The organism is Bacillus silvicola (assembly GCF_050524305.1).
Lineage (GTDB): Bacteria > Bacillota > Bacilli > Bacillales > Bacillaceae_G > Bacillus_A > Bacillus_A cereus_AT.
The window spans coordinates 341,730-399,400 of record NZ_JBNGVC010000013.1 but is presented as its reverse complement, the minus strand read 5'-3'; the positions used below and the strand labels follow the sequence as shown (position 1 = coordinate 399,400).

Here is a 57,671-nt window from a genome sequence, read left to right as displayed (position 1 = left end):
CTCCAATTGGAGAAGAAGGGCAACGAAAAATAAGAGAAAAGCATGTACTCATTATCGGCGCCGGTGCATTAGGTAGTGCAAATGCAGAGATGTTTGTAAGAGCTGGTGTAGGCACAGTAACAATTGTGGACCGGGATTATGTCGATTGGAGTAATTTACAAAGGCAGCAATTGTATGCAGAGAGCGATGTAGAGAATAATCTTCCGAAGGCTGTAGCGGCAAAAAAACGTCTAGAAGAGGTTAATAGCGAAGTAAGAGTAGAAGCTCTCGTTCAGGATGTAACGGCTGAAGAGTTAGAAGAACTCGTTACAAATGTTGATGTAATTATCGATGCGACTGACAATTTCGAAACGCGTTTCATTGTGAATGATATATCGCAAAAATATTCTATTCCATGGGTTTACGGGGCATGTGTAGGGAGTTATGGCCTTTCTTACACAATTCTTCCAGATAAAACGCCATGTTTATCTTGTTTATTACAATCGATTCCGCTTGGCGGAGCGACATGTGATACAGCGGGTATTATATCACCTGCTGTATCTCTTGTCGTTTCTCATCAAGTAACGGAAGCTCTTAAACTGTTAGTGGAAGACTATGAATCGCTTCGAGATGGACTTGTGTCGTTTGATGTATGGAAGAATGAATATTCATGTATGAATGTACAAAAACTTCGTAAATACAATTGTCCTTCGTGTGGTGATAATGCGCTATACCCGTATTTAAATAAAGAAAATACTTCAAAAACAGCAGTTTTATGCGGGAGAAATACAGTTCAAATTAGACCACCTCATAAAGAGGAAATGAATTTTGAACAATATAAACAGCTGCTAGAAGGCCGCGTGAATGAGTTAAATGTAAATCCATATTTACTATCTTTCTCTGTTGAAGAAAAGAGGTTAGTTGCCTTCAAAGATGGCCGTGTACTTGTACACGGAACGAAAGATATAAGCGAAGCAAAGACGATTTATCATCGCTATTTTGGATAGAAAAGGATGAGTGAGATGGAAGTGAATAAAGCTTTAACAATTGCAGGATCTGACAGCGGAGGCGGTGCTGGAATTCAGGCGGATTTAAAAACATTCCAAGAGCTTGGTGTGTACGGAATGACAGCTATTACAGCAATTACAGCGCAAAATACGCTCGGCGTGCAAGGGGTATATCCTGTTCCGTTAGAAGGAATTACGGAACAGCTGAATTCAATTGGTACGGATTTAACACCAGATGCTGTGAAACTAGGAATGTTGTTTAGTAGTGAAATTATCCAAATTGTTGCCGAGCATATTAAGAAATTTGGCTGGAATAATATTGTGCTAGACCCTGTTATGATTGCTAAGGGTGGTGCGTCATTATTACAACAAGAAGCAGTGCAAGCATTAAAAGAATATTTATTACCAGTAGCAACTGTTATAACACCGAATGTTCCAGAAGCAGAAGTGCTAACTGGGATGGAGATTCATAACATCGAAGATAGTAAGAAAGCTGCGAAAGTATTGCACGAATTAGGTGCTAAATATGTGCTTATGAAGGGCGGCCATGCAGAGTATCAAGGTAATGAAGTAATTGATTTACTCTTTGATGGAGAGGAGTTTATCGAGTTTAGAAGTGAACGAATTCCTTCTAAGCAAACGCACGGAAGCGGGTGTACATTTGCTTCAGCAGTTACAGCAGGACTTGCTAAAGGGTATTCAATTGAAGAGGCAGTTCAAGAGGCGAAAAAATTTATTAGTATAGCAATTGAAGAGCCGTTGAATATTGGTAGTGGTCATGGACCAACGAATCATTTTGCGTATAAATTGAATGAAGTACAAGCATAAGTGAAAATTTAACCAGTGGGGATATACCCTCACTGGTTATAAATATTAATAGGGATTATTTGATTGGTTTAGCTTGTTTAAATGTGCCTTCTTAGATGAGTAAAGTATATACAAGGTGTAATGATATTAATATTAAAAATATAATGTATGGAATCATAGCTTTCTTATTATTACTTAAGTATTTACTATAAATTAATAACAAACAAGAAAGTAAAAAAATGATTTCTAATGTGGTGCGGAATTCAGTATAACTAGGAATAGTAACCAATATCGCTAGAATTATTAGTGACGAATTGCCTAGAATAGTTATTATTTGAATAAAATTTTTCTTTTTATCCTCGGTCATATACCATCCTCATTTCACCTTTAATTTTTAATCATTTCTTTATCTAGTATTATTACAATACGATTAATGAAAATTCCTATTGAATGTAAATATTTATAATACTTAACAATAAAAAAACTCCATTTTGAGGAGTTTTTTTATTGTTTACTTTTTCAAAATACAGGAGTAATATATCAGCCAGAATACATTTTTTGTAATACGCTGAGTCCAAATGTATGGAGCGGAGGAACCAATTTGTGCGTCGTCACTAGGGGTGAATCTTTCAAATTTGAAAGTAGGGCTACTCTCAAAGTCCGAATCCGACAGCTAACTTCGTAAGCGTCTTGAGAGAGGACGGTGCCATGATGGATACATCACTTCATCGATCTGATTAGTATAGGGGAATATCAATCTATGTTTGATTTCTTTTATGCTAAGGAGGATGAGGTACATGGAACTAACACTTATTTGTGTTGGAGGAGAAAGTAAAGTAAATAGTTTAAGAGATTTAGTAGCATTTCAACATGAGTTAATTATTTTTACAGCAAATGAAGAGATAGCGGCTGAAGTTAGGGATTGTGGATTTGATTGGACGTATAGTTGCAGTAAGGAGCAGGATTTTACTAGTATTTGTGAGTGTATTAAGAAGGTAATCTTACTAGGGGATGAGCTTCCAATCGTTAGCTTCTTCACAGAACACATTCGCTTTTCTTCTCAAGCACCTATTACTGTTGTTACAAGGAATAAACGATATCCAGCGAGGCTCTATGAAACAATGGGGGCTACATTTGTCGTGTTTACGAATTGTGATAATATTTCTTTTTTATTTTTTGAATAGGGCGGGGGAAATAAAGATGAAGGTGTTGTTATTAGGAGATATAGCGAATCGTTGGGCGGTATCGGTAGAGCGAGTTCAAGAATTGGTGGTGCTTGATCCTATTTTTCCAAGGCCATATATTATATTGCCATCGAAAGACGCTTTATATTTAAAAACAGATGTTATCGAATATGAGCAGCTACATGCAGAATTGTCACAAGTTTATATTCGCGGGAGAAATTTACGTGCTTTTTTACGAGGGGAATAAATAGTGAATGAAAAAAGAGTGAATGCTGAGTGCAACAAGCTATGCACTTCATGTAATTCGCTCTTTTTATTTCGTATTTAAAAGATCATTTCTGTGAAAAAGAAAGAAAAGACGAGAAAACAGATGAAAGAATATTAATAACACCTAATGTAAGCGTTTAAATAGATGGATATTTTCTTATTTTCAGTAATTTAACCCTTTACAAGTTAAATTTAGAGGAGTATATTTACTCTCATAAATCATTCATGAAATTTCCAAAAAAAACCTAAAATCGCTGAGTTCCAGAAATGGAGCGGGGGAACCAATTTTGTGCATCGTCACTTGGGGTGAATCTTTCAATTTTGAAAGTAGGGCTACTCTTTAGGCCCGAATCCGACAGCTAACCTCGTAAGCGTTTAGAGAGGAGGTTTACTTTGTGTTGTTCACTTCGAACACTAAGTAGAGCTTAGTGTTCTTTTTTTGATGAATAAATGTCAAATTTTAACAAAAAGTGAGGGATAGCTATGTTAGATGTTGTAATGATCGGGATATTTGTTGTATTAGTTGCATCGATGGCAAGCCTGGCAAGTTGGTCAGATAAAGTTGTGAAAGAAGGGAAGCAATCATGATGATTGCCTTATCGGTTATTGTTGCAGCGATTACGGTGTACTTAGTGTACGCATTATTAAATCCAGAAAAGTTTTAATTAGGGGGAATCATTCATTATGATTTGGGTTGCAGTCGTTATTACAATGCTCTTGTTTATTTTAGTAGCAAAGCCAACGGGGATTTATTTAGAAAAAGCTTTTCAAGGTAGCAAAACGCTAGATAAAGTATTCGGGCCTTTTGAAAAACTTATTTTTAAAATTACGGGTGTAAAAGAATACAATCAAACGTGGAAACAGTACGCATTATCACTTGTTTTACTCAACGGATTTATGATGGTTGTTGTATATTTCATTTTCAGATTACAGGGTGTGCTGCCGCTAAATCCAGCGCATATTGAAGGAATGGAGCCTACGCTCGCTTTTAATACAGCAATTAGTTTTATGGCTGATACAAATTTACAGCATTATAGCGGTGAAAATGGTTTGTCTTATTTATCACAATTAATCGCCATTACGTTTTTAATGTTTGCAGCACCAGCAACGACTTTAGCGATTGTTATGGCATTTATAAGAGGGCTTGCTGGAAAAGAACTTGGGAACTTCTTCGTTGATTTTACGAGAGCTTTAACGAGAGTTTTTCTTCCAATTGCATTTGTTGCGGCGTTAGTCTTTGTCGCACTCGGTGTACCACAAACGTTAGACGGGGCAGTTACAGCACATACGATTGAAGGTGCAAAGCAAAGTATATTACGTGGACCAGTTGCATCATTCGTTGCAATTAAGGAACTTGGGAATAATGGTGGTGGTTTCTTCGGAGCAAACTCAGCGCATCCATTTGAAAACCCAGGACAAATTAGTAATATTTTGCAAATGATGCTTATGATGTTATTACCAACAGCACTACCATTTACGTACGGAAGGATGGTAGGAAATAAAAAGCAAGGACGTATCCTTTTTGTATCACTGTTCATGGTCTTTTTACTAGGATTTATAACGATTACGACATCCGAATTACATGGGAATCCAGTATTGAACCAAACAGGTATCCAGCATGTGCAAGGAAGCACAGAAGGGAAAGAAGTACGATTTGGAACCGTATTTTCTTCACTTTATGCGACAGTAACGACAGCTGCTGAAACAGGAGCGGTTGATACGATGCATGATACGTTAACACCAATTGGCGGTTTAGTTCCACTCGTAAATATGATGTTGAATACAGTATATGGCGGCGTTGGAGCAGGCTTTATCAATATTATCATGTATGCAATTATTGCAGTCTTTATATCAGGATTAATGGTCGGACGGACGCCAGAGTTTTTAGGTAAAAAGATTGAAGGTAAGGAAATGAAATTAATTGCGGTAACGATATTATTCCATCCGTTGCTTATTTTAGGATTTTCAGCATTAGCTCTTTCAACAAGCTTAGGAACGGATGCGATTTCTCATTCAGGTTTCCACGGTTTGACGCAAGTTGTATATGAATACACATCGTCAGCTGCGAATAACGGATCTGGATTTGAAGGTTTAGGGGATAATACACCATTTTGGAATATTACGACTGGTTTAGTTATGTTTTTAGGACGTTATTTCAGCTTAATTACGATGCTAGCTGTTTCTGCTTCACTGAAGGAGAAAACGGTCGTACCAGAAACAGTCGGAACATTCCGTACGGATAATAGTTTATTTGGTGGCATCTTCATCGGAACGATTGTAATTGTCGGTGCGTTAACATTCTTCCCGATGTTAGTATTAGGTCCAATTGCAGAATTTCTTACATTGAAGTAATGGAGGGTAAATGATGAGACCGGTAGTAGTAAAAGAAAAACAAGTAGATAAATCACAAATACATGCTGTAGAAGATGAGGTTAGACAAGCGAAAACGTTGGATCGTGATATCGTGACGCATGCGATAAAGCAATCCTTTGCAAAATTGAATCCGAAAGTCATGATAAAAAATCCGATTATGTTCGTTGTGGAAATTGGATTTATCATTACGTTACTTTTATCCTTTCTTCCAAGTAGTTCTAGTAGTGTACCAGGATGGTTTAATATAACAGTTTCTCTCATTCTATTATTTACAGTTTTATTTGCTAACTTTGCAGAAGCGTTAGCTGAAGGGCGTGGTAAAGCGCAAGCCGATTCTTTAAAACAATCGAAGAAAGATGTGTTTGCAAATGTTGTAAAAGAAAATGGAGATATTGTTCAAGTTTCAGCAACTGATCTGAGAAAAGGTGACGTTGTTATTGTAAAACAAGGAGAAATGATTCCAAATGATGGTGAAGTAATTAAAGGTTTAGCATCTGTCGATGAATCTGCAATTACAGGGGAATCAGCTCCTGTTATAAAAGAAGCGGGCGGTGATTTTTGTTCCGTAACAGGTGGAACGATGGTCGTAAGTGATGAAATTACGATTGTGATTACGAGTAACCCAGGGGAATCATTTATCGATAAAATGATTTCTTTAGTAGAAGGAGCTGCACGTCAAAAAACGCCGAATGAAATTGCTTTAAATACAGTATTAACGAGTTTAACGCTTATTTTCTTAATAGTTGTTGTGACGTTGCCGATTTTTACAAATTATTTAGGGTTTCAAATTGATACAGCTGTACTTGTAGCGTTGTTAGTTTGTTTAATTCCAACGACAATTGGTGGGTTATTATCAGCAATTGGTATTGCCGGGATGGACCGCGTGACAAAGTTTAACGTGTTAGCAATGTCAGGGAAAGCAGTAGAAGCTGCGGGCGATATCAACACAATTATTTTAGACAAAACGGGTACGATTACTTTCGGGAACCGGATGGCACATACACTACTCCCTGTAGGAAATGAAACGATTGAGCAAGTAGGAAAATGGGCAGCGATTAGCTCAGTTTTAGACGAAACACCAGAAGGTCGATCTGTTATCGAGTATATGCAAGCGAAATCTATATCATATAATAGAGAACTTGCAGAACAAGGTGAGTTCGTTCCATTTAAAGCAGAAACGAGAATGAGTGGTGTCGATTTACAGGATGGAACGAAAGTGAGAAAAGGTGCTGTAGGTAGCGTGATTGAATGGGTTCAATCACAAGGTGGAACGATTCCGAAAGATGTGAATCAAAAAGCAGATTTCATTTCAAAAGAGGGTGGAACACCACTTGTAGTTGCAGTAGACGATCGTATTTACGGTTTAATTTATTTAAAGGATACAGTAAAACCTGGTATGCGTGAACGTTTTGAACAATTACGTCAAATGGGGATTAAAACGGTTATGTGTACAGGGGATAATCCATTAACAGCAGCAACAATTGCCAAAGAAGCAGGGGTAGATGAATTCGTTGCCGAGTGTAAACCGGAAGATAAAATTGCAGTTATTAAAGCAGAGCAAGGTAAAGGGAAACTTGTAGCGATGACAGGTGATGGTACAAATGATGCCCCGGCATTGGCACAAGCGGACGTTGGATTAGCGATGAATAGTGGTACGACAGCTGCGAAAGAAGCAGCGAATATGATTGATTTAGATTCGAATCCAACGAAAATTATTGAGGTTGTAGGAATCGGTAAACAATTGTTAATGACGCGTGGTGCTTTAACGACGTTTAGTATTGCGAATGATATCGCGAAATATTTTGCTATTATTCCAGCGATGTTTACACTTGCGATTCCGCAAATGGAAGCATTGAACATTATGAAATTAACATCACCGCTTTCAGCAATCTTATCAGCATTAATATTTAATGCAGTTATTATTCCGTTACTCATTCCGCTAGCGATGAAAGGTATCGCATATAAACCGATGAGTTCGAATGCACTGCTTAGCCGAAATCTACTTATTTACGGGCTTGGCGGAGTTATCGTTCCGTTCATTGGAATTAAAGTAATTGATATGATTGTCGGCTTGTTCATATAAGGAAGAGGGGAAAACAGATGGCGAAAAAACAAAGTATACTTTCACCAATTATTCGTATTACTTTTACGTTCTTAGTCTTGTGTGGACTTGTATACCCGCTAATTGTAACGGGTATAGCGCAAGCGGTAATGAAGGATAATGCGGATGGAAGTCTTATATATAATGATAAAGATGAAGTAGTTGGTTCAAAATTAATCGGTCAAAATTTCACAGATCCACGTTATTTTCATGGGCGCGTCTCTAGTATAGAATATAAAGCAGAAGCATCTGGTTCAAATAACTATGCACCGTCTGATCCAGATTTAGCAAAACGAGTTGAGAAAAGTATTGAGGACTGGAAGGAAAAAAATCCAACTGTCCCAGTTACAGAAGTACCGATAGATTTAGTGACGAATTCAGGTTCAGGGCTTGATCCTGACATTAGTCCGAAGGCGGCTTCCGTGCAGGTGGATCGTATTTCGAAATTAACGAATATTCCGAAAGAAAAGCTAGAGCAATTGATTAAGGATCAAACGGAAGGCGCTGCACTCGGCTTGTTTGGGGAAGATCGCGTGAACGTTTTAAAGTTAAATTTAGAATTACAGAAATTAATGAAATAGTAACAGTGCTACCTCAATCTAACGGATTGAGGTAGCGTTGTTTCGAATGAAAGGTTGTGCTTATTTTGTATGCGGATGACTATGAGCCGAAGTTTCAAAGGCGAACGCCAGAGGAATATTTAGAATATATTCGTCAGCAAAATCGCGGAAAGTTAAAGCTATATGTAGGGGCTGCCCCAGGTGTAGGAAAAAGTTATAAAATGCTCTTTGATGCAAGAGAGATGAAAAAAGACGGTATTGATATTGTAATTGGTTTAATTGAAACACATGGAAGAGAAGAGACAGAAGAAGCAATTGCTGATTTAGAAAAAGTTCCGTTAAAAGAAATACAGTATAAAGGAAAGGTATTTTATGAACTTGATGTAGAAGGAATTATAAATCGTGCGCCGCAAGTAGTTGTAGTGGATGAACTCGCGCATAGTAATATTCCTGGATCTAAAAATAAGAAACGTTATATGGATGTTCAAGAATTGTTAGATGCCGGTATATCCGTATTATCAGCATTTAATATTCAACATTTAGAGAGTGTTCATGACATTGTAGCTCAAATTACGAATGTAAAAGTACGAGAACGAATTCCGGATTTTATTTTACAAAAAGCAAATGAAATTCAGCTTGTTGATGCAACGCCCGAGGTATTAAGGAAGAGATTAATAGATGGAAAGATATATAAGGAAGAAAAAATAGAGCAAAGCTTACAAAATTTCTTTACGCTCAATAATTTAGGGGCATTAAGGGAATTATCGCTTCGTGAAGTTGCAGATGATATGGATGAGAAAATTAGCCAAACTGTTATAGAACCGATTGGTGTGAAAGAAAAAATTCTCGTTTGTGTACAATACAGTTCAACAGCAGAGAAATTAATACGGAGAGGTTGGCGCATGGCAGATCGGTTAAATGCTGAATTGTATGTCTTAAACGTAGAAAGAGAAAATATAGATTCTATTTCAGCAGGGAAAAAGCAAACAATTGAAGAGTGGAAATCGCTAACGAATCAATTTGATGCGAGCTTTGTATTAGAAGAAGCGAAAGGAAGAAAACCCGCTGATGTTATTATTGAAGTCGCGAACAGACTACAAGTGACACAAGTTTTACTCGGGCAATCGGCGAGAACACGGTGGGAAGAAATACGAAAAGGTTCTATTGTAAATGAAATTATGAGACAAACGAAGTATATTGATATTCATATTGTTGCGGATCAACGAGCTTAAAATAGAGGCCACCTTTCGGATAGTCTCTATTTTTCTTTTTTCAAGCCTTTTGAATATAATTTCTGAAAGAACTCATATATAATAGAAAAAGATACTTAACATAGTGAATAATTAAAGAGTCAATATATATAAAGAGGAGAGAGTAACATGCTTGAAAATACAGGGTTAGTATTAGAAGGCGGCGGTATGCGTGGTGTATATACGGGCGGGATATTAGAATATTTTATGGAACAAGATTTATATTTTCCATATGTAATCGGTGTATCAGCTGGTGCTTGTCATGCAGCGTCGTATCTTTCCAGACAAAGAAATAGAAATAAGACAGTAAATATTGATTATGCATCGCATCCACAATATTTATCGTATAAAAACTTATGGAAAAAGCGTCAATTATTTGATATGGATTTCATTTTTCATGAAATTCCAGAAAAGCATGTACCGTTTGATTTTGAAACATACTATAATAGCCCAGAGCGTTTCCTTGTAGGAACAACAGATTGTGAAACAGGACAGTCTGTTTATTTTGAAAAAGAAGGAACGAATGATGATGCACTAAATTTATTACAAGCGTCTAGTTCATTGCCTTTCATTGCACCGGTAGTAAATTACCGCGGTAAGCAGTTATTAGATGGCGGGATTTCTGATCCGATTCCAGTTCGTAAAGCACAGGAAGATGGGTTTGAAAAATCAGTCGTGATTTTGACGAGAAATCATGGTTACGCGAAGAAGAAGTCAAAGTTTGGATGGGTGGCAGCGAAAGCGTATAAAAAATATCCTAATCTTGTTAACACGATGTTGAATCGTTATGAAGTGTATAATGAGACACTTCACTACATTGAAAAAGAAGAGCAAGCAGGTAATTTATTTGTTATTCGCCCAGAAGTGCAGCTTCAAGTAGATCGTATGGAAAAAGATACAGCAAAACTACAAAATTTATATGAGCAAGGCTATGAAGATGCAAAGAGACAATTTGCAGATTTACAGGCGTTCTTGCAAAAATAAGTATTAGGCTGCGGAGAAGAGTTTCTTCGCAGTCTTTTTTATTATTGATCTATAACTGAATGCCGAATGCCATTTTAGAAACAGTTATACATGTTTTTGGTTATGGTATAATATGGATGAAAGTGTGTAAAGGGATGATACATATGGAAAATGTATATAAGGGGCTTAGACATGCTGGATTTACTATGATACTTATTTTTGGTGGTGTATTTCTACTTCGCTGCTTCATTCATGGTGAGATGCTACTGGATCAGCTTATTGGGTTTAGTGTAGGAATGATGATGGTTGTTTCATCCGTTTTCATTCAAAAGTATAGTAAAAAGTTACAGGTAGATGAGAGATATTAGAAATTGTGAGCTCCCTTTATATTTGGAGGGGGCTTTTATAATTAAGTAGTTTAGCTGAAGAGGAGGCTTTCGTATGATTTTCTTACTTGTCGTATATTTTGTTTTTATTATGACGTTGTTTATGACGTTTTTTCTTTCTAAAAGATCATATGAGAAGCCGTTTATTAAATATGTACCAGCGTTAATATTGTTTATTTTGGCTTTCATTTCTTCTATTACGTTTGTATTTAATAACGGCATGGGAGAACTGATGATAGCGATATTTTTAGGAGTTACGGCAATAGCAAACTTGCTCTTACTGCTTGCGCTAAAAGTAGTTCGTGTGATTGTTGCAAAAGGAAAGTAGAGCATCGGAATTCGATGCGCTACTTTTTTATTTACGCTTCTTTTTAATAAACGAAAAGGCTAAAGCTGTAATCAAAATACTGCCTTTAATGATATCTTGTGCATAATAAGGAACGTTCATCATTGTGAGGCCATTTAATATAATTCCGATTAATACCGAGCCGAGGAATGTTCCGACTATATTTGGTTTCTTGGCACCGAACATTGCATAACCGATATAGGCAGCTGCAACTGCATCCATTAATAATGGGGAACCAGCTGAAACTTGCCCTGTTCCAACGCGGCTACATAGAATAATCCCGCCGACAGAGGCGAGTAAACCGCTAATCATATAAGCGTATACACGGTAACGATCGGTAGGGATACCGGCTAGTCTAGCAGCTTCTCGATTCCCACCTGTCATATAAAAGAAACGACCGTACGTTGTTTTTTCTAAAAATAGATGTGCAATTAAAACGACGATAAGCATGATAATGACAGGGACTGGAATTCCTAAAATGGAACCTTGACCGATAAATAAAAAGGATGGAATAAAATGTCCTGTGGCACCCGACATTCCTTCATATATTGAAGATCCTTTTGAAAATGTTAAGTGTAGTCCATTCACGATATACATGATACTTAGTGTAGCTAGTAAATCTGGTAGTTTAATTCGGATAACGAGTAGTGCATTTAATAATCCAACTAATAGTCCACACAGAATAGGAACAAGGAGTGTGACTAATAGTTCTTGTCGATATAAAACGAGACAAGAAGCAGCGGCAATTGTTGCTAAACTAGCGGTAGAGCCGACTGATAAATCAAACCCATCTACAATCAATGTAAAGGTAACACCAATCGCAAGTAACGTTACGATAGAAATAGAGCGTAAAATATCACTAATATTGTTGTATGTTAAAAAAGAATCATTGACGATAGAGAAAAAAATTGTAACACCTATAATAATAGCAACTGTACTAAATTGATAAAAAAGATGAGTAGGTAAATATAGTTTCTTAGTTTTAGTTTTATGAACGAGATTCAATGGAAAAGCTCCCTTCAGATAAATGTAAAAGCTGTTCAGGAGATAGGTCATTCGGCAAGTACTCACCTACAAATTCTCCGTTTGCCAGTATAAGAATGCGATCGGCGATATGTAGTGCTTCATCTTGTTCTCCTGTGAAATAAATTACGGAACTCCCGTTTTCTGTAATGTTGCGAATGAATTGAAAAATGTCTTGTTTCGCAGCTATGTCTACACCTTTAGTTGGCTCGTCCAAAAGAAATAGATTAGGTTTGAATCCATTCCATTTTGCAATTGAGACTTTTTGTTGATTTCCACCGCTAAGTGAATGAATAAAGGCTTTTGGGTCATTGGGTGAAATGCTGAAAGAAGAAATTACCGTAGTAGCATTATTTAATTCGGTTTGTTTTCGTCTCCAACCTGATTGGTGTAAATTAGTGTGACTTATAATATCTTCCGAAAGAAATACACCTTGTTTTCTTCTTTCTTCTGGTACAAGTGCGATTTTCGCTTTAATCGCATCTCGCGGTGTTTTAATTGTTATGTTGTGACCATCTATTTTTGCGCGATAAGTATGACGAGCACCAAATAAAGTTTCAGCAAGTGTTGTTTTTCCACTTCCAATTAATCCGTATATCACAACAGTTTCTCCTTTTCGTATTGTAAGAGAAAGGGGAGAATGATCTTCGTGTAATTGAAGCTCTTGTACTTTAAATATTTCCTCGCTCCCGATTTTTGGTGCTGTATTAATAGGAAGTGTAAGTTGTTTTCCAGTCATTGCTTCAACAATTTGTTGATCTGTAATCGTTGTAATGGCTTGAGAAAGGGCAACTTTACCGTTATGTAGTACAGTTACATCATCCGCGAAATTTCGAATCTCTGATAAACGATGAGAAACTAGGAGGATGCCAATTCCTTTTGATGTCAAATCTTTTAATAGTTTCCCAAAGGTTTCAACTTCCTTTGGTCCAAGAGAAGAAGTAGGTTCATCTAATAAAAGATAAGTTGTATTGTTAGATAAAGCTCTTGCGATAAGAAGTAATTGTTTTTCATGTAATGAGCAGTTTGAAACATCTTCTGAAACATTTAAATCTACTTGTACAATTTGCAAATGTTGTTTAGCGAGTGCAACTAATTTGGACTTTGAAAATAGTACTTTATTTTGCATTGCTAAATGATCAATTAGTACATTTTCTAATACAGATAATCCCGGAATAAGTCCATGATCTACTTCTTGTGTTACGAAAGAAATACCGTGCTTTTTTGCATCACGTGGTGAAGTGAAGGAAACAGACTGATTATCAATTTTTATATCGCCAGCAACTGGTTGGATTTCACCAGTTGCTATTTTTAGTAAAGTACTTTTTCCCGCACCATTCATTCCTAGTAAAGCGTGTACTTTTCCTTTTTGAATATGAATAGAAACATCTTCTAAAACAGGTGTAGCTACATGATAAGAATGTGTAATGTTTTGAAGAGAGAATGTCATCATTTTTTCTCCTTCTCTAATTTTTTCATCCAAGGAGAATATGCATCTTTTGAGTCTCCCCAACCGTTTATATGTTTTGATAATTGATCCATTGTTATATTTTCTTTTGGTAAACTACTTTTCTTTACTAAATAAGGTTCTAGTGAATAAATATCTGGCGTTTGTTCACCAGCAATTTTTTTGTATAAAAATCGTACTTGAACTTTACCTACTTCAGCTGGATCAGTTGCAGCTGTAGCAGTCCAAGGTGAGCTTTCTTTTTGCATGAGTTGTAAATCTTCATTACTTAAGTCAATGCCATATACTTTTATATCTGTACGACCAGCTTGTTCAAGTGCTTTAACAGCTCCTTTAGCGAACTCATCCCATGAAGCGAAAATAGCTTGTAAATCTCCTTTTTTCGGATATTTCTTTAATAAAGCTTCTACTTGTGTTTGTGTATCAAGCGGTGTGTTATTACTAGCAGTACCGAATCGTGCAACTTCTTTTATATTTGGATAACGTTTATAAAAAGCATCAATGATAACGTTGCGACGTTCCATTGGAGCAAATCCGCCAACCCATACGACTGCGATATTTCCTTGTCCATTCAAATCTTCCGCTAACGTTTTTAATGATTTCCATGCAAGACTATAGTCATCTTGATCAATAATTGTCACACCTGGCAAGCGTAGATCGTTATCAAACGCAACTACGGGAATATTCGCCTGTAACGCTTTTTCTACTCCAGGTTTTAGTGCTTCAGAGCGGCCGTGATCAATTAAAATACCATCCACTTTTGAATTAATAGCAGTATCTAAATTTGCAGCCATTTTTGCTAAATCGTTATCAGAATTGTAGACTTGTACACTACCGCCAAATAGCTCGACTTGTTTTTTGACGCCCTCAATATATTGAGAGGAAAAAGTTCCGATGGACATTTGCATAATTAATGCGATTTTTAATGGCTTCTTCATTTGGCTTGGAACTTCTGTTTGTAAGTGATTTTCTACCGTTGTAGGCGCCTTTTTCACAGTTTGTTGCTTTTGTGATGAAATCGCATCTTGTTCATTTGTACAAGCGGTTAATGTAAGTAAGAGAAAAATAAGTACGATGGAACATAATTTTTTCATAAAAAAATCCCTCCTAAACTAAGAAGAGAGAGGAGGGAGTGAAAATAAAAAACGCCTTTTCATATAGAAAAGACGTCTTATCATATTACTCTTATCTTTCAACACAATGTGTTGTAAGAATTAGCACCGTGCCCATAAATGGGTCGGTTGCCGGGCTTCGTAGGGCTCATCCCTCCACCTGCTCTTGATAAGACATCGAATATTTAACTATTTTGAATTATTTCACAAATGAATGGTGTTGTCAAACAGTATTTATAAAAAAAATCCCTCAGGAAGAGGGATTTTAATGTGGTAAGAAAACTAATTGGTAAGCGAACAAGATTCCGAATAAATACACAAGTGGGTGAACAGCGCGGAATTGTCCTTTTGCCATTTTCATAAGTGGGTATGAAATAAATCCAAGTGCAATACCTGTTGAAATACTTGATGTAAGTGGCATGCTTAAGATTACTAAAAATGCTGGGAATGCTTCATCGAACGTATCCCAATCGATGTGACGAACTGAACCCATCATAAGACTACCAACGATAATTAATGATGGTGCTGTAATAGCTGAAACGCCAGAAACAGCGCTCACTAACGGTCCGAAGAATGCTGCTAATGCAAATAGAACAGCTACTGTAACAGTTGTTAAACCAGTACGACCACCAGCTGCAACACCAGCAGATGATTCAATGTAAGCTGTTGATGGTGTTGTTCCGAACATAGCTCCAATTGTTGCTGAGAATGAGTCAGATAGAAGAGCTCGTCCTGCTTTTGGAAGCTTTCCATCTTTCATGAATCCACCTTGTTGTGCTACACCAAGTAATGTTCCAGTTGTATCAAATAGTGTAACAAGGAAGAATGAGAACACAACGCCGTATAATCCGTAGTTAATTACATCAGATACAGCAGTAATTGGATTTGAAACGATAATTCCTTCTGGTAATCCAGGCATTGATGTAACGCCGTTTGAGAACGTTAATTGCCCTGTGAAGTAAGCGATAATACCAGTTAATAACATTCCGATAAATAGTGCCCCGTTTATATTTAAAGACATAAGGATAATTGTAATTCCAAGGCCAGCTAATGCTAGTAGAACTGGAGCAGAGTGAAGATCACCAAGCCCAACTAAGTTTGCATCATTTTTTGTAACAATTCCTGTTAAGCGCAAACCGATAAAAGCAATAAAAAGACCGATACCAGCAGTAAGTGCATGTTTTAAGTTTTCGGGAATTACTTCCATTAATTTCGTACGGAAAGATGTGAATGATAACAAGATTAAAATCATACCTGCTACGAATACAGCAGAGAATGCAATTGCGAAAGTCATGCCTTCATGAGCTTTTACAACAGAGTAAGAGAAGTAAGCATTTAATCCCATACCTGGTGCAATTGCGATTGGTAAGTTTGTAAAGATTGCCATAAATAATGTTCCGACAACAGCGGCGATAATAGTAGCTGTAAATGCTTGTTCAAATGGAACGCCTGCATCCCCAAGGATGACAGGGTTTACGACAATGATATATGCCATTGTTAAAAAGGTAATAATACCTGCCATAATTTCAGTTTTAATAGAAGTTTTATGTTTTGAAAGGTTAAACATATAAACATCCTTTCTTTTTACGAATAATTTTCACAACAGTTATATATAATATTCGTTTTTTGACTTTTTTGCAATAGTTTTGCATAAAAACTTTAGAACAATCCATATTTTATGTCTTGAATTTGAATATTAACCGTAAAAACGAGTGGGAATTGCGGTTGTTCATGTGTAAGTAGTTTTTAATATTGTGCACATTATAAGGAGAAAGGAGTTGAAGGAAGTTATGCCACAGCAAAAAAACTTTTTAACAATGCCAGCGCAACATCAACATAAACAGCCTGGTATTGAATCATTAATGAATCCTCTTCCAAAGTTTGAAGATCCAAATTATAAAGGAAGTGAAAAGTTAAAAGGAAAGAATGTATTAATTACAGGGGGAGATAGTGGGATTGGGAGAGCTGTGTCCATCGCTTTTGCAAAAGAAGGAGCAAATATTGCGATTGCTTATTTAGACGAGGATGAAGATGCAAATGAGACGAAAAAACTTGTTGAAAAAGAAGGCGTGAATTGTGTATTACTGCCGGGGGATTTGAGTAGTGAACAACATTGTAAAGATATTGTGGAAGAGACCGTCCGGCAGCTGGGGAGTTTAAATGTGCTTGTGAATAACGTTGCACAGCAATATCCGCAGCAAGGACTAGAGTATATTACAGCGGAACAGTTAGAAACGACATTCCGTATTAATATTTTTTCTTATTTTCATGTTGCAAAAGCAGCGCTATCCCATTTAAAGCAAGGGGATGTAATTATAAACACAGCATCTATCGTTGCATATGAAGGAAATGAAACGTTGATTGATTATTCTGCAACGAAAGGAGCAATTGTCGCATTTACAAGATCGCTATCTCAATCATTAGTACAAAAAGGGATTCGTGTAAATGGTGTTGCACCAGGTCCAATTTGGACACCGCTTATTCCATCAAGTTTTGATGAGAAAAAAGTATCACAGTTCGGGAGCAATGTTCCTATGAAAAGACCTGGTCAGCCGTATGAATTAGCGCCTGCGTATGTATATTTGGCGTCTAATGATTCGGCATATGTAACAGGGCAGATGCTACATGTAAATGGGGGCGTTATTGTAAATGGATAGTTTTCATTTATAAGAGCAAAGTAAAGCTAATTGCATTTATCCCGCTATTTACGGGCAGTAAGACTCCATCTCAAAATTTGGCTGGAGCAAAGAAGTTAGATGGGAGCCCTGCTGCCCGTAAACGCCCGATTGGTGCGGGCTAATACTCAGTGGGGGATGGACAAAACCTCCACTGAGTAAAGTTTCACTTTATTATTATGTTAGTGCTAGGGAGGATTTAGATGAAGAAAGTATGGTTAATCATAATCCTATTTTTCTGCCTACCAGCTAGTGTTTTTGCTAATACAGATCATTTAATATTAGTTAACCTTAAAACGAATCAGCTGTCTTTTTTTGAAGAGGGAAACTATACGAGAACATTTCCGATAACGACAGGAAGAGATAGCACCCCAACGCCTGAAGGGAATTTTTGTATTATAACTAAGTATAAAAATAAAGAATACCATCGAAAAAAAATACCTGGGGGTGCGCCGAATAATCCTCTCGGTACGAGGTGGTTAGGTCTGGATAAAAAGGAATATGCGATTCATGGAACAGATCGGGAATGGACGATTGGGAGCAGGGAGTCGAATGGTTGTATTCGCATGCATGATCGGGACATACAATGGTTATATGAACGGGTACAATTACAGACGAAAGTAATTATTTCTCGTTTTTATACGAGTCCCGAATATGAGGCGTATAAGCTTGGTTATCGTGTTGTGAGTTGGAATGGTCGTAAAGTAGAAGAAGGACAAATTGGAATACTTACGCTAGTAGACCGTGTAAATATATATTGGCAAGAACCAAATGGACAATTGACGAAAGTAAAAACGGTATTGCCAAATGAAAAATACGCAGTGTACTCCAAACGAAAAGATGGAATATATTATATAGGAAGCAATTTGTATATTGTTGATGAAACGGGAGAAAAAATTCGTTATGAGCAATTACCTTATTCGACCTTAAGTAATATATATAAAAGAAAATATGATGTTCCGTAATAGCTACCGTGTATAGGCGGTAGCTTATTTGTGATGAAGTGAAACTTAATGGGGGAATTGCTCTTCTTTGCTGATTATAAACTTATACTAATTGGGATTCATGTAAATAGCGGGATAAAAAATTGAAACAGCAACTATTATGTTTTGCTGAATATAATACAGTACAGATTGGGGGGCGGTCACATTATGAAAAGTGAATTTGCATTTAAGATTTTCTTAATCACGACTTGTTTATTTATCGTGTATTTATATGCGTTACTCGTCTTCTCATTTTATGTTCCATATATTGATTTAATATTGTTCGTCGGATTTATTTGGGCGTTTGTTAAAGCGAGGGAAGGGGAGAAGAGTGTATATCGACGCATCACTTTATGCGGGACGGTCCTTCTCGTTATTTTATACTTTTTTATGATGCATGATTTTTGGAGAGGAATGTAAAAAAGCATACGACTAATCGTATGCTTTTACGTTTAATATTTTGGTTTAAATGTATGGCAACAAGTTTCTACACTCGTTGTTACAGAACTTTCAAGCGTCTCGTTTGTTAAAGTAGCGCTTGTATACGAATCATTTGTATTCTGACCAGCCTCTTGTGCATCCGGTTGAACAACGATTGCACTTGCTTGACAAAAGTTACCTTGTCCCCAAAATGAGCAATTGGAAACAGAGCATTTTACTTCAGGCATAAAACCCCCTCCTTATACATTAGTGTGGGATTTTACGTCCATTTCATGTATAGAAGGAGTTTCCTTTTCTCGTTATTTTTTCGTTTGCTCAAGCCATTCTTTTAATTTGTCTTCCGGTTGTTCACCACTAATACGGCTTACTTCTTTGCCATCTTTAAAGTGAATGATTGTTGGAGTTCCTTTAATTTTATATTCATCCCAAGGAGCATCTATTTTTTCAATGTCCATAACTTTCATATCAACGTTCAAGTCTTTAGCCATTGGTACTACGATAGGAGATAGCTTTTGACAATGAACGCAAGATGTTTGATAAAAGTATACTGTTTCTTCTTTTTTCTCTTTTAAATTCTTTTGGAGATCTGAAAGAGAGATTTTATTTGTATAGTAGTCAGGGCCATTTGTCTTACTATCAGTAGCATTATCAATTTTTTGGCTAGTAGCGTTTTTTTCTTCCATTTGTGTTACAGCGAATATTGCTGCGAACAAGGCGATAATAATACCGCCAAATATAAGCATTTTTTTCATTCTTTCATCTCCTTATTTGTTTTTGATGACAATAAAGCTACAAACAGCGATTGTGATAAAGCCGATAAGTGCCAAAAACGGGATTGTCACAAAACCGAACCAGTTTATGTATTCTCCCGTACATGGCACACGGCCGCAAGCTGCCCCAGCAGCTGAAAATGCTGCTACTTTTTGAATTGCATAATGATATAAAGAAATACAAGCACCAATACTTGCAATTGGTAAAGAATAACTTGCGATGCGATAATCTTTCTTTGCTACAGCGATACCAAGCCATAAAACGAATGGATACATAAAAATACGTTGATACCAACAAAGGACACAAGGCTCAAATTTCATGATTTCGGAAAAGTATAGACTTCCTAGTGTAGCGATAAAAGAAGCCCCCCACGCGGTAAGTAAAGCATATTCTTGCTTTTTTTCTTGTCCCATATTTTATACCTCTCTTATAATAGTTACATACTAAATTATAGTATGAAGTGGCACAGAAAAGAAAGAAAAAATATGTTTATCAATAAAAGTTTTATAAGGGAAAACTTTTATTGATATAAACATTTTAAAAAAGCGCTATTCTCATAAAGAGAATAGCGCTATATTTTACATTTGAATTTGCTCTACTTCATCTATATGTGACTTTTGGGATGCGTGGTCAATATATTGAAATAGGAGCTGTAATTGTTTATCAACTTCAGGCAGTTCTTTACTGTATTGATAAGCGTGTAAAAAATGTTCAATACGCTTAGAAAATAATTGATCGTTCGTTTGAACCATAAGAACGAGTAATTTATCCCAATTACAGCAATACGTGTAATAGAGAGCTTTATCGTAGTCGTTATATGTTTGCACTGTGTACCCTCCTTACTGAGGAGTTATATATAGTGTGTGATAAGTAAGGAGAAATACACTTGAAAGAATTTGTTAAGAAAAAAAGTGAATGAAAAGAAAAAACGAGGTATCTCCTCGTTTTTTAAGCTTTTGGCATTGGTGTAGGTGTTGGTTTTCCATAGCCTTCTTTGTATTTATTATCAATATAGTTACGAATTTCAAGCGTCGATTTTCCTTTTTGTTTCATCGAAGCAGATTCAACTGCGATTTCTAGACAATTGACGCAAGTTGTTGCATGGGAATCCCAAACAACTTCACCATTCTTTTTAATTTCACGAATAAAGCAGTTTTTATTATTTTTATGTCCTACACTTTCACCACAACCGCAGTAACATGGAATCCAATCTAATAGTTCTGCATTTTGTCCAGCGACAGTGTAGATATCTTTCATTTGTGGATCAAGCTTGTCTAGGAAGGAGGGAAGTGTTTCGACCCCTTTTGTTTTTTCTTGAATGTCAGCTTGCTGAGTATGTGATGCGTGGTCATGCTCTTCTTTTGATTCAGATGATTTTTTTTCATTTGTACCAGTACTCCCGCATCCAGCAAGAATTAGGCTCAGTACTGCAAGTAAAGAAAATACATACTTTTTCATTCGCTTGTCCCCTTTACAAATGTATTAACCAAATTGTATCAAATATCATGGTGTGTCGGGTGAAGATTTTTTCGACTGATTTTTGAAGCGCCATCGTAGTGAATGGAATAGAAATAAAATTGGGATATAAGCGTATACAATATATAAACCAGCTTGAGACAGTACGGTATTTAATGTATTGATGCTTTCCCTGTTTGTGAAAAACAAAGATGAAACAAATATAGTCGCGATAAACAATGGTAATGTAATGTTAAATGGTATGTGAAAAGAGTATTTACTAATACGACAAGAAGACCAAATGGTTAAACAAAGATTAGGTAAAATAATAAGAAACCAGATGAAAATAATAATGTATTCAAATCGCTGAATGAATGGGACTTTAATAATTTTTAGCATTGTTAAAGTAGGCCAAATTGTATGATGCAGTTGGCCCTGACTATAGTACATAAGGGAAACGATTGCTAGTATTACATATAAAATAGTTGTGAAAGCAATCCCGCCATGTGCCCATTTATGTAGTGATTTTCCCTTTCTAATAAGTGGGTAAAAGATAAGGATTGCTTCAAATCCAAGAAACTCTAATGCAGATGCTTTCGTTGAATATAGAATGTCTGCAGGTGAATGGGTGAAAATAGGTAAAATATTACGGACATGTGCGTATTTCATAGGGAAAACTAAGAAGAATAGTACGAAAATCGGTATTATGACGCCCCAAAAACACATTCCTGTTACAGAGCGAAAGCCACCTTTTATTACGTAATACGTCACGAGTAAAAATAATAATGTTAATTTCCATGGTTTAATTGTAGGAAAGACCCATACTTGAATGACTTCGATATATGTACGAAGCACAGTAAGGCAAAATAACAGAAGATATGCGGCAAAGCACATAGAGAAAAAGGTTCCAATCCATTTTCCGAAACATGTCGTATGAATGGTCATCAAATCATTGTCTTTATCTAACATTTTTAACATACAAAACAGTACGATATGAGTTAAGACACCCGCAACAATAAGGGAAATCCAAGAATCATAACCAGCATATTGTGCAATAACTCGTTGGTATCCTAACACGCCTACTCCAATTTGAAGAGAGTGTAATAAAAGAAATATGAAATAAGGGGAAACAGTCATTGTTTTATTTTGCTCAGCCATTGTAACACCTCACTATTCTCCGATACCAGATTGCACAACATTGATTTGTACGTGAACAGCAACATCTACATTAGGGTACATTTCTTGAATTTGTTTTATAGTCCATTTTCTTGAATGACTACGAATTTCTTCCCGTATCCCTATCGGATCGACCTCTTTTTCTTGAAATTGTTTTATTAATTCGTTTAAATCTTTCTCAACTGTTTTTTCTACATGTTTTTTTATGTAAGTTATGTTTTCGTTTTTCGCTAAATCAAGCCAGCTTGGAGCGCTTTTTATGAGTCCATTTAATTTTAAGTGGATGTTAACTTTCGGAATGTCACCAGTATCGGAAAGGTAACAAACGCTCTTTCCAGATAAGTTTTGAGTGGCAATTAATCCTTTATGGTTACCTTGCTGTATTGGAACTTCGTAACGACCATTTGTAGTTGGATTAAGGAGTAATTTCAATAAAAAAGATCCTTTTTTATCTGTGTACATAACCACTTTATCCTTTTTTAAAAAAGCGAGTCCTTTAATGGAAGCAGACTTGTCTTCATCAATTTCAATATAAGGAAGAAATGGATCGCATCCTGATGAATAAAAGTTATATAAAAAAATATTTAAAGCAGTCCGTGGAATCGTTTCGGCTTCTATGTTTTGCTCCAGTAAGTCAGACAGATAGAGTGATCCATTTGTTTTAATATGTTTGAGCAGTTTTTCTGTAGAACCGTCTACCAGTGCTAGTTGAACATCTCGACCAATATTAGGATCACGTTGCAAATTATTTATAATATCGCCAATTCCATGTTCGCCAATGGATTTTCCAAAAAGCACAACACGCATTTGACCGACAGCGATAGTATGAGTCGATTTTGCATTTAGTCGTGAGGATATTGTTTCGATCGTGCCAGCAGTAGTTGACTGAGTTTCTGGTTTTGATTGAACGCCTTTTGTGTAATCGGGATATAAAATCGTCCCGCGAAATTGTTTGTCTTTCGTTATATCAAATCCACCTACATGAATCATTCGCTGTGTGTCTACTATATTCGGTTGTGTACAGCCGGATTGGAAAATTAAAATGATAATGGAAAAGCATAATAAAGTATTTTTCATTTTTCTTCACCATCATGTTTTTCTTTCGCTTTGTTTGGATCATAGCGCCATTTCTTCTTTGGTCTTAGAAAAGAAGCCCGCCCTGCAGTTTGACTAAATGGAAGACGAAGGAGCCCCTCAGCTGTACCTAACCCGCGAAATGGATATAAAGGTAATAAATAAGGTGATCCAAGTGATTTTAAGCGAATTAAATGAGCTAATATGAATACAAATCCGACGATTAGCCCTACACCTCCAAATGCTCCAGCTAAAATGATGAGAGGAAATCGTAATATCCGGATAGTGGAAGACATTTTTACTGTTGGTGTTGTAAAAGAAGCAAGCGCAGATAACGCAACCGCAATTAATAAAATAGTACTTGTTAAAGCAGCCTCAACAGATGCCTGGCCAATGACAATCCCTCCAACAATACCAATTGTTTGACCAACTTTAGTCGGTAAACGAGCTCCAGCCTCGCGCAGTAATTCGATTGTAATTTCTAAAAAAAGTGCTTCTAACATAGGTGGGAACGGTACGTTAGCTCTAGAATAAATAATAGGACCAAGTAAATCAGCTGGAATCATTTGATAGTGATACGTTAATACAGCTGTATAAATAGCTGAAGAGAATAGAGAGAATGCTGCTCCGAAAAAACGAACCATTCTAAGAAATGAGCCTGCTATCCATGGTAAATAATAATCTTCTGGAGATACGAAGAAATCGAGTAATGTCGCCGGTCCAGCTAATGCGTATGGTGAACCATCTGTTAAAATGACAACACCGCCATTAATGAGTGCATAAACAGAACGATCTAAGCGCTCTGTAGGTAGTAAAACAGGGAAGGGAGAGTTACTATTATCGCTAATAAATTGTTCGATCATAGTCGCATCGAAAGGAACATCAAAGTCAATGCCTTGTAGACGCTGCATTGCAGTATTGACGTGCTGATCATTTGTAATGCCTTCGATGTAAGCAACTACGACCTTTGTTTTTGATATAGAGCCAACTACAACCTCTTTGAAAACTAATTGCTCCGTTACAATACTTCGGCGAAGTAAGTGTGTATTTGTATCAATATTTTCAACGAATCCCACTTTGGGACCGATTACACTATATTCATTTTCTGTATCGTTATATAATCGTGTACCTAAAACTGAACTTTCAGCACGAATAAGTGCATATTCTGCTGCTTGAGAATCATTTTTTAGCTGTATGAGCACATACCCACCTAATAATTTTTCACGAATATCGTCAATAGAAGGGCCTGTGATAATCTCCTCAAGTGTGACGATATTTGCTATATCACTTATATTTTCAATGTGATCTAATTCTCTTTTTATAGGTGTTAAAATAAATCGATTAATGAGGAGTGATTCAGCTGTAGATTTGTAATAAAACAAACATAATGTCCCATCGTCTACTACGTTATAAGAAACGAAATCACTAGATTCTTTCATCGTGTGGATAAACTCGGGAATGGAACAGATTGTTTTTTTATTCTTTTTAGATGTTGAACGCAACATTTGCTCACCCCTGACATGCATCATTTACTTGTGTTAGTTTTTGGGAAAGACGGGAATTTATACTTGAAAATTGAAAGTTCATGCCAAAAAGGAAGAGTAATGAATATCTCTTCCTTTTTGGCATATTAATTTGTTTTCTTTTCTTTAATAGATTTCACTAATTTAATCATTTCAGCTCGTATATCTTCTTTTTTAACATTTAATTTTTCTGCAATTTGTTTAATTTCCATTCCATCTTTTTTCATTTTTAGTACATCATCGAGAGGGGTATTACTTTTTTGAGCGATGATTGTTAACACCGCGAGCTGATGTAAGCTGATGTTATACTCTTTCATTTTTTGTTTTAGCTTATCAGGTGTAGATTTGTGCATGTTTGCTAATTCTTGCAGTAGTGCTTTTTTCGTTTCTTTATTCATATGATGTTTTTTCAATTTACTTGGATCTACACCGAAATGCTCGGCTGTTTTCTCCCAAGATTTATTTTGCTTATAGTAAGCTAAAACGTCCTTAATTTCTTTTTTGCTTATTCTTGCAATGTGTGCAGCTTTCCAAATTTCATGTTTGTTATAGCCGAGTTTTTCGAGCGACTGCATTTCTTCTTCTGAAATAGGCTTATGATGGTGCATTGTTACTTCTTTTGGCGTGGCAGCGGAAGCAGGAAAGACAGATATCCCGCACAATAATGCTGCCATAGTCATACTTACTACGATTTTCTTGTACATATAAACTCCTCCTAGATGGATAATGTGGAAAACTTTACACTTATCATTTCCATAAAATGTGAAAAAATTGTGAACACACCAAGTTTTTTTATTCACAACGAGAAATTAATTTTTTAGCTGTTTTCCAACATAAAACATTGATTAATAGTGAAAAACTAGGTTATAATCGAAATTGAAAATCAATATCAATAACGGAATTATACATATAGATAAAAATAAGGGAGAGAAAAATATGACTACATATACTTCCATCGCAAATGTTATTAAAGAAAGACGCTCTGTTCGTACATTTACAAATAAAGCAGTAGAAAAAGAGTTATTAATTGAACTATTAAACGACGCAACGTGGGCACCGAATCATAAACATCGTGAGCCATGGAATTGTAAATTATACATTGGAGAAGGCCGTCAGAAATTAGTAGACGCAGTATTAAACTCTTTCACAGAAGAAGAAAGAGCAAAACGCGGCAAAACTTTATCTGATCGTTTCTTAAGTACGCCTGCACAAATCGTTGTTTACATTGATGAAGATCCGCGTCAAATTCCACGTGACGAAGATTACGCTGCAACATGTGCATTTATGCAAAACTTCCAATTGCTTGCTTGGGAACGCGGTTTAGGCTGTGTTTGGAAATCAGGTGGATTAAACTACAATCCACTATTTATAGAAGGAATCGGTTTAACAAGAGGCCAACGCATCGTTGGAATTCTTCATATCGGTTATTTCGATAAAGCACCAGAGGGAAAAGTGCGTACGCCGATTACGGAGAAGATGGAGATTATTGAGGGTTAATAGATGAGACATTCTCGTTTTTGCGAGGGTGTCTTTTTATTATGCAATCAATCCTCATGAAAGCTTGTTCCTCATCATACACTTTCTTAAGGGAAAGTGTAAGGAGGGAAAATAATGAGAGCAAGTGATGATAAAGCACTGCAATATGCGATTGCGGAAATTACAGAAATTGCGACTGGATTTGGGCTTGATTTTTATCCGATGCGTTATGAAATATGTCCAGCGGAAATTATTTATACATTTGGTGCATATGGGATGCCGACGAGGTTTTCACATTGGAGTTTTGGAAAGCAATTTTTTAGAATGAAATTACAATATGATTTGGGACTTAGTAAAATTTATGAACTCGTTATTAACTCTGATCCATGTTACGCCTTTTTGTTAGATACGAATTCTTTAATTCAAAATAAATTAATCGTAGCGCACGTTTTAGCGCACTGTGATTTCTTCAAAAATAATGTTCGTTTTTCAAATACGAAGCGAGATATGGTAGAGAGCATGGCGGCAACAGCGGATCGTGTGAAAGCATATGAGCATAAGTATGGAAAGGCAGAAGTAGAGACATTTTTAGATGCCGTACTTGCCATTCAAGAACATATTGATCCATCACTTATGCGTCCAAAATTGGCATGGAGTATTGATGATTTAGAGGAGGAAGAAGTAGACAAGAAAAAGGCATCACAATACGATGATTTATGGAATTTAGATGATCGAAATAAAACGAGGGAACGATCCAATATACGCAAAAAGAAGAAGATTCCACCACAGCCAGAGAAAGATTTGCTCCTCTTTATTGAAGAATATAGCCGTGAGCTTGAAGATTGGCAGCGCGACATATTAACGATGATGCGCGAGGAAATGTTATATTTCTGGCCACAGCTTGAAACGAAGATCATGAATGAAGGCTGGGCTTCCTACTGGCATCAACGCATACTTCGTGAAATGGACTTAACATCTTCTGAAGCGATTGAATTCGCAAAGCTTAATGCAGGTGTCGTACAGCCATCAAAAACAAGCATTAACCCATACTACCTCGGTATTAAAATGTTTGAAGATATTGAAGAACGCTACAACAATCCGACAGAAGAAATGAAAAGGCGTGGTGTGAAGCCTGGTTCTGGTCGTGACAAAATCTTTGAAGTACGCGAAATTGAATGGGACGTATCGTTCCTAAGAAATTACTTAAATAAAGAACTCGTCATGAGAGAAGATATGTACTTGTTCCAGCGCCAAGGAAAAGAATATAAAGTAATAGATAAAGAGTGGGAACATGTGCGTGATCAACTTGTAAATATGCGTACAAATGGAGGTTTCCCGTACTTAGTAGTAGAAGATGGAGACTACTTAAAGAACGGAGAATTGTACATTAAACATAGTTATGAAGGAATTGAGCTAGATTTAAAATACTTAGAAAAGGTATTACCGTACCTTCATCAGTTATGGGGAAGAACGGTGCATATGGAGTCCATTGTGGAGAGTAAGGGCGTTGTGTTCTCTTATGATGGGAAGATGGTGCATCGGAAGTATGTGTGAGGAAAAGAACGGACATAGAAATGCTATGTCCGTTCTTTTTTATTTGGAATAAAGTTAAATATGCTATTCTTAAAGAAAGGGAGTTACATATAGAAATGGAGCGATCCAAATGAGCAAAATAGGGGTATGTAGGGTGGATATTACGCCGCCTTTAGGTATTGATTTTATCGGATATCATAGAGATACAGGAATTAATAATATTGAAGAAAGTATTTATGGGACGGTCTTTGTTTTTGAAAAAGCTGAAATGAAGACTGTGTTTATAAGTATTGATAATATTGGGATGTTAGTAGAAGATACGACGGTGATTCGTGAACGAGTAGCGAGTGAGCTTCATGTGCCATTTGAGCGAATAACGGTTGTTTATACACATACACACTCTGGTCCAGAAACGGTCGGTGATGATTCGCTAGTACAGTCGTATAAAACAATTTTAGTAAATAATGTAGTGCACGGTGCTGTTACTGCGAATAACAACTTGAGGTTATGTGAAGTTGGCTGGGGTGTTACGACAGGTGATATTGGAGTAAATCGAAGAGAGAGAACATCTGATGGAAAAGCAAGGATGGGAACAAATATAGAGGGTGTTGTAGATAAACGAATTGGTATGCTAGCAATAAGAGATGCTGAAACGAAAGAACTATGTGGGATTGTAGTGTTTTGTACTGCTCATCCGAATGTTTTAAAAGGTGATAGTGATGTATTATCCGCGGATTATCCTGGAATGACGAGAGAGATTCTTGAGCAAATAGTAAACTGTCCTGTTATTATCGTGCAAGGTGCTGCTGGTAATGTAAATGCGAAGTATCGTGGTTCAAGGGAAGCGTTAAAACAAATGGCTTACATGCTTAGTGGACATGTATTAACGCTGTTGCCAATAGTTACATATAGCCCAATTGTAAATTTAAGAACAATTTCGAGTACGATGCAAATGAAGTTGAAGGATATTCCTGAAATTGATGAGATACGAAAAATGGCCCAATTTGCTGAGCAACATTGGGGTGTGAATACGGATGAATGGCTTACTATCATTTTAGAGAAATATAAGCAAGGTATTCGGCAGTTAAGTATCGATTTAGAAATTCAACTGTTTCAAATTAATGATGGTATGTTCTCTGGGATACCGATGGAACCTTTTTCAGAAACTGCTTTAGAAGTTAAAGAGAGTCTTCAAAATGAACTAGCTTTCTTTGGTGGATATACGAATGGATATATTGGTTACTTACCGACAAAAGAGGAGTATGCATATGGTGGGTATGAAGTGGAATTAAATCCTGTTGTGTATGGAACGGTTACAAACTTGTTGATGCCGCCAGAGGAGAATACAGCAGATTTCATTGTACAGAAAGTTATAGAACTATACGTAAAAGAACTTGGAGCTATCTAGGTTCTTTTTTGTTTCGAATTTGTGAACAAAAGATATATATATTGAAAATGATTTTTGTATATTTTATTATATACCCATACGGGTATTGGTTTTCTATTTGTAATACATGGAGAAATTAAATAATAAACAACATGGAGGTTTAAAATATGTCTAGAAAAATTGTTGTAGTAGGTGGAGTTGCGGGCGGGGCATCAGTAGCTGCAAGGCTTCGTCGTTTAAGTGAAGAGGATGAAATTATTATGGTTGAGCGCGGTGAATATATTTCATTTGCAAACTGTGGATTACCATACTATATTGGCGGTGTAATTACAGAAAGACAAAAATTATTAGTACAAACCGTTGAAAAGATGTCAAAGCGTTTTAATTTAGATATACGTGTATTAAGTGAAGTGGTAAAGATTAATAAAGAAGAGAAAACAATTACTATAAAGAATGTAACTACAAATGAAACATATAACGAGAACTATGATGTGTTAATTCTTTCACCAGGGGCAAAACCAATTGTTCCACCTATTCCAGGTATTGAGGAAGCGAAGGCGATGTTTACGTTACGAAATGTACCTGATACAGATCGTATTAAAGCGTATATTGATGAGAAGGAACCACGTCATGCGACGGTTATTGGTGGTGGATTTATTGGAGTTGAAATGGTTGAAAACTTAAGAGAACGTGGAATTGATGTTACTCTCGTAGAGATGGCGAATCAAGTAATGCCACCAATTGATTATGAGATGGCAGCGTATGTACATGAACAGATGAAACAGAATAATGTTGAGCTTGTTTTTGAAGATGGTGTGGGTTCTATAGAAGAAAACGGAACTATTGTACGTTTAAAAAGTGGTTCAATTATAAAAACAGATATGATTATTTTAGCAATTGGTGTACAACCAGAGAGTCGTTTAGCAAAGGATGCAGGATTAGCACTAGGAGTTAGAGGAACGATAAAAGTAAATGAGAAATTTCAAACGTCGGATTCACATATATATGCAATCGGTGATGCGATTGAGGTGAAAGATTTTGTTACAGAAACAGAAACGATGATTCCTTTAGCGTGGCCAGCTAATCGTCAAGGTCGCATGTTAGCAGATATTATTCATGGGCATACGGATTCTTTATATAAAGGTACGATGGGAACTTCTATAGCTAAAGTTTTTGATTTAACAGTTGCTTCGACTGGAGTAAATGAGAAAATATTGAGACGGTTAAATATACCCCATGAGGTAGTACACGTACAAGCAAATTCCCATGCTGGATACTATCCGAATGCTACGCCAGTACTAATAAAATTAATTTTTAATAAAGAGAGTGGAAAAATTTATGGAGCACAGGCTTTAGGACGTGACGGGGTAGATAAGCGTATCGATGTTATTGCAACGGCAATGAAGGCGAATTTAACTGTAATTGATTTACCGGATTTAGAATTATCATATGCACCACCTTATTCTTCCGCAAAAGATCCAGTAAACATGGTAGGGTATGCGGCAAGCAATATAGTAGATGGTTTTGTGGACACGGTACAATGGCATGAAATAGATCGTATTGTTGAAAATGGTGGATATCTTATTGATGTTCGAGAGCCTAAGGAATTAAAGCAAGGAATGATTAAAGGTTCTATTAATGTTCCATTAGATGAATTACGTGATCGCTTGGATGAAGTACCATTAGATAAAGAAATATATATTACTTGTCAACTTGGTATGAGGGGATATGTTGCAGCACGTATGTTAATGGAAAAAGGATATAAGGTAAAGAATGTAGATGGTGGCTTTAAACTATACGGAACAGTATTACCAGACCGGATTGTATATTGATATTTGTTCATCTTTCACTTCAAAATTTGGTGGAGGATGAATCCCATGGATTAAGGTTTCACTTTTTGTTTTGCGAACATGTAAGATGAAAAATAAAAATAGGGGTTTACAAAATACCTTATAGGGTATAGTATATTGTCATAAGTTATAAATGGTGACATAATGGTAATGAGGTGATTATAGAATGGAATATAATCAAGATATGAAAAATAGATTGAAACGTATTGAAGGTCAAGTTCGTGGTGTGCTTCGTATGATGGAAGAAGGAAAAGATTGCCGAGAGGTTATTACACAGTTAACGGCATCTCGTTCTGCACTTGATCGTACAATTGGACTTGTTGTTGGAACAAATTTAGAGCAGTGTTTACGTGAGCAGTTTGAGACAGGTAATGGCTCAAATGAAGAGTTAATTAAAGAAGCTGTTCAATTGCTTGTAAAAAGCAGATAATCTGTCAAACGTATGTGTTGACAGATTTTCAAAAACGTTTTAATATACCCCTACTGGTATATGTATATAAAATGTGGAGGAATCGATAATGAGTATAAAAGTAGATATGAGTTTAGATTGTAAAGGTTTGGCTTGTCCGATGCCGATTGTGAAGACGAAGAAGGCAATGGAAGGATTGATATCGGGGCAAGTGATTGAAATTGAGGCAACAGATAAAGGATCTACGATAGATATACAAAGTTGGGCGAGTAAAGTAGGGCATCAATATATCGGGACGAAACACGAAGGTGACATATTGATGCATTATGTGAGGAAAGCACACGAGCATGAAGTGAATGAAGTTGTGAAATATCCTCATACAATTACGAATACGGAATTACAGTCTATATTGTCTCGCGAGGAAGAGTGCATCGTATTAGATGTTCGCGAAGCAGCGGAGTTTGCTTTTGGTCATATTCCATCAGCCATTTCGGTGCCGTTAGGCGAATTAGACAGTGCAGCGTTAGATCAGACGAAGCAAATATATGTTATTTGCCGAACAGGTAACCGCAGTGATGTAGCTTGCCAAATGTTGAAAGAAAAAGGCTATTCAAATGTGAAAAATGTCATTCCAGGTATGTTAGAGTGGCAAGGGAATATGGAAAAGTAAAATTTTTTAAATATAAATATACCTATGGGGGTAATTAGATGGACGTTAAGGTGTTACAAGCAAAAGATGTTGCAGAGAAAGTTTTATTCGGAGAGTTGTTTATTTTAGATGTTCGTAATGAGACGGATTATGAAGATTGGAAAATTGAAGGGAAACAAATTTCTTCTATTAATAAGCCGTATTTTGACTTGTTAGATGGTGTAGATCATATTGCAAGTGAATTGCCGAGGGAGAAAGAAATTTTAGTCGTATGTGCGAAAGAAGGTTCTTCTCAGTTTGTTGCAGAGCAATTGTTGGATGCTGGTTTCTATAATGTATTTTATTTAGCTGGCGGTATGAAAGCTTGGAGTGAATATGTAAAGCCGTTAAAAGTAGGAGATGTGCAGGGCGGAGGGAGTATATATCAATTTAACCGTCTTGGAAAAGGGTGTTTATCTTATATGGTCGTTTCAAACGGTGAAGCGGCAGTTATTGATGCGGTGAGAACCATTGAAGCATACGAAGATTTTGCAAAAGAGCACGGGGCTACTATTACTAACGTAATGGATACACATCTACATGCAGATCATATTTCTGGTGGGCGTAAGTTAGCTGAAAAAGTAGGCGGTACGTATTGGTTACCTCCAAAAGATGCGGAGGAAGTGGTTTTCTCTTACGAACCGCTTGTAGAAAGTACTGTTATTACGGTGGGGGGTACCCTAATTCATATTGATGCGCTATACTCACCAGGGCATACGATTGGAAGCACATCATTTATTATTGATGGGACGTATTTATTATCAGGCGATATTTTATTTGTAGATTCAATCGGGCGTCCAGATCTTGCTGGGAAGGCGGAAGACTGGGTAGGGGATTTACGAAATACTTTATATAAACGTTATAAGGAATTATCTCAAGATTTAATTGTTTTACCGGCTCATTATTCAAAAATAAGTGAAATGGACGACAGAGGCATTGTGAGTGCGTATTTACAAGATTTATTTAAGGAGAATGTAGGGTTAAATATTGTTGATGAGGTAGAGTTTCGTAAAACTGTGACAGAGAACTTACCGCCTCAGCCGAATGCTTATGAAGAAATTCGTCAAACGAATATGGGTAAGATTTATCCGAGTGTGGAAGAAGAGCGTGAAATGGAGATTGGCCCAAATCGTTGTGCAGTTCATGATTCATTATAAAATAACAAACTGGAGGAATAGATGATGAATGTAAAACAAGTATTAGATGCGAAAGGTTTAGCATGTCCAATGCCGATTGTAAGAACGAAAAGAGCGATGGATACTTTACAATCTGGAGAAGTGTTAGAAGTACATGTAACGGATAAAGGGTCAATTAAGGATATTCCAGCGTGGGCAAACAAAACTGGTCATGACATCGTAAAGCATGCAGAAGAAAGCGATGTACTGAAGTTTTGGATTAAGAAGGCGTAGAAAGAAATAATTTTATAAATGTAGAGGGGGAGTTATATGAACACAATATTAAGTACGCTTTTCATTGTACTTGCTGCATCGTTTATTATTTCACGTTTTTTACCGGTGAAAGGTGTTCAAAATATAAATGGAAAAGAATTAAAGAGTATAGTGGGGAAAAAGGGGAAACAATTTATCGATGTTCGTACATTAGGTGAATATAGAGGAAATCACATGAAAGGATTTCAGAATATCCCGCTAAATGAATTAGCTAGTAAGGCAAATCAGTTAGATAAAAATAAGGAAATAATCGTTATTTGTCAGAGCGGGATGAGAAGTAAGCAAGCAGCAAAAGTATTAAAAAAATTAGGGTTTCAGCGCGTTATCAATGTTTCAGGTGGTATGAATGCTTGTAATTAAGAAGGAGACGGGAAATATGAAAGAAATGACTGCAAAAGAATTAGAAGAAAAATTGTTACGTAAAGAAGCAGTAAATATCGTAGATGTACGTGAAGTAGAAGAAGTAGCCGAAGGGAAAATTCTAGAAGCATGTAATATTCCGCTAGGACTATTAGAATTTCGTATGCATGAGCTAAATAAAAATCAGGAATATATTATCGTTTGTCGCTCAGGAGGAAGAAGTGCAAGAGCAGTTCAGTTTTTAGAGAGCTACGGTTTTCGAGCGATCAATATGGTAGGTGGTATGTTAGCTTGGGAAGGTAAAGTCGTATAGTACGAAGATAAACGATTTGAGCCTTTTTATAAACAATCAAATACCCCTATAGGTAATTGGAGGGAGAACAACATGGAACAACAGAAGAAAACGACCATTGTTTTATTTAGTGGAGATTATGATAAAGCGATGGCAGCTTATATTATTGCAAATGGTGCAGCGGCGTACGATCATGAAGTGACTATTTTTCATACTTTCTGGGGTTTAAATGTTCTTAGGAAAGATGAGCATGTGAAAGTAAAGAAAACGTTTATAGAGAAAGTGTTTGGAAAAATGATGCCGCGCGGCGCCGATAAGATGGGGTTATCCAAAATGAATTTTGCTGGTATGGGACCAAAGATGATAAAAGGTATTATGAAAAAACATAACGCCATGCCTTTGCCGGATTTAATTGATTTGGCGAAAGAACAGGGTATTAAACTTGTAGCTTGTCAAATGACAGTAGATTTATTAGGGTTAAAAGAGGAAGAGATTATGGAAGGGGTAGAATTTGCTGGGGTAGGAGCATATTTAGCAGATGCTTCGGATGGAAATGTAAATTTATTTATTTAAATTACCTTCTTTTTAGAAGGCGAGGGGTACAATATGACTTTAACAGTACTACTATTTATTATTGGGTTTATAGGGTCATTCATATCAGGGATGGTTGGAATTGGCGGTGCAATCATTAATTATCCGATGATCTTATACATTCCAGTATTGCTAGGATTTACTGGCTATACGTCACATGAAGTGAGTGGTATTACAGCGATTCAAGTGTTCTTTGCAACTTTTGCAGGCGCGTGGGCGTACAGGAAAAGTAACGATATGGATAAAACTTTAGTTGTTTACATGGGAGCTAGTATATTAATAGGAAGTTTTGTAGGTAGCTTTAGCGCGAATTTATTAAATGAGCATGCTGTAAACATTGTTTACACATTACTAGCTACTATTGCGGCTATTATGATGTTTGTACCGAAGAAAAATAATAGCAGAGCAGTTAATTATAATAAATGGTTAGCAAGTATGTTAGCGTTTATTGTAGGAAGTGTTTCCGGCATTATTGGGGCTGGTGGTGCATTTCTTTTAGTCCCGATTATGCTAGTTGTTTTAAAACTACCAATACGTACGACAATAGCAACATCTATCGCTATTACATTTATTTCCTCGGTAGGGATTACGACGGGGAAAGTGATTACTGGACAAATAGTTGTTATTCCAGCTCTTATCGTTGCAATAGCAAGTTTATTTGCCGCTCCTCTTGGGGTGAGAGTAGGGAAGAGAGTGAATCAAAAAGTTTTACAATATGTATTGTCTATTTTAATTGTAGGCACCGCCATAAAGATGTGGATCGATATGATATGAATAAAAAAGGATGGTGCTGCTTGCAGCCCATCCTTTTACTTATGCCCAAATAACTTTCATTAAGTTTTTATACTCGTCATTTGCTAACTTATATAGCATTCTCGTATGTTCAAAGACAAGTGCTGGATTAAAGTTTGGTTCTGAGAATGCAAGAGATGTTGAAATATCAATTGCATTTTGCTTATTTAGCGTGAATTTTGCAAATCGGTAAGATGTGTTTAATTCATTGATGACATGTAAAATGTCATTTGTTGAATCAGGTACGTGAGCAACATTGAAGCAGTATATATCCACAGTAGGATTTTCGTTGTCGAAAGCAGCGATAAGTTGAATTTTTGCGCCAGCTTCTGTTTCTAGTCCTACTGAGAAATGTACAGAACCATCATTTTCATCTATATTTTCTTCCATATATATATCGTTTGATTTTAAGTACTCTTTAAAATCTGAAATGTTATGTTTTACTGCAGCTTTCATATGTGTGAGCCCCCTGATAATTGGAATAGATTACTATTATTTATTATAATTTAAAAATATTAAAAAAGATAGTTGGAAAGTTCTGATTTTTTTATTTTGAAAGCATTAAAAAGAAGCAGTGCTCTACCTCCATAGAGAACTGCTTCACTTTATTCATTGTTATTAGACGATGTTTCTGTATCTTCACTGCTATTATCATTATGTTTATTGTTACTTGATTCGTGTTTGGTTGTATCCTCAGAGTCAGATTCTTTCGTTCTCTCTGAGTTTGTTTTTTTCGAATCGGATGTAGATTCTTTCGTTTTCTCTGAATTTGTTTTTTTCGAATCAGAATCAGAGTCAGAGTCAAATTTTGTATATGCAGGTAGCCCAAGGTGACTACGAAGTTCGTTTGTAACATTAGCTAAGTCTTTTTTATCTGGATTGTAGTAGTAAGTTCGGCCACCACCAGGAGATTTACTACATGTATCATCACCTTTTGCCATATAACAGTCGTCACCTTGAAGTTGTAATTTCTCAATTTCCGAATCCGATCCATATTTATAGAATGAAAGCATGTCATCGAATGTTAAGTTTGTAACGAATTGTCCGTTAATATCATCAATGATGTTTCCAACTTTTGTTACAGACCCAGCGCTTGTTAGTTTCTTTAAAATTGCTTCAATAACGAGTTGCTGACGTTGTCCACGCATCGCATCACTATCAATGTGTCGTGTTCTAGCAAGAGCAAGAGCCTCTTCGCCATTTAACTTTTGAACACCTTTTTTCAGGTGAATGGCCTCAGCATTATCATTGCTATCTTGCTCAGTAAATTCAACTGGTACATCAACTTCAATACCGCCTAAGTCATCGACGATTTTTATAAATGATTTAAAGTTAAATTTTACAAAGTAATCGACAGGAACATTCATTAATTTTTCAACTGCATCGATACTTGCTTGTGGTCCACCATCTTTTCCGTTTTTAGCAGAACCGAATGCATGAGCGTGTGTAATTTTATCTTTTTTCTTTTCTACTGGAATATAAGTATATGTGTCACGTGGAATACTTAATAGTTTAACAGTTTTGCTATCTTTATTAAAAGTTGCAAGTAATAGTGCATCCGTTCTTATGGCTTCACCGTATTCTTTCCCACGGACATCACTTTCATCAACACCCATGATTAAGACAGATACATTGTTTGTAATAGGTTTTACAGCCTTATCACGTAAATCAGATTTATCACCGCGCGCTAAATCGTGTGCGGCATTTCGAATAGCAGAAGATGCTTTATTTGCTAAAAACCAAGTATAACCGCCACCTACTATTAAAACTAATAGAATAACGCTTATAATAATTTTTATTTTTTTCTTACTATTTTTCGGTTTAGTTCGTGTATTTTCTTGTAAAGATGGGTTTTGCTCCATTTCTTGTACTCCTTCATTTGGATTGAAATACGACACTCATATCCACTTATTATAATGAAATTTAGCGAAAAAAAACATTACAAATCATTTACATTTCGTAAAAATTCAATTTATTTATAAAAAGTCAGATTTTCTATATTTTATTTTTGAGATGTAGAATAAGTATAAGGTGTTTTAGTAGAAATGAAAATATGTATTGTGAGAAAGTGATAGAGAAGTAAGATTTGTTGAAATATAGCCAAGAAGAAGCGATTCGATTTATATGCATTTCTTATATAATAAAGAAAGAGTTTACGGATGAAGGAGAGAGAGCATAATGAATTATACATCATTCCGAGCGATGGTCGTGAAAGAAAAGGAAAATAATCAATTTGAAAGAACCTTTGTTGAGAGAGAAGTAAATAGTTTACCTGAAGGAGACGTATTAATACGTGTTCATTATTCTTCATTAAATTATAAAGATGCCCTTTCAGCTAATGGTAATAAAGGTGTAACGAGAACATACCCTCATACACCTGGTATCGATGCGGCAGGAGAAGTTGCTAGTAGTAGAAATACCTCCTTTAAGGAAGGGGATCAAGTTATTGTAACCGGATATGATTTAGGTATGAATACTTCTGGTGGTTTCGGAGAATATATTCGCGTGCCATCATCTTGGGTCGTTCCTTTACCAGAAGGAATGTCTTTGAAGGAAAGTATGATGTATGGGACAGCAGGTTTTACGGCTGCCTTATCGGTATATAAGCTTATTAGAGCGGGAATTACGCCTAATATGGGAGATGTTTTAGTAACTGGTGCTACGGGCGGAGTAGGTAGTGTAGCAGTTAGCATTTTAGCGAAGCTAGGATATAACGTAGTAGGATCAACTGGGAAAATGGAAGAGGAACAGATGCTACTACGTCTAGGAGCGAAAAAAGCTATTCATCGTGAAGAATTGAATGATAAGTCTGGGAAACCGATGTTGAAGAGTGTATACGCAGGTGTTATCGATACAGCCGGTGGGAACATGTTAGAAAGTTCTTTAAAGGTAGTTAAGTATGGAGGTTGTGTAACGACGTGTGGTAATGTAGCGGGACATGAGTTAAATACAACGGTATACCCATTCATATTACGAGGTATTAGCCTTTTAGGAATAGATTCAGTGCAATGTCCAGCAGACATGAGAAGAGAAGTGTGGGTATTGTTAGCGACCGATTGGAAAAACTTAGAGCTATTATCTTATACAGAAGAATGTACATTAGAAGAATTAGATGAGAAGTTTGCACTTATACTGCAAGGAAAGTTAAAAGGAAGAACGATTGTAAATATGAAATAAAAAAGAGACGCTCATTTGAGCGTCTCTTTTCCCCTTATAATGATTGTTTTAAATTGATTTTTCCTTGTTCACCTAAAACACCATCAGCGATATTTACAGCGTGATCACCGATACGCTCTAAGTTACTTACCATATCAACGAAGATGATACTTGCATCACCTGAACAGCTACGTTCGTTTAGACGTAATACATGACGTTTACGAAGAACACGTTCCATTTGGTCAATTTTACGTTCTTTTGCAATAACAGTCTGAGCTAGTTCAGTGTCAAAGTTTGTTAAAGCATTGATTGCATCTTGTAATGTTGAAATTGTTAACTCAAGCATTTCATTTAGTTCAGCTAGTGCTTCATCTGATAGTGAAACACGGTTTGAAATTTGGAAGTCTACAAGTTCTACAAGGTTTTCTACATGATCACCGACACGTTCAATATCCCCAACAACACCCGCTAGAACTGAATGCTTTTCAGAGTCTGTAGGTGAAAGTGGCTTTTCTGATAGTAAAACTAAATACTCGGTAATTTTCTTATCTAAATTGTTAATAGCTCCTTCTAATTGAGTGGCCATGTCAGCATGTTTTTTATCTTGTGTATTTAAAAATTGGTTTGCTTCTTTTAATCCATGTAATGAAAACTCAGCCATACGGATAATTTCTTTTTGAGCTTCTGTTAAAGCGATAGCTGGAGATTGTTCAATAAAGATTGGATTTAAGTGTTGCGGTTTGAAATCAATAGCAGAATCTTCGCCGCGAATAATTTTTGTTACAATCCATGCTAATGCAGCGATGAATGGGAATTGAATTATAGTATTTGTTACGTTAAACGTTCCGTGTGCGAATGCAATTGTCATTTCTGGATTTAAGTTTAATGACGTTTGGAAGTATTGAATTAAATTTGTAAATGGTACTAATACAATCGTAAAGATAATCGTACCGACGATATTAAAGATAACGTGAACTAATGCTGCGCGTCTTGCGGCAATTGAAGTACCAATTGCTGCTAATACAGCTGTAATTGTCGTACCGATATTATCACCGAATAATACAGGAAGGGCAGCTTGTAAATCGATTGCACCTTGACCGAATAGTTCTTGCAAAATACCGATTGTTGCACTTGAACTTTGTACAACTAAAGTGAAGACTGTACCAACAACAATACCTAAAATTGGGTTGTCACTCATGCTAACCGTTAATTCTTGGAATGACTCTAAAGAGCGAAGAGGTTTCATACCTGTGCTCATTAATTCTAAACCGAAGAATAACATACCAAAACCGAATATTACTTGACCTAAAGAATGTACTTTTTTATTTTTAAAGAAGAATAGTAAGATCGCTCCAACTGCCATAATTGGGAGAGCGTATTCTCCAACTTTAATTCCGATAATAAATGCAGTAACTGTCGTTCCGATGTTCGCACCCATAATAACACCGATTGCTTGTCGTAATGTCATAAATCCGGCACTTACAAGTCCGACTGTTAAAGCGGTTGTTCCTGAACTTGATTGAATTAATACTGTAACTAACATACCTGCTAGTACACCCATAAGAGGGTTTGTTGTAAAACGATCTAGAATATCGCGAAGACGATCTCCAGCTGCTTGTTGCAGTCCATCGCCCATGTATTTAATCCCAAATAAGAAAATACCTAATCCACCAATGAACTGGAAGATCATATCTTGAACATTGTATTCCACGCATTCCACTCCTTAAATTTCATGTACGATGTAATTATTAACTAAACCTTGAGGCACTGTAAACGGTTTATCAGTAAAATTTACACTAAATTTACAAAGGGGTGAAAAGTTTACAATTCTTTAAAGAAACAGCTGTATTTAATTGGTTTTTATCTTTTTTAAATGATAATCCTGTAAAGAAATCACACTTTTTAGAATAGTGTTTTTCCGTTGTGAATCAAGGGAAGTCTCTGTGAGGTCATCGTATATTTTTTGATGAAAGTTAAAAAAATATGTAGGGAAATGCATGTAGTTTTATATCATCGAAAAATGGGGAATGTTTAACGTGTATTGATTAGTATGAGGTTATTGTGAGTTGAAAAAAGCCACTGAATTATCCAGCAGCTTTTTCTTTAGTTTTATCTCCATGCTTTTGTTTTCTTATACTTGTAATATAAATGAACAAGAAAGCAATAAGTAATAAAGAGGAATATCGATATACAGTTGCATAGTTAGTAAAGTGTGCAATGAATCCAAAAATAATCGCTCCAGCACCAATTCCAAGATCAAATGCTGAGAAGAATGTTGCTGTTGCTACTCCTCGTCGGTGCGGTGCTACTCGGTCAATCATCCACGCTTGTAGTGCTGGTTGAATTGCACCGAAACCACTTCCATAACACGCTGCGGCAATAATTAAGCTCGGAATTGTAGTTGTATACGACAGCAAGATAATACCTGTAAACGTAATAATAACTCCTGGAATGATGACGAATGTATGGCCTTTCGCATCATATAATTTTCCAGAAAACGGGCGGGTTACAGCGATTGCAAGCGCATTAAATAAAAAGAAGAGACTAATGTCAGCAATTCCGACTTCCGTAGCAAATAATGTGATAAAGCTTCCAATTCCCCCGTACATTAATGTAATACATAATATTAATAATGAAGGAAGTAAAGCTTTGCGCTCAATAAATCCATCGAGAAAGGTACCAGATGTTTGCTGTGGTGGTTGCGGCGATTTTTTGATTTGAAGTAGTTTCGTTAATATTAATGAAACTATTGTGCATGAAAGTGCACATAAAAAAAGAATCGTGAAGTTATATGTTTGCATAAGCCAAAGTCCGATAAGCGGACCGAGCGCCATGGCAATAGTTCCAGAAAGACCGAAATAACCCATGCCTTCACCGCGGCGAGCTTGCGGAATTAAGTCTGAAACGACAGTTCCATATGTAGTCGTTGTAATACCAAAGCCAGCTCCGTGTAAAATACGAACGGCAAGCAATAGGAAAACGGTTGAAGCGAAAAGATAACTGCCCATAGCGAGTAAACAAATCGCGGTACCGATCATTAAAATGATTTTTTTATTGAATTTTTGCAAGGCGTTTCCAGTTAGCGGTCTAACAAAAAGTGCCGCAACGGTAAACATGCCGACAACAAATCCGATATTGGAACTTGTGCCACCAATTTCTTTCACATAAACAGGTAAAGTTGGAATTAACATTTGAAACCCTAAAAACATACATAAGTTTGCTAGAATTAGTGCAACAAACTCTTTTGTCCATAACGGTTCTCGTTTTACGAGTATTGCTTCTCCCATATATTCATCCCCTATATAAAATTTTTCCCGCTATTTGCGGGCAGTAAAACTCCCACCTCAAAATCCGGCTGGAGCAAAGAAGTTAGGTGGGAGTCGGGCTGCCCGTAAACGCCCGATTGGTGAAGGCTAATAATCAGTGGGGGATGAACAAAACCCCCACTGATTAAAGTTTCACTTTATCTCTGTTCTTTCGAGTATATGTATTGGTCAACATAACAGTCAAGGAAGGTGTCTTGAAAGCGGATAACAATTTTTAAGATGAAAAACTGACAAATTTGTGTAAAAGCTACACAACTATGAAAAAAAGATGTAAAGTATAGATGTATAGACTAGTAGTTGTTATGAATGATAGAAATTGTTTTTTCTTTAAAGAAAGCGGATTCAAATGGTAGTGGACGAGAAGGGGATACATACTTTTTCACTGCATATATTTGAAAAGGTTTACAATATGATGAAGAAAGAGGCGTGTACATATGAGACGATTAGGTATTTCTATTTATCCAGAACATTCGACAGTGGAGAAAGATAAGGAGTATGTAACGTTAGCAAGTAAATACGGATTTACACGTGTATTCACATGTTTATTATCTGTAGATGGCGAAAAAGAGAAAATCATAGAAGAGTTTAAGGAAACGATCTCTCATGCAAATGCATTAGGGTTCCAAGTATTAGTTGATATTAGTCCAGCTGTGTTTGAACAACTAGGTATTTCGTATAATGATTTATCGTTCTTCCATGAACTAGGTGCTTATGGTATTCGTTTAGATGTTGGGTTCTCAGGTTTAGAAGAATCAATTATGACGTACAATCCATATGGCTTAAAAATTGAGATTAATATGAGTAACGGTACGAAGTATGTAGATAACATTATGAGTCATAGACCAAATCGTGAAAATTTAATTGGCTGTCATAATTTTTATCCACACCGTTATTCAGGATTATCATATGATCATTTCATTAAATGCTCGAAACAATTTAAAGATTACGGTATGAGAACCGCTGCTTTTATTTCATCATTCGATGCAACATATGGGCCTTGGCCAGTAACGGAAGGCTTATGTACGTTAGAGCAGCACCGTGAATTACCGATGACAACACAAGCGAAGCATCTATTTGCGACAGAATTAATTGATGATGTTATTATTGCGAACGCTTATGCTTCGGAAGAAGAATTACAAGCACTAGGTGCATTAAATAAAGAGAAACAAACATTTGATATAGGACTATATGATACAACAACAGAATTAGAAAGAATTATTGTGTTAGACGAACCACATTTTTATCGCGGAGATGTATCTGAATATATGATTCGCTCTACACAAAGTCGTGTGAAATATAAAAAAGAAGAGTTCAAACCGCATAATACGCGCGAAATTAAGCGCGGTGATCTTTTAATTGATAATGAACAGTATGGTCAATATAAAGGTGAATTACAAATTGCTTTAAAAGATATGGTGAATACAGGAAAAACAAATGTAGTTGGCCGAATTGTAGAGGAAGAAATTTTCTTATTAGATTATTTACAAGCTTGGGATAAATTTGGATTTACACTAAAGAAATAATGAGAGCGGGATAAAGTGAAGCTTTAATCAGTGGGAATGTAGATCATCCTCACTGATTATTAGCCTTCATTAATCGGGGATAAAAGGGAAAAAACTACTGATTTCAGTGGCTTTTTCCCTTTTATATAAAGAGCGAGAGGAAGAGCTATGACAAAAGTGCATCAGCGATTAATTTCTATTTTAGAGGAGTTTTTAGAAGAGAAATCGATGTTAAATCGAGCTTTTTTAGCGAGCCGTTTACATGTATCAACGAAGACGATTCAAAAGGATATAAAATTATTAAATGATATATTAGAAGAAAACGGAGCGAAAATCGAATCGCAAAGAGGGACTGGGTACGAACTAGAAATTATACAAGCGAAGAAATTTGAAGAGTTTTGCGTGAGTCTATTTCAAAAACAGGTGGAAAAGATCCCAACTTCTTATGAAGAAAGAGTAGCGTATATTTTACAACGTATTTTAACGACAGATGAGTATGTGAAGCTTTCGCAATTAGCGGAAGAGATCTATGTGAGTAAATCAACTGTAAATTTAATTATGAAAGATGTTACGGATATTTGTAGTCGTTATGAGTTACAAATTGAAAAAAGACCATATTATGGTATACGTATTGTGGGAGAGGAATTTAATATTCGTTCTTGTTTATCACAATATGGTTTACCACGTTATGACCATACCCCGTTTCATGAGCAATTTGAGCAGACTGACACATATTTATCGTTACCTCATATTTCTCTCATCCGCTTAGTTATACTAAAATACATCGAGGGAGGAACGATATATTTATCAGATATAGAGATTGATAATTTATCAATTCATATTGCAATTGCGTTAAAGAGATGTAGGGATAGTCATTACATTCAAGCACTGCATGTGGAGGAATCTGAACTTATAATAAAGAAAGAATATAAAATTGCGAAACAGATTTTAGGGGATTTAGAGGAAGAGCTGGAATTTCAATTTCCAGAAGAAGAAGTTTTATATGTGACGATGCATTTATTAAGTACTGCTGTTACAGCGAAAGATCGCTATGAAAATGTAGAAGAGCTATTAGGAAAAGAGATATATGCATTCATGCAACATATTCTTTTTAAAGTAGCGGAAGAACGGAATCTTATTTTTTATTATGATGAAGAATTATTATTTGGATTTGGTGTTCATTTAAAAACGTTATTAAACCGTTTGAAATATAAATTAAATACGAGAAATCCTCTTTTGGCAGAAGTGAAAAAGAATTATCCATATGCATTTGAAATTGCAGTTCTCGTTGGAGATATAATTGGTGAATATACAGGTGACTCGATTCCAGAAAGTGAAATTGGTTATATTGCTATTCACTTCGGTGGAGCGATGAGCCGTTTGCAAGAAAAGAATCAAAAGAAAAGATGCTTATTAGTTTGTGCGACTGGCCAAGGGAGTGCACAGCTATTAAAATATAAAATTCTATCACAGTTCCGAGATAAATTAGAGATTGTAGGGATTACAGGCTATTATCAATTGAAGGTAGAAGAACTTTACAAAGATAAAATAGATTGTATTATTAGTACGATTCATATACCGAGTGGTTTGCCTGTGCCAGTTATAAAAGTGAATTCAATATTTGATGATAAAGAGATTAAATCGATTGGTCAGCAGTTATTTACGCATGTGAATACTAGTGTGCAGCAATATATTAAGGAAGATTTAATTTTCTTAAATCGTAGTGCCTCTACAAAAGAAGAGGTTATTCAGTTTTTATGTGAGAAAGCTGTTTTGAAAGGTTATGTACCTGCAAACTTTTATGATTCTGTTATGGAAAGAGAGAATACATCTCCGACAGCGGTTGGAAATTTAGTTGCGATTCCGCATCCGATGCAGTTATTAAGTGAAAAAACATTTTTGATGTTTTGTACACTTAATAAAGCAGTTGACTGGGGAGATAAGAAAGTACAAGTTATTATTTTATTTAGTGTAAAGCGTAATAATAATGAAGATTTACAAAAGCTTTATGATTTTTTATACGATATTATGTCTAGTCAAAATACGATAGAGAAATTAACTCAGGCTGAAATAATTGCAGAATTCCAAGAGATATTATTATCTTTATAAGAAAAGTATATAAAAACTTCCGTTACACAACGGAAGTTTTTTATGTTTAATTGTATGCGTTTTCATAATAAGATAAAAATATAGAAAAAACATAGCTTGGGGGAATTTTAAATGACTGATATGCAAACTCCATTTGCGTTAATTTTACATGGTGGCAACGCGAGAAGCGCGGCACTTGAAGCAATCGCTTTTGCAAGACAAGGAGATTTTGAGAATGCGAATGAAAAGATGGAACTTGCTAGTGAGGAAATATCATCAGCTCATCGTATTCAAACGGATTTAATTCAAGAAGAAGCAAGAGGCAATCATGCAGAAATAAGTTTATTATTAGTGCATGCACAAGATCATTTAATGAATGCAATTACAGTAAAAGAACTTGCTGAGGAATTTATTACTCTTCATAAACGAGTGGAAGAGAAAGTGACAGTATAATATGTACATTTTATTATGTTGTGCAGCAGGTATGTCAACGAGTATGGTTGTAAGGAAAATGCAAGAAGAGGCAAAGAAACAAGGGAAGGATTATAAAATTAAAGCAGTTGATTCGGAACTTGTGAAATTGGAAATTAAAAATGCTGATGTTGTTTTAATTGGGCCACAGGTGAAGTATTTGTTTCCAGCAGTAGAGTTTCTTGCGAAGTCATACAATATACCAGTTGCAATTATAGAACAACGAGATTATGGCATGTGTGATGGTTTGAAAGTACTTAAGCAAGCAGAACAATTAGTTTTAGCGTAATTATATTTTTTTAAATATAAACATTATAATGTTATAATTTTTTAATTTCGCCACATTGAACATAGGGAGGGTTATCGATGAATGGTTTTATGAGTTTTATGGAACAGAAGATTATGCCGACAACGCAAAAGATTGCGGGGCAACGACATTTATTAGCAATTCGAAACGGAGTTATTTCTACGTTACCGTTAACGATTGTCGGATCATTTTTCGTTATCTTTTTAAATTTACCAATTGATGCATATATGGAATGGATTGCACCGTTTCGTCATATTTTAGATATTCCATTCCGATTTACAGTAGGCTTAATGGCGTTATACGCAGCGTTTGGGGTAGGGGCTTCACTCGCGAACTTTTATCAGCTCAATCAATTAAGTGCAGGATTATTATCTGTACTCGCCTTTTTACTAGCATCAGTTGAACCAATTCAAATAACAAAAGCTGTACCAGGTGTTATTGATGCAGGTAGATATATTTCAGTAGGAACATTAAGTGCAACTTCTTTATTCGGAGCAATTGTTACAGCATTAATTGCAGTGGAAATTTATCACTTTATGATTAAGCACAATATCTCGATTAAATTACCAGATAGTGTACCACCAGCAGTTGCAAACTCGTTTGCAGCATTAATTCCAACTCTAGTAGTTATTCTTTTATTCTGGGGTATTCGTTACGGTTTGAAATTTGATGTAAACACAACAATCACATATTTAATCGCACCATTAAAATCAGTATTAGTAGGAAATAATTTATTCGGCGGTTTATTAACAGTATTCTTAATCGTGTTCTTCTGGTCGTTCGGTATACATGGCCCAGCGATTTTAGGACCAATCATTCGTCCGATGTGGGATTCAGCAATTCTTGAAAATATGGAAGTATTCACGGCTACAGGAAATGCACATCAGTTACCAAACTTATTTACAGAGCAATTTATTCAATGGTTCGTATGGATCGGTGGATCAGGCTCAACGTTAGCTTTAGTAATTATGTTTATGTTCTCTAAATCTAAGTTCTTAAAAGAGTTAGGTAGATTATCATTCGTACCAGGATTATTCAATATTAACGAACCAATTATTTTCGGGGCACCAATTGTAATGAACCCGATCTTAATTATTCCATTCGTTATTACACCGTTAGTTACAACGACGGTATCATACTTCGCAGTTGTTTCAGGTATGATTCCGATGATGATGGCGAAGCTGCCGTTTACAATGTTAGCACCAATTGCAGCTATTATTAGTACGGACTGGACAATTATGGCTGGTGTACTTGTACTTGTTAACTTTGTTATCTCATTCGTTATTTACTATCCATTCTTCAAAATGTATGAGAAGCAACAATTAGCAGGAGAGGAGAAAACAGAATGCTCGGAGCAATTATCATCTTAATTACATTCGTGGTCGGACAATGCATTGCACATTATTCAAAATGGGTACAAAGTAAATCGCTATTAGTTTTACTACTTGTGTCGATATTATTTATCGGATGTTCAATGGGAGCTTATGTGGCATTTAGTTTAGAATCACCGTACTTTATCATCGTACCAACGATTTTATGTGCGACATGTTTATCTGCAAAATATAGATTTACAAGCATGGCATTAATACAACGTGTGAAGGAGATGCAAAAGCATGGAGCGTAAATTAGGAATTTCTCTTTATCCAGAGCATTCAACGAAAGAAAAAGATATGGCATATATTTCAGCAGCGGCACGTCACGGTTTTTCAAGAATATTCACTTGTTTACTGTCTGTGAATCGTCCGAAAGAGGAAATTGTAGCAGAATTTAAAGAAATTATTAATCATGCAAAAGAGTACAATATGGAAGTCATTTTAGATGTAGCACCAGCTGTGTTTGATCAGCTTGGTATTAGCTATAGTGATCTATCATTCTTTGCAGAGTTAGGTGCAGATGGTATTCGTTTAGATGTAGGATTTGACGGATTAACAGAAGCGAAAATGACGAACAACCCGTACGGTTTAAAAATTGAGCTAAACGTAAGTAATGATATTGCCTATTTAGAAAATATCCTTTCGCATCAAGCGAATAAAGCGGCTTTAATTGGTTGCCATAATTTTTATCCGCAAAAATTCACTGGTCTTCCGTATGATTATTTCATTCGCTGTAGTGAACGTTTTAAAAAGCATGGTATTCGCAGTGCAGCATTTATTACATCACATGCTGCTAACATTGGTCCATGGGATATTAATGACGGATTATGTACGCTTGAACAACATCGTAATTTACCAATTGAAGTACAAGCGAAACATTTATGGGCGACAGGGCTTATTGATGATGTCATTATCGGAAATGCTTATGCGAGTGAAGAAGAGTTAGAGAAACTAGGAAACTTAAATCGTTACATGTTACAGCTAAAGGTACAATTTGTAGACGAAGCGACTGAAGTAGAGAAGAGAGCGACACTACAAGAATTGCACGTAAGACGCGGCGACATAACGGAGTATATGGTACGTTCTACAGAAGTACGTAAAAAGTATAAAGAAGACGATTTCCCAATTCGAGAAAGTGTACTACAGGAAAGAGGTCAAGTTGTAATTGGTAACAACTCATTCGGTAAGTATAAAGGTGAACTACAAATCATCTTGAAAGAAATGCCGATAGATGAACGGAAAAATATTGTCGGTATAATTGCTGAAGAGGAGTTGTTCTTACTAGATTATGTAGGGGCTTGGACGCAGTTTACTTGTGTGGAATAGGGAAGATAGGAGGGGATGCTAGGGCATCCTCTTTTTTCTGTTGAAATAGTAGTCTATCGTATATAGAATGCAAAGAGATAGATTTAATTTGGACGGGAGAGAAGGAGATGGAAGAGTATATAGATGATTTATTAAGACGGATGGGTGATGAAGAAACAGAGATATGGCATCGTGCGTATGATGAGGCGAAAGAACTAAATGATTTATTAACTTTCCCTTATTTACAGGAGAAGATAATAAAAGTAAAAAAAGTATCTATGAAGAAAGATATTTATTATTTAATGATGAAACTCGCTATCAATACGAAAGAAATCTGTATTGCTGATTATCTTGTAGATCGTTTAGAATGTGAAGAGAGTCCGACGCTATTAAGTGAATTACTTAGTAATATTTATAGATTGCCAGAAGTAAGTAGTACAAATAAAATCATTCCGTATATTTATCATAAAAACGATAGTGTTCGTTTTTGGGCAGTTTCTTCCTTAAAGTTATATAAATCGTTAGAAGCAGAAAGTGCTTTATTAAAGTTGCTGGATACTCAAGAAAATAAAGATGAGATTACAAATATTTGTTATACCTTGCTTGAGATTGGAACAAATCAATCGATTCTTCCGTTAACAAGGCTTTTATATAGGGATAGTGCTTATGTTCGTTCAACCGTTATTGAGGTTTTAGCGAAAATAGGGGGAGCGGATTTACAGATAGTTTATATGGAAGCTTTACAGGATAGAAACGTTATGGTGAAATATGAAGCTGTTCGAGCTATTTATGCGTATGGGGACGAGATGGCGATTAAGCCAATTTGCGAACGTGTAACGAAAGTTGTTTCTAGAAGACGTAAAAATGAAGTAGAGCCTACTGATGAATCAGAGATCGTCATTGCTCTGCGTTTCTTACATAAGTTTGCTGATCATGAAGAAGTTTTAAAGACGTTTGGTAAAGTATATAAAAAACGAGGAAACTTGTTTATGTCAGAGAAAAAATGGATTCGGGATAATATTAGTTACTTTCAAGAGAAAGAAAGAATGCAAGAATCATAAAAAGAGTTAGCCTCAACAATGAGACTAACTCTTTTTTTAATAATTAGTTTAAAATTTTCACTGTAACTGTTTGGCGTCCCCAGTTACTTGATGTACCTTTATCTGGCATTAAAACATCAATTTTATTACCTTTAATAGCTCCACCAGTATCACCAGCGATTGCTACTCCATAACCTTCAACCCATACTTTTGAACCTAATGGAATTACACTTGGATCAACTGCAATTAGTTTCATGTTTGGATTAGCTGTTAAGTTATGACCCATAGCTGATTTCACTTGGTCTCCTGCTTTGTAACCATTTTCAAGTGGATCTGCTGTGTAAGCTGTTGCTACAACGCGTAACTCACGAGAAGAAGATTGTGTGTTTTTCTCAGTTTCTTTTGCAACAGGTTGTTGTGTAGCTGGTTTTTGAGCGTTAGCTGTTTCACGAGCTTTAGCTGCCTCCTGAGCTTCAGCCGCTTCACGAGCCTTAGCCGCTTCACGAGCTTTAGCTGCTGCTTGAGCTTCAGCTGCTTCACGAGCTTCAGCCGCTGCCTGAGCTTCAGCTGCTTCACGAGCTTTAGCCGCTTCTTGAGCTTTAGCTGCTGCTTGAGCTTCAGCCGCTTCTTGAGCTTTAGCTGCTTCACGAGCTTTAGCCACTTCTTGAGCTTTAGCTGCTGCTTGAGCCTCAGCCGCTTCTTGAGCTTTAGCTGCCTCTTGAGCTTTAGCTACTTCCCCGGCTTTAGTTGCTGCTTGAGCTTCAGCTGCCTCTTGAGCTTTAGCTACTTCCCCGGCTTTAGTTGCTGCTTGAGCTTCAGCTGCCTCTTGAGCTTTAACTGCTTCACGAGCTTTAGCCGCTTCTTGAGCTTTAGTTTTTGCTTGAGCTTCAGCTGCCTCTTGAGCTTTAACTGCTTCACGAACTTTAGCAGTATCTTGAACGTTAGTTACTTTTTCAGCTTTAACTACTGGCTGAACTTTAACTGGCGCTTTCCCTGTTAAGTAAGGAACGTGTACATAAGCTGTTTGGCCGTTATATTCAAATTGAATCCAATCATTTTGTACTTGGTGTGTTGTTTCGATTACATCATCTTTTTTCAATTTACCAAGAATCGCTGAATCTGTATTTGCTCCAGCACGTACGTTTAATACGTTTGCTGTTACGTAGTAAGTATCTTTAGTGTAGTCAGCGCTTATGAAAGCTTCTTTACCACTATTTAATTGAACTTTTGACCATCCGTTTTCTGTATGTAAAACGTTAACTTTATATCCATCTAATAACTTTCCGACAACTTTTGATTCAGTAGTTGGGTTTTCTCGTACATTTAGTACATCAGTTGTTACAATCGTTTCTGCTTTAGCAGATGTTGTGAAAATCCCAAGACCAAAAACCGCTGCTGTTGCTATACCCATAAATTTTTTCATAATAGCCTCCATTGCATTTGTTTTTCGTTGACCTCATTATAGCAACCATTATTTTCTTATTTGCGGAAAACACAAAACTACAAAGCATTCGTAATGAGGCGTTAATATTCTGTAATAATTCCATTAATATCCTGATAGCGTTTTCTTTGCGGTTTTCGGGGAGTTATAACATATGATTCATAAAATCAACACTATTTTAATTACTGATAGATTAATAATGTATCATGGATGTTACCTAAATGTTTCAGTGGTATTACAAAACAGAGGTATTTAACTGTTTGAATCGCAACATGATTATAAAAATATAATGTTTTTGCGTGTGAAGTCATATATATAGGATGAAATTTAATAAAATAGAGATATAATTGTTACAAAATAAGTTGTAGTATGGAAAAAATTACGCCTTGAATTTGTGTTATTACATATTATTTTTGCAATAATATGATTGCAGGATAGTTGTGATGTGAAATGAAAGTTGCAAGGATAAAAAGGTAATCGCAACATGAAACATATATAATAGAAGAAACATGATTTAAAGGGACGATATTGTTATGAATTAGTTCGCGAATTGCTTCAGAGTTATATAGTAGAAGTTAGAGACGCAGATTTTTAATAAAACAGCGATAAAATTGAATTTGCCTTCAATAAAATAAAAAAACGTAGGAGTGTAAGCTCCTACGTTTTTTATTTACTCATATCGTAAACATTCAATTGGATCAAGTTTTGCAGCTTTGTTAGCTGGTAGTAAACCGAATGCAATACCGATTAGCATTGAAATACCTACTGAAAGAAGTCCAAGTTCTTTTGAGATAACAAGTGGCCATCCAGCAAAGATTGAGACGATCCAAGCGAAGAAAATACCGAGCATGAATCCGATGAAACCACCGAGTCCTGTTAAAATACAAGATTCGATTAAGAATTGCGTTAATACTTTACCGCGTGTTGCACCAAGTGCTTTACGAATACCAATCTCACGTGTACGTTCTGTTACAGATACAAGCATGATGTTCATTACACCGATACCACCAACAAGTAAGGAAATAGCAGCGATACCACCGAATACCATTTTCATCATACCGATTGATTCGTCTAGTTGCTTCGTAAAGTCACCCATATCTTGCGCTTCAAATTTATGCTCAAATTTAGGAGCTTTCATTTCGTTTAAAACAGAAGCAGCTTGTTTTTCTACACTTTTACGTTCTGCTGGCGAAGTTAATATTAATCTTACAGAATCATACTCAGTTACTCCTGAGATTACAGGAGCGTTTTCAAGTGATGTATAACCTTCTGACATAGCCATTCCAAAATCATTTTTCGTTTCATAAACACCGACTACTTTATACGGTTTTCCTTTTATGTCTGTATATAAATTTGATTCCCAACCGTTAAATAATTTGTTGAAAGCTTCTTCATTTAAAATAACAGCAGGGATTGCTTGCTTTAATTCGCTATCGTTTAATTCGCGACCGTGAACTAATTTTATTTTCGCATCCGTCATGAAGGCGCCTGTTCCACCTTTTAAATCAAGAGAGGCATCTTTTGAACCAGAAGATGCTTTTACTTTCATACTCACATCTGGATAAACATCTTTAACACCTGGTACAGTTTGAAGACGTTTTAGCATATCGGCTGTAATTTTGGCGTTGTCTGGTCCATAATCAGGATTTTTGTAGTAAATCGTTACTTCATTATCTTTTCCTTGGCCTAATTCTTCTTTAAACTTTGCATTTGTACCATCACCCATTGAAATGATAGTAATAATGGCACTAATACCGATAATAATTCCTAGCATCGTTAAGATAGAACGCATTTTATGAGCAAAGATAGAGGAAAGGGCCATGCGTATATTTTCACTCGTGTTCAAAATTAACCTCTCCAATCTTGGACGATATTTCCGTCACGAATTACAATTTGACGTGCTGCAGCTTCCCCGATTTCACGGTCATGGGTAATCATAATGATTGTGGAGCCTTGTTTGTTTAATTCGTAAAAGAGGTCCATAATTTGTGTACTCGTTTTCGTATCAAGTGCCCCCGTCGGTTCATCGGCTAAAATGAACTTTGGATTATTTACGATTGCACGTGCGACTGCGACACGCTGTTTTTGTCCACCTGATAATTCGTTCGGTAAGTGAGTAGCACGATCAGCTAAACCTACTTTTGTTAAAGCAGCTAATGAGCGCTCGCGTCTTTCTTTTTTATCAACTCCAGCGTAAATAAGAGGCAATTCAACATTTTGAAGTGCTGTAAGTCTCGGTAATAACATAAAGTTTTGGAATACGAACCCGATCTCTTTATTACGAACGCGTGCAAGTTCTGTCTCAGACATGTTTGAAATATTTTGACCAGCTAGTTCATACGCACCTGTCGTTGGTTTATCTAAGCAACCGATAATGTTCATTAATGTTGATTTACCAGAACCAGATGGTCCCATAATAGAAGTGAATTCTCCTTGGTTCAGTGTTACGTCAATTCCGTGTAAAATTTGAACGGATTCTGCACCATTTTGGAAGGATTTCGTGATGCCTTTTAAGTTAATCATTCCACGACAACCTCCATACCATCTTTTAAGTCTTTTTCAGGTTTAGAGATAATTTGCTCTCCGTTTTTCACTCCAGAAACTTTTGCTTCGCTATCTGTTTCAAATTCAACAGTAACCGCTTGTTCTTTCGCTTTACCATCTTTTACAACGAAGACAACATTTTTGTCACCTTTTTTCACGATGCTGCTTTTCGGAACAATCGTACCAGTTGCTTCGCCTGATTTACTTGTTACGTAAACGTGGAAGCCGTTTTGTAATTCTTCACTATTATCCAATGTGACAGTGAATTGGTAATTAGAAACTGTTTTATTTTCATCCATGCTCTTTAATGGTGTAGAACCGATTTCCGTTACTTTTCCTGTCCAAGTCTTACCAGCGACAGTTTTTGATGAAACAGTTACTTCTTGCCCAACTTTCATACTAGCAAGCTCATATTCAGAAAGTTGACCTTTTACTTTAAATTGACCAGCGTGACGAAGAGTAATTCCGCTCATACCTGTTTTTTCGTCAGCAGTTTTTACGATATCATCAATTACGCCATCAGCAGGACTTGTTACAGAAAGATTGTTTACTTTCTCTTTTGCTGCTTTAATCATTTCATCAGCTTTTTCAACTTCAAACTTTTTCATTTCAATTTGTGATTCTAATTGCCCAACTTCAACTTCTGATGCTTTTAATGCTTCAGCAGGAAGGCCTGCATTTTTATCTTTTTGTAATTTTTGTTTCGCTGCATCAATTTGTTTTTGGAACAATGTTACTTCTTTTTGTGCGATTTTCTTTTGCATTTCTGCTTCTGTTACACCTTGTTTAGCAGTAGGGTCATTGTATTTAAACAGAAGCTGACCTTTTTTCACTTCATCGCCTTTTTTAACAGCTAATTCATATGTTCCTTTTGTTGGATCGAATGAAATAGTTTCAATTCCGTTTGGAATAACTTCGCCACCAAATTTTTGTGCGTTTTCAATTTGTTTTTCCGTAACTTTATAACCGCTATATGCCATTGCTACTTCTGAACTGCCTCCAGCAAATGCAAAGTATGATCCAGCTGCAATTCCAATTGCTACTACACTAGTAATTAACACTTTATTTTTCTTCTTCATCTATTTATCACCTTTTCGTTCGTTTTAGTATCTACATTAAGTATAAAAGAGGTGAAGAATCTGACAAATCGTTTTAGCTTACAATAACCTTACAGTTTTGTAAGGTATGAATATCTAAATGTAAGGTAGAGGTTGTCCTAGTTTAAGCAAATGAATTGACTCGTTGTTTCTTTCTTACAATAATATTATATGAAGGAGAGGAGGAGAGAAGATGGAAGCTTATTTTAGTGCGCAACCATTAAAGCCATTTATTCCGTACTCAAGGCAACATGCCATTATATTATTTATTATGTTGGTAGGGATATTCTTTCTATATCAATATCAAGATTCATTACGTCAAAGTGAGTGGAATATAACGGTTCGATATGCAATTGCATTTCTATTTATAGGAAGTGAGATTGGACTTCATATGTGGGAATGGAAAGCCGGGATTTTTGAGCTAGGCACCTCATTACCATTTGAGTTATGTACGATTAGTTTATTGTTAGCATCGATTATGATTGTAACGAAAAGTTACCGATTATATGAGATTGTGTTTTTTACAGGAATTATTGGTGCATCACAAGCCATTTTAACGCCAAACGTGCAATATGCTTTTCCACATTTTCGCTTTATAGAATTCTTCATTGCACATGTATTACTCATTTGGGCACCACTCTTTATGACATGGGTGGAAGGATATCGTCCGACATTACAATCTATTAAACGCACGATGATATTTTTAAACATATTGATTCCAATTGTTTCGTTTGTGAATTACAAAACGGGCGGTAATTATATGTTTTTAGCTCGTAAGCCAGAAACAGCTTCATTGCTCGATATGTTAGGGCCGCATCCTTACTATATTATTTCATTAGAAATTGCAGCGCTTATGGGATGTTTTATTTTGTATATGCCGTTTGCGAAAAGAGAAGGGCATGCGCATAAAGAATCACTAGGATCATAACCTAGTGATTTTTTATTTTATGAATATTTACAATTCGGAAAATTAAGAATAAAATTAGAGGGTAAATTACATATAGAGAGAAGGGAAAACGTGGTCAAAAAAGTTTTTCTGAATGGGATGGAAGTGACGATTCAATTTATTATTTCGATTTTGGGTATTATTTGTTTAGGGGCACTGCCGAAGTTATTTTATGGATTTGAGCTGCGTGCATCAACGTACATAAAGAGTTTAAAAGAAATATTTGTGAATTTAATGGACATCTCCAATTTTAAATATGTGGGAGATAAATTTTTATTTCCACAGTTGTTTGTCCATTATAAAGAAACGATTGTTATATTTTTAGCTGCTTTTTTCATTTCATTATTTGTAGCATTTTGTATTGTTTATGTGATTATGAGTAGTTCACCGCGTATACAACATCGCATTAAATCATTTCTCATCTTCCTAGAATCCATTCCAGACATTCTTCTTATTTTAGGATCACAAATTTTAGTTATATGGTTTTTTAAACAAACAGGTTTTTTACCTTTTCAAATTGCGGCAATTGGGGGCGAGTCGATTAGAGGATTACCAATATTTTGTTTGAGTATACCGACTACGATTCTGTTTGTAAAAATGTTAGTGCTTCGTTTTGAAAATGAGCTAGAAAAAGATTATGTACTATTTGCTAAGGCGAAAGGGCTGAATCGCTTTCATATTTTAAATCGTCATGTATTACGAAATGTGTTGCTTAGTACACTTTTCTTTGCGAAAACGAATATCTTTTTTATGTTATCTAATTTATATATTATAGAATGGATTTTTAATACGGGTGGTATTTTTATGTTTTTGAAATCGTATGAGGGTATTAGGGTTGAGGTTTTCATCGTTAGTGTACTGCTTATTTATATTCCAATTTTTATTTTATTTAAATTGTTTCATTATCTCATTCCAGCTGCGATGAAGGAGAGGCTATAATATGTGGACGTATATAAAACGTGATAAAAGATTTTGGATAAGCATTGGGTTTCTTCTCATATTAGTTCTTTTGAGCATCGGAAATACGATATGGAATGATGGACAGATTAAAAAAGTTACATTGCAATATGATGCGGCTGGAAATCCAGAAGTACCACCGTTTTCACCTTCATTACAATTTTTACTCGGGACAGATCGGAAAGGATATGACCTTTTACATTTAGTCATTGAAGGCGCGAAGTGGACGATTGGTATATCTATTTTAATTGCAGCACTTAGAATGGTAATAGGTGTGTTTTTCGGTGTTGTACTCGGAACGTATGTAAAAAGAGGGTTTTCTAAGATTGAGGCTTTTTTTGATAGTTTCACAGTTATTCCGACAGTTA

General features: G+C 36.0%; 59 protein-coding genes, 2 pseudogenes and 3 riboswitches (2 of these 64 cut by a window edge). Of the genes and pseudogenes, 40 read left to right on the top strand and 21 right to left on the bottom strand.

Annotated elements, in window-relative coordinates; translation table 11 throughout:
• The 13 genes from thiF to ACP6L7_RS24150 form a co-directional block, all read left to right on the top strand.
• Positions 1 to 986, top strand: partial view of a thiazole biosynthesis adenylyltransferase ThiF gene (thiF, locus tag ACP6L7_RS24210; RefSeq protein ID WP_097831322.1) — the 3' portion only. It extends 34 nt beyond the left edge of the window; 986 of the gene's 1,020 nt are visible here — the last part of the coding sequence; its start codon lies beyond the left edge, outside the window; it ends in the stop codon at positions 984 to 986.
• Between the two features lie 15 nt (positions 987 to 1,001).
• On the top strand, positions 1,002 to 1,814 hold the full coding sequence (gene thiD, locus ACP6L7_RS24205) for a bifunctional hydroxymethylpyrimidine kinase/phosphomethylpyrimidine kinase (RefSeq protein WP_097831321.1): 813 nt from the start codon (positions 1,002 to 1,004) through the stop codon (positions 1,812 to 1,814).
• Positions 1,815 to 2,349: 535 nt separating this feature from the next.
• Positions 2,350 to 2,497, top strand: a riboswitch (cyclic di-AMP (ydaO/yuaA leader).
• Between the two features lie 93 nt (positions 2,498 to 2,590).
• The gene (locus ACP6L7_RS24200; protein ID WP_141533273.1) at positions 2,591 to 2,977 is read left to right on the top strand and encodes a hypothetical protein; all 387 of its coding nucleotides are present in this window, start codon (positions 2,591 to 2,593) and stop codon (positions 2,975 to 2,977) included.
• Between the two features lie 16 nt (positions 2,978 to 2,993).
• Entirely contained in the window at positions 2,994 to 3,224 is a 231-nt protein-coding gene (locus tag ACP6L7_RS24195) for a hypothetical protein (RefSeq protein WP_000866315.1), read from the top strand.
• 262 nt (positions 3,225 to 3,486) lie between these two features.
• A riboswitch (cyclic di-AMP (ydaO/yuaA leader) is annotated at positions 3,487 to 3,632 on the top strand.
• A gap of 95 nt (positions 3,633 to 3,727) precedes the next feature.
• Entirely contained in the window at positions 3,728 to 3,832 is a 105-nt protein-coding gene (locus ACP6L7_RS24190) for a SipW-dependent-type signal peptide-containing protein (RefSeq protein WP_000887889.1), read from the top strand.
• Positions 3,829 to 3,909 (top strand): K(+)-transporting ATPase subunit F, encoded by an 81-nt coding sequence (kdpF, locus tag ACP6L7_RS24185; protein ID WP_000972378.1) that lies wholly within the window; start codon positions 3,829 to 3,831, stop codon positions 3,907 to 3,909. The genes ACP6L7_RS24190 and kdpF overlap by 4 nt, the downstream gene beginning before the upstream one ends.
• 19 nt (positions 3,910 to 3,928) lie before the next feature.
• The gene (kdpA, locus tag ACP6L7_RS24180; protein ID WP_097831318.1) at positions 3,929 to 5,596 is read left to right on the top strand and encodes a potassium-transporting ATPase subunit KdpA; all 1,668 of its coding nucleotides are present in this window, start codon (positions 3,929 to 3,931) and stop codon (positions 5,594 to 5,596) included.
• A gap of 13 nt (positions 5,597 to 5,609) precedes the next feature.
• Positions 5,610 to 7,700 (top strand): potassium-transporting ATPase subunit KdpB, encoded by a 2,091-nt coding sequence (gene kdpB / locus ACP6L7_RS24175; RefSeq protein WP_141533272.1) that lies wholly within the window; start codon positions 5,610 to 5,612, stop codon positions 7,698 to 7,700.
• Between the two features lie 17 nt (positions 7,701 to 7,717).
• The gene (gene kdpC, locus ACP6L7_RS24170; protein WP_097831316.1) at positions 7,718 to 8,299 is read left to right on the top strand and encodes a K(+)-transporting ATPase subunit C; all 582 of its coding nucleotides are present in this window, start codon (positions 7,718 to 7,720) and stop codon (positions 8,297 to 8,299) included.
• Between the two features lie 56 nt (positions 8,300 to 8,355).
• Positions 8,356 to 9,510, top strand: coding sequence for a KdpD-like non-kinase potassium sensor (gene kdpDN / locus ACP6L7_RS24165; RefSeq protein WP_097831315.1), 1,155 nt, complete (start codon positions 8,356 to 8,358; stop codon positions 9,508 to 9,510).
• A gap of 147 nt (positions 9,511 to 9,657) precedes the next feature.
• Positions 9,658 to 10,512: a patatin-like phospholipase family protein gene (locus ACP6L7_RS24160; RefSeq protein WP_097831314.1), complete on the top strand. Its 855-nt coding sequence runs from the start codon at positions 9,658 to 9,660 to the stop codon at positions 10,510 to 10,512.
• A gap of 143 nt (positions 10,513 to 10,655) precedes the next feature.
• Positions 10,656 to 10,859 carry a hypothetical protein gene (locus tag ACP6L7_RS24155; RefSeq protein WP_097831313.1) on the top strand — a complete coding sequence of 68 codons (204 nt, stop codon included), beginning with the start codon at positions 10,656 to 10,658 and terminating at the stop codon, positions 10,857 to 10,859.
• 73 nt (positions 10,860 to 10,932) lie between these two features.
• On the top strand, positions 10,933 to 11,205 hold the full coding sequence (locus tag ACP6L7_RS24150; RefSeq protein ID WP_097831312.1) for a sugar ABC transporter ATPase: 273 nt from the start codon (positions 10,933 to 10,935) through the stop codon (positions 11,203 to 11,205).
• Positions 11,206 to 11,232: 27 nt separating this feature from the next.
• On the opposite strand, the gene ACP6L7_RS24145 is transcribed toward ACP6L7_RS24150, so the two are convergent.
• The 4 genes from ACP6L7_RS24145 to ACP6L7_RS24130 form a co-directional block, all read right to left on the bottom strand.
• Positions 11,233 to 12,228: an ABC transporter permease gene (locus tag ACP6L7_RS24145; protein ID WP_097831311.1), complete on the bottom strand. Its 996-nt coding sequence runs from the start codon at positions 12,226 to 12,228 to the stop codon at positions 11,233 to 11,235.
• Positions 12,212 to 13,699 (bottom strand): sugar ABC transporter ATP-binding protein, encoded by a 1,488-nt coding sequence (locus ACP6L7_RS24140; RefSeq protein WP_097831343.1) that lies wholly within the window; start codon positions 13,697 to 13,699, stop codon positions 12,212 to 12,214. The genes ACP6L7_RS24145 and ACP6L7_RS24140 overlap by 17 nt, the downstream gene beginning before the upstream one ends.
• Complete coding sequence (locus tag ACP6L7_RS24135) at positions 13,696 to 14,808, bottom strand: sugar ABC transporter substrate-binding protein (RefSeq protein ID WP_097831310.1); 1,113 nt, start codon at positions 14,806 to 14,808, stop codon at positions 13,696 to 13,698. Before ACP6L7_RS24135 ends, ACP6L7_RS24140 begins: the two co-directional genes overlap by 4 nt.
• Positions 14,809 to 14,896: 88 nt before the next feature.
• Positions 14,897 to 15,002, bottom strand: a riboswitch (SAM riboswitch).
• An 89-nt stretch (positions 15,003 to 15,091) separates the two neighbouring features.
• On the bottom strand, positions 15,092 to 16,393 hold the full coding sequence (locus ACP6L7_RS24130; RefSeq protein WP_071747782.1) for an NCS2 family permease: 1,302 nt from the start codon (positions 16,391 to 16,393) through the stop codon (positions 15,092 to 15,094).
• Positions 16,394 to 16,616: 223 nt separating this feature from the next.
• Here ACP6L7_RS24130 and ACP6L7_RS24125 point away from each other — a divergent pair, with 223 nt between their 5' ends.
• The 3 genes from ACP6L7_RS24125 to ACP6L7_RS24115 all read left to right on the top strand — a co-directional run bounded on the left by ACP6L7_RS24125 (position 16,617) and on the right by ACP6L7_RS24115 (position 18,904).
• The gene (locus ACP6L7_RS24125; RefSeq protein ID WP_097831342.1) at positions 16,617 to 17,483 is read left to right on the top strand and encodes an SDR family oxidoreductase; all 867 of its coding nucleotides are present in this window, start codon (positions 16,617 to 16,619) and stop codon (positions 17,481 to 17,483) included.
• Positions 17,484 to 17,704: 221 nt separating this feature from the next.
• Complete coding sequence (locus ACP6L7_RS24120; RefSeq protein WP_430529456.1) at positions 17,705 to 18,466, top strand: L,D-transpeptidase; 762 nt, start codon at positions 17,705 to 17,707, stop codon at positions 18,464 to 18,466.
• Positions 18,467 to 18,652: 186 nt separating this feature from the next.
• Entirely contained in the window at positions 18,653 to 18,904 is a 252-nt protein-coding gene (locus ACP6L7_RS24115) for a hypothetical protein (RefSeq protein WP_000834189.1), read from the top strand.
• Positions 18,905 to 18,936: 32 nt separating this feature from the next.
• On the opposite strand, the gene ACP6L7_RS24110 is transcribed toward ACP6L7_RS24115, so the two are convergent.
• The 9 genes from ACP6L7_RS24110 to ACP6L7_RS24070 form a co-directional block, all read right to left on the bottom strand.
• Positions 18,937 to 19,152, bottom strand: coding sequence for a DUF1540 domain-containing protein (locus ACP6L7_RS24110; protein WP_071735124.1), 216 nt, complete (start codon positions 19,150 to 19,152; stop codon positions 18,937 to 18,939).
• Positions 19,153 to 19,224: 72 nt separating this feature from the next.
• The gene (locus tag ACP6L7_RS24105; protein WP_430529455.1) at positions 19,225 to 19,677 is read right to left on the bottom strand and encodes a thioredoxin family protein; all 453 of its coding nucleotides are present in this window, start codon (positions 19,675 to 19,677) and stop codon (positions 19,225 to 19,227) included.
• Between the two features lie 12 nt (positions 19,678 to 19,689).
• Positions 19,690 to 20,109 (bottom strand): disulfide formation protein C, encoded by a 420-nt coding sequence (locus tag ACP6L7_RS24100; RefSeq protein WP_097831307.1) that lies wholly within the window; start codon positions 20,107 to 20,109, stop codon positions 19,690 to 19,692.
• A gap of 165 nt (positions 20,110 to 20,274) precedes the next feature.
• A complete protein-coding gene (locus tag ACP6L7_RS24095) occupies positions 20,275 to 20,523 on the bottom strand; it encodes a YhdB family protein (protein WP_048526289.1) in 249 nt (82 codons plus the stop codon).
• A 121-nt stretch (positions 20,524 to 20,644) separates the two neighbouring features.
• Positions 20,645 to 21,154, bottom strand: coding sequence for a PCYCGC domain-containing protein (locus tag ACP6L7_RS24090; RefSeq protein ID WP_097831306.1), 510 nt, complete (start codon positions 21,152 to 21,154; stop codon positions 20,645 to 20,647).
• Between the two features lie 45 nt (positions 21,155 to 21,199).
• The gene (locus ACP6L7_RS24085) at positions 21,200 to 22,309 is read right to left on the bottom strand and encodes a GerAB/ArcD/ProY family transporter (RefSeq protein ID WP_097831305.1); all 1,110 of its coding nucleotides are present in this window, start codon (positions 22,307 to 22,309) and stop codon (positions 21,200 to 21,202) included.
• A gap of 12 nt (positions 22,310 to 22,321) precedes the next feature.
• Complete coding sequence (gerYC, locus tag ACP6L7_RS24080) at positions 22,322 to 23,404, bottom strand: spore germination protein GerYC (RefSeq protein WP_430529454.1); 1,083 nt, start codon at positions 23,402 to 23,404, stop codon at positions 22,322 to 22,324.
• Positions 23,401 to 24,906, bottom strand: coding sequence for a spore germination protein (locus ACP6L7_RS24075; protein WP_097831303.1), 1,506 nt, complete (start codon positions 24,904 to 24,906; stop codon positions 23,401 to 23,403). The genes gerYC and ACP6L7_RS24075 overlap by 4 nt, the downstream gene beginning before the upstream one ends.
• 125 nt (positions 24,907 to 25,031) lie before the next feature.
• Positions 25,032 to 25,628 carry a hypothetical protein gene (locus ACP6L7_RS24070; RefSeq protein WP_141533271.1) on the bottom strand — a complete coding sequence of 199 codons (597 nt, stop codon included), beginning with the start codon at positions 25,626 to 25,628 and terminating at the stop codon, positions 25,032 to 25,034.
• Between the two features lie 232 nt (positions 25,629 to 25,860).
• Between ACP6L7_RS24070 and ACP6L7_RS24065 the strand changes: the two genes are divergently transcribed.
• From ACP6L7_RS24065 to ACP6L7_RS24010, 12 genes and pseudogenes are all read left to right on the top strand, one after another.
• Complete coding sequence (locus ACP6L7_RS24065; RefSeq protein WP_097831302.1) at positions 25,861 to 26,421, top strand: nitroreductase family protein; 561 nt, start codon at positions 25,861 to 25,863, stop codon at positions 26,419 to 26,421.
• Positions 26,422 to 26,535: 114 nt separating this feature from the next.
• Positions 26,536 to 27,954: a stage V sporulation protein SpoVR gene (gene spoVR, locus ACP6L7_RS24060; RefSeq protein WP_097831301.1), complete on the top strand. Its 1,419-nt coding sequence runs from the start codon at positions 26,536 to 26,538 to the stop codon at positions 27,952 to 27,954.
• A 20-nt stretch (positions 27,955 to 27,974) separates the two neighbouring features.
• Positions 27,975 to 29,341 (top strand): annotated as a pseudogene (locus ACP6L7_RS24055) (neutral/alkaline non-lysosomal ceramidase N-terminal domain-containing protein).
• 146 nt (positions 29,342 to 29,487) lie between these two features.
• The gene (gene cdr / locus ACP6L7_RS24050; protein ID WP_097831299.1) at positions 29,488 to 31,152 is read left to right on the top strand and encodes a CoA-disulfide reductase; all 1,665 of its coding nucleotides are present in this window, start codon (positions 29,488 to 29,490) and stop codon (positions 31,150 to 31,152) included.
• A gap of 184 nt (positions 31,153 to 31,336) precedes the next feature.
• Positions 31,337 to 31,600, top strand: a complete 264-nt coding sequence (locus tag ACP6L7_RS24045; protein ID WP_097831298.1) for a metal-sensitive transcriptional regulator — start codon at positions 31,337 to 31,339, stop codon at positions 31,598 to 31,600.
• Between the two features lie 73 nt (positions 31,601 to 31,673).
• A complete protein-coding gene (locus tag ACP6L7_RS24040; protein ID WP_141533270.1) occupies positions 31,674 to 32,249 on the top strand; it encodes a sulfurtransferase TusA family protein in 576 nt (191 codons plus the stop codon).
• A 38-nt stretch (positions 32,250 to 32,287) separates the two neighbouring features.
• Positions 32,288 to 33,424 carry an MBL fold metallo-hydrolase gene (locus tag ACP6L7_RS24035; RefSeq protein ID WP_097831296.1) on the top strand — a complete coding sequence of 379 codons (1,137 nt, stop codon included), beginning with the start codon at positions 32,288 to 32,290 and terminating at the stop codon, positions 33,422 to 33,424.
• A 21-nt stretch (positions 33,425 to 33,445) separates the two neighbouring features.
• Positions 33,446 to 33,676, top strand: a complete 231-nt coding sequence (locus ACP6L7_RS24030) for a sulfurtransferase TusA family protein (protein WP_071747801.1) — start codon at positions 33,446 to 33,448, stop codon at positions 33,674 to 33,676.
• 36 nt (positions 33,677 to 33,712) lie between these two features.
• Complete coding sequence (locus ACP6L7_RS24025; protein ID WP_128855739.1) at positions 33,713 to 34,075, top strand: rhodanese-like domain-containing protein; 363 nt, start codon at positions 33,713 to 33,715, stop codon at positions 34,073 to 34,075.
• Between the two features lie 16 nt (positions 34,076 to 34,091).
• Complete coding sequence (locus ACP6L7_RS24020) at positions 34,092 to 34,388, top strand: rhodanese-like domain-containing protein (protein ID WP_016128744.1); 297 nt, start codon at positions 34,092 to 34,094, stop codon at positions 34,386 to 34,388.
• 72 nt (positions 34,389 to 34,460) lie between these two features.
• Positions 34,461 to 34,940: a DsrE/DsrF/DrsH-like family protein gene (locus ACP6L7_RS24015; protein WP_097831295.1), complete on the top strand. Its 480-nt coding sequence runs from the start codon at positions 34,461 to 34,463 to the stop codon at positions 34,938 to 34,940.
• A 33-nt stretch (positions 34,941 to 34,973) separates the two neighbouring features.
• The gene (locus tag ACP6L7_RS24010; RefSeq protein WP_097831294.1) at positions 34,974 to 35,732 is read left to right on the top strand and encodes a sulfite exporter TauE/SafE family protein; all 759 of its coding nucleotides are present in this window, start codon (positions 34,974 to 34,976) and stop codon (positions 35,730 to 35,732) included.
• Positions 35,733 to 35,771: 39 nt separating this feature from the next.
• Here the strand turns inward: ACP6L7_RS24010 and ACP6L7_RS24005 are convergent, their stop codons facing one another.
• Both ACP6L7_RS24005 and ACP6L7_RS24000 read right to left on the bottom strand, forming a co-directional pair.
• Positions 35,772 to 36,206: a YbjN domain-containing protein gene (locus ACP6L7_RS24005; RefSeq protein ID WP_071747805.1), complete on the bottom strand. Its 435-nt coding sequence runs from the start codon at positions 36,204 to 36,206 to the stop codon at positions 35,772 to 35,774.
• Positions 36,207 to 36,355: 149 nt separating this feature from the next.
• Complete coding sequence (locus tag ACP6L7_RS24000; RefSeq protein WP_141533269.1) at positions 36,356 to 37,648, bottom strand: LCP family protein; 1,293 nt, start codon at positions 37,646 to 37,648, stop codon at positions 36,356 to 36,358.
• Positions 37,649 to 37,928: 280 nt separating this feature from the next.
• On the opposite strand from ACP6L7_RS24000, the gene ACP6L7_RS23995 reads away from it, so the two are divergent.
• Positions 37,929 to 38,927 (top strand): YhdH/YhfP family quinone oxidoreductase, encoded by a 999-nt coding sequence (locus tag ACP6L7_RS23995; RefSeq protein ID WP_097831293.1) that lies wholly within the window; start codon positions 37,929 to 37,931, stop codon positions 38,925 to 38,927.
• A gap of 34 nt (positions 38,928 to 38,961) precedes the next feature.
• On the opposite strand, the gene ACP6L7_RS23990 is transcribed toward ACP6L7_RS23995, so the two are convergent.
• Together ACP6L7_RS23990 and ACP6L7_RS23985 are read right to left on the bottom strand one after the other, a co-directional pair.
• Entirely contained in the window at positions 38,962 to 40,617 is a 1,656-nt protein-coding gene (locus ACP6L7_RS23990; RefSeq protein WP_097831292.1) for a Na/Pi cotransporter family protein, read from the bottom strand.
• A gap of 373 nt (positions 40,618 to 40,990) precedes the next feature.
• Positions 40,991 to 42,193 carry an MFS transporter gene (locus tag ACP6L7_RS23985; RefSeq protein WP_097831291.1) on the bottom strand — a complete coding sequence of 401 codons (1,203 nt, stop codon included), beginning with the start codon at positions 42,191 to 42,193 and terminating at the stop codon, positions 40,991 to 40,993.
• 473 nt (positions 42,194 to 42,666) lie between these two features.
• Between ACP6L7_RS23985 and ACP6L7_RS23980 the strand changes: the two genes are divergently transcribed.
• From ACP6L7_RS23980 to ACP6L7_RS23945, 8 genes are all read left to right on the top strand, one after another.
• Entirely contained in the window at positions 42,667 to 43,755 is a 1,089-nt protein-coding gene (locus ACP6L7_RS23980) for a DUF871 domain-containing protein (RefSeq protein WP_001253369.1), read from the top strand.
• 147 nt (positions 43,756 to 43,902) lie between these two features.
• A complete protein-coding gene (locus tag ACP6L7_RS23975; protein WP_097831289.1) occupies positions 43,903 to 45,843 on the top strand; it encodes a BglG family transcription antiterminator in 1,941 nt (646 codons plus the stop codon).
• Positions 45,844 to 45,954: 111 nt separating this feature from the next.
• Positions 45,955 to 46,275: a PTS lactose/cellobiose transporter subunit IIA gene (locus ACP6L7_RS23970; RefSeq protein WP_097831288.1), complete on the top strand. Its 321-nt coding sequence runs from the start codon at positions 45,955 to 45,957 to the stop codon at positions 46,273 to 46,275.
• Between the two features lies 1 nt (position 46,276).
• Positions 46,277 to 46,582, top strand: coding sequence for a PTS sugar transporter subunit IIB (locus ACP6L7_RS23965; RefSeq protein WP_097831287.1), 306 nt, complete (start codon positions 46,277 to 46,279; stop codon positions 46,580 to 46,582).
• A 77-nt stretch (positions 46,583 to 46,659) separates the two neighbouring features.
• On the top strand, positions 46,660 to 47,970 hold the full coding sequence (locus tag ACP6L7_RS23960) for a PTS sugar transporter subunit IIC (RefSeq protein ID WP_071747814.1): 1,311 nt from the start codon (positions 46,660 to 46,662) through the stop codon (positions 47,968 to 47,970).
• A complete protein-coding gene (locus tag ACP6L7_RS23955; protein ID WP_097831286.1) occupies positions 47,946 to 48,224 on the top strand; it encodes a hypothetical protein in 279 nt (92 codons plus the stop codon). The genes ACP6L7_RS23960 and ACP6L7_RS23955 overlap by 25 nt, the downstream gene beginning before the upstream one ends.
• A complete protein-coding gene (locus tag ACP6L7_RS23950; protein ID WP_097831285.1) occupies positions 48,214 to 49,299 on the top strand; it encodes a DUF871 domain-containing protein in 1,086 nt (361 codons plus the stop codon). The genes ACP6L7_RS23955 and ACP6L7_RS23950 overlap by 11 nt, the downstream gene beginning before the upstream one ends.
• Positions 49,300 to 49,406: 107 nt before the next feature.
• Positions 49,407 to 50,339: a HEAT repeat domain-containing protein gene (locus ACP6L7_RS23945; RefSeq protein ID WP_097831284.1), complete on the top strand. Its 933-nt coding sequence runs from the start codon at positions 49,407 to 49,409 to the stop codon at positions 50,337 to 50,339.
• A 43-nt stretch (positions 50,340 to 50,382) separates the two neighbouring features.
• On the opposite strand, the pseudogene entC reads toward ACP6L7_RS23945, so the two are convergent.
• From entC to ACP6L7_RS23925, 4 genes and pseudogenes are all read right to left on the bottom strand, one after another.
• Positions 50,383 to 51,865, bottom strand: a pseudogene (gene entC, locus ACP6L7_RS23940) (cell wall-binding protein EntC).
• Positions 51,866 to 52,429: 564 nt separating this feature from the next.
• The gene (locus ACP6L7_RS23935) at positions 52,430 to 53,581 is read right to left on the bottom strand and encodes an ABC transporter permease (RefSeq protein ID WP_420720170.1); all 1,152 of its coding nucleotides are present in this window, start codon (positions 53,579 to 53,581) and stop codon (positions 52,430 to 52,432) included.
• A 26-nt stretch (positions 53,582 to 53,607) separates the two neighbouring features.
• Positions 53,608 to 54,282 (bottom strand): ABC transporter ATP-binding protein, encoded by a 675-nt coding sequence (locus ACP6L7_RS23930; protein ID WP_000609098.1) that lies wholly within the window; start codon positions 54,280 to 54,282, stop codon positions 53,608 to 53,610.
• On the bottom strand, positions 54,279 to 55,382 hold the full coding sequence (locus tag ACP6L7_RS23925; RefSeq protein WP_097831281.1) for an efflux RND transporter periplasmic adaptor subunit: 1,104 nt from the start codon (positions 55,380 to 55,382) through the stop codon (positions 54,279 to 54,281). The genes ACP6L7_RS23930 and ACP6L7_RS23925 overlap by 4 nt, the downstream gene beginning before the upstream one ends.
• Before the next feature lie 211 nt (positions 55,383 to 55,593).
• On the opposite strand from ACP6L7_RS23925, the gene ACP6L7_RS23920 reads away from it, so the two are divergent.
• The 3 genes from ACP6L7_RS23920 to ACP6L7_RS23910 all read left to right on the top strand — a co-directional run.
• Complete coding sequence (locus ACP6L7_RS23920) at positions 55,594 to 56,328, top strand: YwaF family protein (RefSeq protein WP_097831280.1); 735 nt, start codon at positions 55,594 to 55,596, stop codon at positions 56,326 to 56,328.
• 90 nt (positions 56,329 to 56,418) lie between these two features.
• Complete coding sequence (locus ACP6L7_RS23915; RefSeq protein WP_141533574.1) at positions 56,419 to 57,285, top strand: ABC transporter permease subunit; 867 nt, start codon at positions 56,419 to 56,421, stop codon at positions 57,283 to 57,285.
• A gap of 1 nt (position 57,286) precedes the next feature.
• Positions 57,287 to 57,671 carry the beginning of an ABC transporter permease gene (locus ACP6L7_RS23910; protein WP_097831279.1) on the top strand. Its footprint extends 626 nt past the window's final position, so 385 of the gene's 1,011 nt are visible here — the first part of the coding sequence; its start codon is at positions 57,287 to 57,289; its stop codon lies off the right edge, out of view.

Coding starts and splice junctions, on each gene's coding strand:
- ACP6L7_RS24070 (WP_141533271.1), bottom strand. CDS start 25,628: ATGTACAAGAAAATCGTAGTAAGTATGACTATGGCAGCATTATTGTGC.
- ACP6L7_RS24015 (WP_097831295.1), top strand. CDS start 34,461: ATGGAACAACAGAAGAAAACGACCATTGTTTTATTTAGTGGAGATTAT.
- ACP6L7_RS23980 (WP_001253369.1), top strand. CDS start 42,667: ATGAGACGATTAGGTATTTCTATTTATCCAGAACATTCGACAGTGGAG.
- ACP6L7_RS24125 (WP_097831342.1), top strand. CDS start 16,617: ATGCCACAGCAAAAAAACTTTTTAACAATGCCAGCGCAACATCAACAT.
- ACP6L7_RS24150 (WP_097831312.1), top strand. CDS start 10,933: ATGATTTTCTTACTTGTCGTATATTTTGTTTTTATTATGACGTTGTTT.
- ACP6L7_RS23955 (WP_097831286.1), top strand. CDS start 47,946: ATGCTCGGAGCAATTATCATCTTAATTACATTCGTGGTCGGACAATGC.
- ACP6L7_RS24115 (WP_000834189.1), top strand. CDS start 18,653: ATGAAAAGTGAATTTGCATTTAAGATTTTCTTAATCACGACTTGTTTA.
- ACP6L7_RS24085 (WP_097831305.1), bottom strand. CDS start 22,309: ATGGCTGAGCAAAATAAAACAATGACTGTTTCCCCTTATTTCATATTT.
- spoVR (WP_097831301.1), top strand. CDS start 26,536: ATGAGAGCAAGTGATGATAAAGCACTGCAATATGCGATTGCGGAAATT.
- ACP6L7_RS24130 (WP_071747782.1), bottom strand. CDS start 16,393: ATGTTTAACCTTTCAAAACATAAAACTTCTATTAAAACTGAAATTATG.
- ACP6L7_RS24140 (WP_097831343.1), bottom strand. CDS start 13,699: ATGATGACATTCTCTCTTCAAAACATTACACATTCTTATCATGTAGCT.
- ACP6L7_RS23950 (WP_097831285.1), top strand. CDS start 48,214: ATGGAGCGTAAATTAGGAATTTCTCTTTATCCAGAGCATTCAACGAAA.
- ACP6L7_RS23930 (WP_000609098.1), bottom strand. CDS start 54,282: ATGATTAACTTAAAAGGCATCACGAAATCCTTCCAAAATGGTGCAGAA.
- kdpC (WP_097831316.1), top strand. CDS start 7,718: ATGGCGAAAAAACAAAGTATACTTTCACCAATTATTCGTATTACTTTT.
- ACP6L7_RS24105 (WP_430529455.1), bottom strand. CDS start 19,677: ATGAAAAAAATGCTTATATTTGGCGGTATTATTATCGCCTTGTTCGCA.
- kdpA (WP_097831318.1), top strand. CDS start 3,929: ATGATTTGGGTTGCAGTCGTTATTACAATGCTCTTGTTTATTTTAGTA.
- ACP6L7_RS24090 (WP_097831306.1), bottom strand. CDS start 21,154: ATGAAAAAGTATGTATTTTCTTTACTTGCAGTACTGAGCCTAATTCTT.
- ACP6L7_RS24190 (WP_000887889.1), top strand. CDS start 3,728: ATGTTAGATGTTGTAATGATCGGGATATTTGTTGTATTAGTTGCATCG.
- ACP6L7_RS23985 (WP_097831291.1), bottom strand. CDS start 42,193: ATGGGAGAAGCAATACTCGTAAAACGAGAACCGTTATGGACAAAAGAG.
- ACP6L7_RS23975 (WP_097831289.1), top strand. CDS start 43,903: ATGACAAAAGTGCATCAGCGATTAATTTCTATTTTAGAGGAGTTTTTA.
- ACP6L7_RS24020 (WP_016128744.1), top strand. CDS start 34,092: ATGAAAGAAATGACTGCAAAAGAATTAGAAGAAAAATTGTTACGTAAA.
- ACP6L7_RS23960 (WP_071747814.1), top strand. CDS start 46,660: ATGAATGGTTTTATGAGTTTTATGGAACAGAAGATTATGCCGACAACG.
- ACP6L7_RS24200 (WP_141533273.1), top strand. CDS start 2,591: ATGGAACTAACACTTATTTGTGTTGGAGGAGAAAGTAAAGTAAATAGT.
- ACP6L7_RS24005 (WP_071747805.1), bottom strand. CDS start 36,206: ATGAAAGCTGCAGTAAAACATAACATTTCAGATTTTAAAGAGTACTTA.
- ACP6L7_RS24135 (WP_097831310.1), bottom strand. CDS start 14,808: ATGAAAAAATTATGTTCCATCGTACTTATTTTTCTCTTACTTACATTA.
- ACP6L7_RS24110 (WP_071735124.1), bottom strand. CDS start 19,152: ATGCCTGAAGTAAAATGCTCTGTTTCCAATTGCTCATTTTGGGGACAA.
- ACP6L7_RS23970 (WP_097831288.1), top strand. CDS start 45,955: ATGACTGATATGCAAACTCCATTTGCGTTAATTTTACATGGTGGCAAC.
- kdpF (WP_000972378.1), top strand. CDS start 3,829: ATGATGATTGCCTTATCGGTTATTGTTGCAGCGATTACGGTGTACTTA.
- ACP6L7_RS24160 (WP_097831314.1), top strand. CDS start 9,658: ATGCTTGAAAATACAGGGTTAGTATTAGAAGGCGGCGGTATGCGTGGT.
- ACP6L7_RS23945 (WP_097831284.1), top strand. CDS start 49,407: ATGGAAGAGTATATAGATGATTTATTAAGACGGATGGGTGATGAAGAA.
- ACP6L7_RS24010 (WP_097831294.1), top strand. CDS start 34,974: ATGACTTTAACAGTACTACTATTTATTATTGGGTTTATAGGGTCATTC.
- ACP6L7_RS24030 (WP_071747801.1), top strand. CDS start 33,446: ATGATGAATGTAAAACAAGTATTAGATGCGAAAGGTTTAGCATGTCCA.
- ACP6L7_RS23920 (WP_097831280.1), top strand. CDS start 55,594: ATGGAAGCTTATTTTAGTGCGCAACCATTAAAGCCATTTATTCCGTAC.
- ACP6L7_RS24045 (WP_097831298.1), top strand. CDS start 31,337: ATGGAATATAATCAAGATATGAAAAATAGATTGAAACGTATTGAAGGT.
- ACP6L7_RS23995 (WP_097831293.1), top strand. CDS start 37,929: ATGAATTATACATCATTCCGAGCGATGGTCGTGAAAGAAAAGGAAAAT.
- ACP6L7_RS23965 (WP_097831287.1), top strand. CDS start 46,277: ATGTACATTTTATTATGTTGTGCAGCAGGTATGTCAACGAGTATGGTT.
- ACP6L7_RS23935 (WP_420720170.1), bottom strand. CDS start 53,581: ATGGCCCTTTCCTCTATCTTTGCTCATAAAATGCGTTCTATCTTAACG.
- thiD (WP_097831321.1), top strand. CDS start 1,002: ATGGAAGTGAATAAAGCTTTAACAATTGCAGGATCTGACAGCGGAGGC.
- ACP6L7_RS24075 (WP_097831303.1), bottom strand. CDS start 24,906: ATGTTGCGTTCAACATCTAAAAAGAATAAAAAAACAATCTGTTCCATT.
- ACP6L7_RS24195 (WP_000866315.1), top strand. CDS start 2,994: ATGAAGGTGTTGTTATTAGGAGATATAGCGAATCGTTGGGCGGTATCG.
- ACP6L7_RS24035 (WP_097831296.1), top strand. CDS start 32,288: ATGGACGTTAAGGTGTTACAAGCAAAAGATGTTGCAGAGAAAGTTTTA.
- ACP6L7_RS24100 (WP_097831307.1), bottom strand. CDS start 20,109: ATGGGACAAGAAAAAAAGCAAGAATATGCTTTACTTACCGCGTGGGGG.
- ACP6L7_RS24120 (WP_430529456.1), top strand. CDS start 17,705: ATGAAGAAAGTATGGTTAATCATAATCCTATTTTTCTGCCTACCAGCT.
- ACP6L7_RS24065 (WP_097831302.1), top strand. CDS start 25,861: ATGACTACATATACTTCCATCGCAAATGTTATTAAAGAAAGACGCTCT.
- ACP6L7_RS24025 (WP_128855739.1), top strand. CDS start 33,713: ATGAACACAATATTAAGTACGCTTTTCATTGTACTTGCTGCATCGTTT.
- ACP6L7_RS24155 (WP_097831313.1), top strand. CDS start 10,656: ATGGAAAATGTATATAAGGGGCTTAGACATGCTGGATTTACTATGATA.
- cdr (WP_097831299.1), top strand. CDS start 29,488: ATGTCTAGAAAAATTGTTGTAGTAGGTGGAGTTGCGGGCGGGGCATCA.
- ACP6L7_RS23925 (WP_097831281.1), bottom strand. CDS start 55,382: ATGAAGAAGAAAAATAAAGTGTTAATTACTAGTGTAGTAGCAATTGGA.
- kdpB (WP_141533272.1), top strand. CDS start 5,610: ATGAGACCGGTAGTAGTAAAAGAAAAACAAGTAGATAAATCACAAATA.
- gerYC (WP_430529454.1), bottom strand. CDS start 23,404: ATGAAAAATACTTTATTATGCTTTTCCATTATCATTTTAATTTTCCAA.